This window comes from Butyrivibrio sp. INlla18, assembly GCF_900103635.1.
Lineage (GTDB): Bacteria > Bacillota > Clostridia > Lachnospirales > Lachnospiraceae > Butyrivibrio.
Window position 1 is genome coordinate 1 of record NZ_FMXK01000021.1, and the last position, 57,671, is coordinate 57,671.

The window sequence follows — 57,671 nt, forward strand, 5'->3', positions numbered from 1 at the left end:
ATATTAACTTAGTTTTACATAATCTGTCAAATTTAATTAAGTAGAACTAAGTTCGGAACTCTCATTAGATTCCTCATTTTGCTCGTCACCATTTTCCTCTTCTGGGATATCTTCAGAGGTTTCCTCTACAGAAGCTTCTGAAGCTTCTGTATCAGCTGATTCAGCAGCTTCCTCGCTTTCTTCTGAACCTAATGAATCTGTTGAAGACTCTTTTGATGAATCATCACTATTTGTAACCGGCTTGTTACTTGCCTCTGCATCAATAACAGAAGAATCAAGAATAATGTAATCATATACATTTAAGCCATACATAGTATTAGATCTAACGATGGCATATTCATCATTCTGATACAGGATCTTGACCTGTCTGAAATCTGCATAGCCTTTGTTTATATTATAAACACCGATCAGTGTATCAGTCTTACTTACTGTATATCTATCGTTAGAATCAGGCTTTATCAATATATCCCCAGTTCTGATAGTGTCAGTATCAATGTAATACTCAGTCTCTGTCTCGTTATAGATCGAGAGCTCAATGAACTCAGTAGTTTCATTGCCCTGTTCATCATACTTATCTCTCAAAACACCAGTAGAATTGTCATTATTTTTGATCATATAATCCTTAGGTATCAGATAGAAGGACTTATTTACAATTGCTGAATTAGGAATCTTAAGACCTGTCTCATCCTCTGTAATAAGCTCAACGCTAAGGAATCTGTCTCTACAAAATGTGATCATGGAGTTTGTAAATGTAAGCATTACAAAAGTATCACCATCAGCGTTTGTATATGTAGAAACCTTGCCCCAGGATTCATCCTGGTTCTTGATGAATCTAACCTTAATATATTCAAGTTCTTCAAGCTCTTTGACCCTTTCAGGATCATCTTCCTGAATAACAATGGACCACTCTTCACTAGTACATATCTTATAAACAGGATCACCAGGCTTAACAAGAGCATTATTTATAAGCTGATTCTTTTCATAGGCACCCTCATCAAAATGAGCTGCTGTAATGGTCTGAAGAGTAAGGTCCTCATAACCATCAGTTGAATATACTACAATACCAGTATCCTGAGCATTCTTGTAGATGATAGATGAAAGAGTTCCACTATTTTCATTAAGGGACTGAATGTTCTGCAAAATGCTACTATTAGAAAGCTTCTGAACTGTACCATCAAGGCTTATCTTGAAATCATATACTGTGTAAAAATTACTTGAGTCAAAAGATGAATCAAAGTTAACTATCTGTGTTCTAAGCTCAGAAAGATCTTCATCACTAAGAGCAACCTCCTCAGAACCCTGTGACTTCAAGTATTCAAGAAGCTGTCCTGACTCATCTACGGTATATACAAGATTACCGACGGCAACTCTTCCACCTTCTGTGGCAAAATAGTTGATGTAGCCCGCATTTTCGCTGGTAATGATCTTTTCTGTTCGAAGTGCAACTGCAGTGTAGATATTATTTGAAGACAAGGAACCTTCATTTACCTGGTAACCTATCATATGGTCTTTTTTAAGATAAGTAACAACACTGATCAAGATGTATATTGCCATTACAGCAAAGAACACCATACCAATATTGATGTTATTCAAATTTTTAGGATATCTAGTTAATTTTTTGCCTGATCTATCTGACATATCTTTTCCATTCATACATTATATAAGCCGCGGAAAAACCGCGGCTTATATAAAAATTATACTTTAAGATTAAAGTGAAATTACAACCTTGGATTTAACATTTTCTGGAAGTTCTGACTCATCCATAGATAAACTAAGAACGAAGTCTACATTGAACTTGTCACTAAGCTGTTCAAGCTTATCAATTGTCTTAGAAATATCCTCACCTTCAAGGCAAGAGATTTTCAAGAAACTATCAAAATACATTTGCTGGAGATCATGGTCCTGAGAAATGATACCACTTACGAATCCGATGAACTCATCGGCATTTGAAACCATAAATTCTGGAACTACAATAAGACGAATTTTGTTGTTTAACTCATACATGTGCTTGGTATTCTTGTCCAAGAATACTACGCTTCCGAGTACATTCTGAACCTCGGTATTAACCTTGTCCAATAAGCATTTGGTCTTTCCTTTTCCCTTTTTCCCAACAATTAACTGAACCATCGGCATACCCTCCTGCAAGTTAGAATTATTTCATGTATTAATTATAAAATATTAACTAATAAATGACAACCTTAATTAGTGATTTCAGAGAGCAAATTCGTCATGTCTTTATAGAGTGTCCCAGAGTCTGTATCGCGCATGATCACTGCGATGTAGGGATTTTCATTTCCGTCTTTGGCAAGTAGTATCAGACAATGCCCAGCAGCTGTTGTAGTACCAGTTTTGCCACCAATAACTGTAATGCCAGATGGTGCCTTTGAATTACCATTTATATAGCCGTTAGTACTAGAAACGGACACGTCCTTGGTGCCACCAGAGGCAGTCTGATAAGATGTTGAGTACTCCTTCATATTGATGATCTCTTGGAAGGTGTCATAACCCATAGCTGCATTAAAGATAAGATACATATCATACGCAGTTACATAGTGGTCTTCAGCCTGAAGTCCATGAGGATTCTGGAAATGAGAATTAGTCGCACCAATATTAACAGCTTCCTGATTCATCATATCAACAAAACCATCAATAGAGCCTCCAATATTAGACGCGATCAGGTTAGCAACGTCATTTGCAGAATAGATTAAAAGAAGTCTAAGAGCCTGATCAAGGGTCATACGATCCCCTTCTTTAAGACCTACCTTCTGCGCGCCACTTTCATTGATATAAACATCAGAACCAGCCACAAGCACCTGGTCTAAAGAGCCATATTTAAGCGCAACATAAGCAGTCATAACCTTAGTAAGGCTGGCTGGAAGCGCTTTGTCATTTACATTTTGAGCAAAAAGGGTTTCTCTGCTGTTTAGGTCAAAAAGACCCGCACTTAATGAATCGCCGATCTCAAGGCTATCCTGATTAACATCTGTATTGACTACACAGATATCAGATGCATATGTTGGATACACTTCAGAATCTCTAGCGTCTGCTGTAGAAGAAGAAACAGAATATTTTGCAGAGTAAGAAAAGTAAGAACAGCCGCTTAAACAAACGGCTGTTGCTGTTATTAACATTACCAGTTTAAAAAACTTACTTGTACATTTCACGCCACTCAAGATCTCCCCTATCTAATGACTTAACAAGAAGCTCAGCTGAAGCAAGATTAGTTGCTACAGGAATATTATGCATATCGCAAAGAGACATAATATTACTGATATCAGGCTCATGAGACTTAACTGTAAGAGGATCTCTAAGGAAAATTACAAGGTCGATCTCATTATGTTCAATAGCTGCACCAAGCTGCTGTGCACCACCGAGATGTCCAGCAAGATACTTGTGTACAGAAAGATTGGTTACTTCCTCAACTAATCTACCAGTTGTACCTGTAGCATAAAGATCATTTTTGCTAAGGATACCTCTATATGCGATGCAGAAATTCTGCATAAGTTTCTTTTTTGCATCATGCGCGATCAATGCGATGTTCATCTAATCATAACCTCCCAAACAAATTTTTATTACCTTGAAGTCTAACGTTTAATACAAAGCCAATGCCTGCATAAACACTTAGAAGTGATGTTAATCCATAACTAACAAATGGCAGTGGCAAACCAGTATTTGGAAGCACACCAGTTGCAACGCCAACATTGATAAAGCCCTGGAAACCGATCCATGCACCTACACCAGCTGCGATCAACTCTCCTGCCTTATCCTTGGCCTTAGTGGAAATAATAAAACACTCAATAGCAATAGCAAAGATCAAGGCAATTACTATTACAGATCCCACGAATCCAAACTCTTCACCAATAACTGTAAAAATAAAGTCTGTCTGTGACTCAGAAATGAAGCCACCATTTAATACAGAACTGATCTCATTAGTATTATAGCCCTTACCATATAACTGTCCGGAACCAATAGCCATCATTGAATTTAGAGTCTGATAAGCTTCGGCATTAGCATAATCTTCAGGATGAAGCCAGGCCAAAATACGCCTCTGCTGATAATCTTTAAGAATACTGCTATCTTCCTGAACTGCATTATAAATAATGAACAGTGCTGCAGGTATAGAGACACCTAGTACTGCCACAACTATTCTCCAATCTATTCCAGCCACAAACATTATAGATGAGAAAATAAGCATTAACATAATGCAAGTAGACAGATCAGGCTGCATATATATGAGCCCTAAAGGTATTGCTAAAAGAATAACACATATGACAACAAAGCCAAAATTCTTAACTTTGTCCTTATATTTCATAATAAACTGCGCATAAAATAAAATCAATAATATTTTAGCCGCCTCAGAAGGCTGGAAGGTAATTCCAAGGAGACTGATCCATCTCTGAGCGCCGTTTGTTGTACTACCAAGAGGTGAAAGAACCAATGCGAGCAAAACAATGTTTAATACATAAAATGGTATAAAAAGCTTAAGTATAACGCCATAATCAAGTAATGATAAAAAGATCATTACAACTATGCCAAATACCATACCTGCAGTCTGCTTTGTTACAAAATCTGGTTTAGCAGAACTGATACTAAATATTCCAATGATAGTAAGTCCAATGACCATAAGCAAAAGAGCAAAGTCATAGTTGGACAACTTGTACTTCTTTAACATGTTATCTCCCAATCAGTCAGCGTTTGTAGCACCATCTTGCAGTGTCTGAGCTGTACCAGAAATAATATCATCAGTATCTTTAAGTTCAAAGTAATATGTAAGCGCCTCTTTGGTGATCTGAGCAGCATAACTTGATGTATAACCATAAGCAATTCTGGTTGCAATAGCTATTTCAGGCTTTTCATATGGCGCATAACAGATGAACAATGAATGGTTAGGTCTGTTCTTTGATTCCTGCGCTGTACCTGTCTTACCTGCAACAGAAACACCAAGATTAGCATAATATGACTTATCCTGTACAACCTGTCTCATACCAAGGTGGATAGCATTCCAGTATGCCTGTGGCATATCAACAGTATTTCTAACACTAGAACTATAATCCTCCAAAAGGTTTCCATTTGAATCAGTAGTCTTATCTATAAGAGTAAGATTATAGCAAGTACCGCTATTGGCTACAGTTGTAACATATCTTGCAAGACCAACTGTTGTATATGAGTTAGTACCCTGTCCAATTGCAGAACGAACAGCGTCTTCATCAGAAACCTGTGGCTCAGATTCAGCAATCTCAATACCTGACTTTTCAGAAAGGCCATACATATCTGCATATTTAGCCAGCTTCTGAAGACCGATCTCAGGAGAATATGAATTACCAACAAGTCCAAGTCTGTAACCAACCTCGTAAAAGAACAAGTTACAAGAATTTCTGATACCACCAGTTACATTAAGACCACCATGTCCTCTAGGATAGATCCAACATTTAGGTGGATGATCAAGCTTTTCAAATATACCTCCGCAATAAATAACGGAATCTGTTGTGATAACGCCCTCCATAAGTCCTGCAGTTGAAGATACTATCTTAAATGTAGAACCAGGGGCTGTCTTTTGCTGTGTAGCGTAGTTGTAAAGAGGATTTGAATTATCACTACGAAGCTTTGCATAGTAATCAGCATCTACACCATTGGCCATCATGTTATTGTCATAACCAGGATAAGACACAAGTGCAAGGACATCACCTGTATTAACATCAGTAACTACCATTGATCCGGTACATGGATCAAGAGCAAGCTGAGCAGGTGTGATATCAAGATTAGAGATTCTGTTGACCATGAAGGTATATGAAGACTCTCCGCCTCTATTCCATAATGACTGCTCTTCTTCTGTGATCTCAACGATCTCCTGCTCCAAAAGGAGGTTACATACGTCAGTCCCACTGATATTTCCATCAAGCAAAAGATATTTATAAAGCCTTGTCTGGAAGTCAAAATCCTCAGAAAGCTCATCAATAATATAGTTTACGATCTGTCCAAAGATTTCTTCTGAGTCAGCGTACTGATTGTCAATGCTAAGCTTGCTGACATCAACCCAGTTCATGGCTATGGCATATTTGATGTACTCAGTAAGAGAGATAACCTCATCTGTAGTCCAGGCAATATAAGTATCATCCTGCTTGTCTACCAACGTAGAATTGATAATGCCATCAGAATACAGATTAGCTGCAATATGGCTCATGTACCACTGATATTCCTTAGAAAGATGATCATATGGAGTCTTTTTATCTAAAAGCTCATTTCTGATCTCCGCAAGGACAGCGGCATTCTTATCAAGATATGACTGATAAACCCTGCTCTCAGTCTCTTTTGCCTTATCAGATGAGAAATGATCGATATCTACGATATCATTATCAAAAACAGCATAATATACGTCATAGATAGGAATAACAATATTACTGGAGCTTGAAGTCTCAGTAAATGTGTAGGTTTTGACATTCTGAATCTTAGAAACAAGTATACCAGCAAGAGACTGCTCAATAATGTTATAGCAAGCCTCAGTAAGATCCTTGTCAATTGTAAGATAAACGTCATTACCAGCAACAGAATCAACGTAATTACTTGTTTCGATTACCTGTCCTGTATTATCTACGTAAACGGTCTCAGAACCCTTGGTTCCCTGAAGAGTAGATTCCATAGCCTGCTCAATACCAGACTTACCAACTATGTCATTGATTCCGTAGCTGCTATCTGTCTTTTGAAGTTCAGCAAGCTCTTCCTCAGAAACCTTACCTGTATATCCAAGGACCTGAGAAAAATATACTGAATCAACATACTTTCTGGCAGTACTCTCCTCAATAGAAACACCATCAAGAGTGTATGCATTTTCCATAACATCAGCCACAGTCTGATCACTAACGTCAGAAGCAACCGTAGTATCAATGTATTTCTGGAAACTGTTAGCATTCATGTTGTATCTGACAGTTAATATCTTAAGAGCTCTGTCATTGGTATAGCCTTTCCTAGGAACAAAGCTAGATGAAACTCCAGGAGTTTCGTATTCGCCAATACCAAAGGTCTTACAAAGATCATCAACTACTTCTTCAGCAGTCTTGGTCTTTTCCTCATACTTAAGGTCATTAGGTGATGAATGTCCATAAACATCTGCCAAAAATCGCAAAAGCGAATTACCAGTAACATTAAACTCATACTCATTACTGTCATTAAGGACAATATTAAAATCATGATCTACATTATCACCGTTTCTCTCGATGATATCGATAAGTCTGTTAAGAGTCTCGTTGATGGCAGCATTCTTGCCGGAACCAGACTTGTAAACGTCTTCGATAGTTACAGAGTTTGCCAGCTCGTTATATGCTAAAAGATTTCCATTTCTGTCGTAGATGTTACCTCTAGCTGCAGGAATAGTCTTTTCCTTCTTGATCCTAAGTTTAAAGGAATCAAGATAATACTCGCCATTAATTACCTGTAGCGAAAAAAGCCTGTACACCAAGATACAAGCAAGAGAAAAAAGGACAAAGCAAACTATGACTGCTCTGGATGTTATGAACTTTACAAATCCTTCTTTAATATTCTCAAACAAACTTCTTTGCGCTCCTTTGCTCCTTCTCATCAATAGCATTATTGACTTTTAGGATTATAGGATAATAAAAAATAGCAATAATAGCAGTGTATACAGCTTCTGGCAGTATAACTGTCGTCATATAATAGCCGATATTGAACTTGGTCCTAAATAAGAACATCAAAACATAACAGATAAATCCAAAGATAATATCTGAGATCGTAATTACCACAATTGGAATTGCCACATTTTGGGAAAAGAAAATGATGTGGAGCTTACCGACGATAAATCCAATGTACATATATATCAGAGCAAAAAAGCCCAAATACGTACCAAAGAATATATCAACTAAAAGTCCACAAAAAAAGCCTGATAAAAGACCTGCTCTATCGCCCTTTATAAAAGCGATGGAAGCAGTGATTATCATAAGCAGATTTGGTGTTATTCCGCCAAGGTCAACAATACGAAAAATAGTAGTCTGTAAAATAAACGACACAATAACAAATATGAAATTAACTAATACTCTTCTAATATTCATAGCGTTTATTTGCCGCCAGTATTTTTGAGTTCTAAAAGTACTAATACTTCATTCATGTGCTCAAAATCTACGGCAGGTGTTAAAGTTCCTGATTTTGTAAGGTTATTTGAGTCATCATCGATAGTTGAAATGTATCCGATCAAAATACCAGGAAGATACTTATCACTGATATTGGATGTAACGATCTTGTCACCGATCTTGACCCTGTCTACATCATCAACAAGCTTTGAAAAGCTGATATAGCCATTTCTGTATTTCTCAAGGTCACCTGAAACAATAAGATTATCAGAGGAAGAAAGAACCATTCCACTGACAGATGAGTTATCAGCAATAATTGACTGAACCTTAGCCCAGTCTGGACCAACGTCAATTACACGGCCCACAAGTCCGCCGCCAGCGATAACATTCATATCAACCTGAATTCCATCATCTGAACCCTTATCAATAACAAAGGAATAATACCAATTGCCTGCATCCTTGGCTATGATCCTAGCGCCAGTCTTCTCGTACTGTTCATACTGTGCGTCAAGCTCATATAAAGAACGAAGCTCAGTAAGCTCATACTTTTCCTGTTCAAGATTAGTATTAGCAATTGTAAGCTCATCTACCTGCTCTTTTAATCTCTCGTTTTCTTCTAGGAGCTTAGTAATAGATGAAAGCTTATCCGTTGTTTCTTTGATACTGGTAGAAACAGAAGTTATACCCTTTTGGAAAGGCACAACAAAAACACCTGCAAAAGAGTTTAAAGGCCCTGTAAACAGGTTTGTATTGAACGTGATCACAATAAGTGCCGTACATACTATTGTTAAAATAAAGAGGAGATATTTACTTGGAAGTGTAAATTCTTCTCCTCTTCTCTTGATTATGGGACTCATTTATTTATCCTCTTCAATTCCATACGCAAGAGCTTTATACTGGTCATCCTTAATAATCTTTGCAAGACCAAGTGCAACAGAACCAATTGGATTTTCTGCGATATTTACGTTAAGGCCAACACCATTGCTAAGTCTCTGAGCAAGATGGCTAACCTGTGATGCACCACCTGTAAGATAAAGACCATGCTTGAAAATATCTGCAGCAAGTTCTGGTGGAGTCTTCTCAAGAGTAGCTTTAACATTATCAAGGATAGCGTCAAAGTTCTCTAAAAGAGCCTGGTTAATAAGCTCAGTAGGGATCATTCTCTCAACAGGAAGTCCTGTTACAATATCTCTACCATAAACAACTGCATCTTTACCCTCTTTTTCAAGTTCCTTAAGAGACATCTTAACGTTCTCAGAAGTCTTCTCACCGATAAGAAGACCAAACTCCTTACGGATAACGTTTCTGATAGACTCATCAAACTTCTTACCACCAACTTTGATAAGCTTACTTACAACAATACCTCTAAGAGAAAGGATTGAGATCTCAGTTGTATCATATCCAACGTTAACTACTAAAACACCCTGAGAGTTCATAACGTCTACGTTCATTCCAAGTCCATCTGCAAGAGGCTTCTTGACCATCATGATCTTCTTGGCCTTGATGCCTGCATCATTGATAAGATCATGGAAAGCTCTTCGCTCAACTTCTGTTACATCCTTAGGAACTGCGATATAAACGTCGCAAGGCTTAACAGCGCCCTTCATCTGATCTGTGATAAAGAGCTTTACAAGTGTCTCCATGTGCTCGATATCAGCAATAACGCCGCTATTTAAAGGATAAGATATCTTGATCTTATCAGGAGCCTTCTCATACATATCGTAAGCTGAATTACCATATGCAAAAACGTTTGTTTTATTCTCAATGGCAATCATATTTTTTTCAACTGTAAGATTGTCCTCATCTTTGTTAAAAATCTTGATGTTGCTAGTACCGAGGTCGATTCCAAAAATATTACCCATTTCTTCTCCTTATTATTGCCACAAAAGCCCCTTTTCAAGGAAGCTAAAATATGACTGATCTCCTATTATGATATGATCTTTAAGATTGATATCAAGCATACTGCCTGACTCTCTTATTTTATTAGTAATACTAATATCTGCTCTCGAAGGAGCAGGATCCCCTGACGGATGATTGTGTAGCATCACTATGCTGCTGGCACCTGATTTAAGCGCCTGAATAAAGATATCCCTCGGGGAAATAATAGCAGAATTAACTGTTCCCATAGAAAGCGTAGCCTCATTTATAAGCTTTAGCTTATTATTTAAACTTAAAACCACAACTTTCTCTCTGTCCTCATGCCTTAGCCTCTCCATGTAGTAGCGAGCTATCATCTCTGGATTTTCAAAAGAAATCCCAATAGAAGCCCTCTGAAGAGACATGCGCTTGGCAAGTTCAGCAACACTCTTAAGCATGATCGCCTTAACTTTACCAACACCGTGAACCTTCAAAAGCTCATCAATAGAAAGACCATAAAGACAGTTAAGTCCCTTTTCCTTGGTATTACCAAGTTCTAACACATTCCTTGCTATATCAACAGGTGAGTAGCCACTGGCCCCAGTTCTGATAAGTATAGCCAAAAGTTCAGCATCAGTAAGACTTTCAGGTCCAGACTTAAGGAACCTCTCATAGGGAAGCATATCTTCACATGTATCCCCATCCGCTATCATATTATTAAATGACTTCATCCAAATCCTTTCTGATACGCACAAAAGCGCGCCACTTCTCCAGGTGGTCAAAAAGAATACAGAATCATCAGATTATAGTTTAACACGAAACAAGCTTAGCGTCACACATCTTTTGCAAAGTTTTTAATATTCCGTACTTAGCATGTGGCCAAGTAAGACCTCCCTGGAAGAATACAGAATATGGTTCCTTGATAGGTCCATCAGCTGAAAGTTCGATAGATGAACCAGATACAAAGGCACCTGCAGCCATGATGACCTGTGCGTCATAACCTGGCATATCCCAAGGCTCTGGTGTAACAAAAGAGTCAACTGGTGCTGCAGACTGAATGCCCTCGCAAAATGCGATGACACCCTCAGGCTTACCAAAGGTAACAGCCTGAATAATATCAAATCTATCCTCTGTTCCATTTGGAACTACGTCAAATCCAAGCTTCTCATAAATGTTAGCCGCAAAGATAGCACCCTTTAAAGCAGATGCTGTTACAGTTGGAGCAAGGAAAAATCCCTGATAGAACTGAGGAAGGATTCCAAGAGAAGCTCCTACCTCTTTTCCAAGGCCAGGAGAAGTAAGTCTAAAGGCAGCATTTTCTACGCATTCCTTCTTGCCGGCAATGTATCCACCAATTGGTGCAAGTCCGCCGCCTGGGTTCTTGATAAGTGAACCAACAACCATGTCAGCTCCAACATCTGTAGGCTCTATTGTCTCAACAAATTCTCCATAGCAGTTATCTACCATGCAGTAAACGTCTTTTTTGATTCCCTTGATAAAAGAAATAAGTTCACCAATTCTCTCAACTGAAAGAGTTGGTCTTGTCTGATATCCCTTTGATCTCTGGATAGTAACAAGCTTGATATTTGAATGCTCAAGCAAAGTCTTTTTGATATTGTCAAAATCAAAGCTTCCATCAGGTAAAAGATCCACCTGAGAATACTCTACGCCATACTCAGCAAGTGAACCCTTAGATGGTCTGATGCCGATAACCTCTTCAAGAGTGTCATAAGGCTTACCAACTGGTGAAAAGAGCATGTCACCAGGGCGAAGGTTACTCATAAGTGCAAGGGCAAGTGCGTGAGTTCCACATGTGATCTGAGGACGAACAAGAGCATCCTCTGTATGGAAAACAGAAGCATATACAGCTTCAAGCTTTTCTCTTCCTATGTCATTGTAGCCATAACCAGTAGTTCCAAGAAGGCAAGCCTCACTAACCTTGTTTTCCTGCATAGCCTTGAAAACCTTAAGCTGGTTGTACTCAGCAATTTCATCGATCTTTTTAAATCTAGGCTCAAGCTCTTTCAAGATCTTTTCGCCAAATTCGTAAACATTCTTGGAAATTCCAAGTGATTCAAACATTACTTCATTCATTCTTAAATACCTTTATCATTTCTTCTAAAATACGATCATCATCATGATCAAAATCTCTTTTGTCTATCCAGTGGACATCGCTTTCGCGCCTAAACCATGATAGCTGTCTCTTAGCAAAATGCCTGGTGTTACGCTTTATGAGATAAATAGCTCTCTCAAGGTCATATTCACAATTTAAATAGCCAATCATCTCTCTATATCCAAGAGACTGCATAGATGTGGCAGTAAGAGGAATATCAAGCTTTAAAAGATCTTTGACCTCAGCTTCAAATCCTTCCTCTATCATAAGATCCACTCTTTTATCTATGCGAGAATATAACTCTTCTCTGTCATCTGTCAATACAAAGTAAGAAAAATCATAAGGAGACACATTCTCATGCTGCTCTTTGTTGTGCTCAGAGATTGGTCTTCCGGTCTTTTTGTAAAACTCGAGGGCCCTTATGACTCTCTTAACGTTGTTTTCATGGATTATTTTAGCTGACTCAGGGTCCACAGCCTTAAGTTCCATAAACAGCTCATGAGCCTCGCCATTTTCAACTCTTTTTTCTAATTCCTTACGAAAAGAGTCATCATCGTCAGTCTCAGTAAAATCAATATCATACAAAACAGCTTGAATATAAAAACCTGTTCCGCCAACAAGAATCGGAATCTTGCCTCTTGAAGAGATGTCTTTTATGGCATCCTTTACCATCTTTTGGAACATGACTACGTTAAAATCCTCTTTGGGATCAAGAAAATCAATAAGATAATGAGGAACGCCCTGCATCTTCTCTTTTGATATCTTGTCAGTTCCAATATTCATATATTTATAGACCTGCATAGAATCAGCGGAGATTATCTCTCCGCCAATTGTTTTAGCAAGCTTTATTGATAGATTTGATTTCCCAACTGCCGTTGGTCCAGTCAAAATAATAAGCTTTTGTTTATTCATTCCACAACTCGCTTAAACTTTTTATCAATCTCATACTTGGTCATCGATATAATAGTTGGTCTTCCGTGAGGGCAATTATATGGATTCTCAAGTGTTAACAGTTCATCTAAAAGAGCTTCCATCTCCTGCCTTGTCATCTTGGTATTTCCTTTGACAGAAGCCTTACAAGCCATGCTGGCTATCTTGTAATTGATCACATCTGGTGTTCTATCAAGACTGGTCTCATGAGAAAGCTCATCAAGGATCTGAATGAACATATCCTTTTCATTGTCACAGCCAAAAAGATCTACTGGAATAGCTCTCATTGCATATTCATGACCACCAAAGTTCTCAATATTAAAGCCAAGCTTCTCAAAGTACTGTCTGTAATGGATAAAAAGATCTTCCTCTGCAGATGACAAAGATACGATAACAGGTGGATTAACCATCTGTGACAGCATCTCCCCTGACTTAAAGCGCTTTATCATCCTCTCATAGTTGACCTTCTCATGGGCTGCATGCTGATCAACCATGAACATCTTATCTTTGAATCCGATTATCCAATAGGTATCAAAGATCTGACCAAGGATGTCATATTCCTTTACATTGTCCTTGGTAAGAACCTTCTCATCAAAAAGATTAAGCTGCATAGGCTTTTCTACGATGATAGCTTCATCCTGCTTGATAATTGGTGAAGGACGCTCCTTCTTTTCAAGGGCAGATCCATCTGAATCCCCAAATATTCTGGTCCATACAGCAGACTTATTAGTATCTTCGATCTTGATAGGCTCAGCCTTAACGCCAACTGCAAATACAGGTTCTTCCTCTGCGACCTTATTTTCCTCAAATCTGATGGTCTCAAAAGGTTCAGGTGAAAGAGCTTTTTTAGGCGCCTCCACAGCCTTATTCTCACTAAGGCTTGCAGATGAAACGGCGTCTTCTTTTAAAGCTTTTTCCTCTTTTTCCTTATCCTTGATATCATCCCCAAGAAGTGCATCAGGGATCATCTCATGGTCTCGTAAGGTATTCTCTACGCTAGTTCTGATAAAATCATATATCGCAGCCTGATTATCGAATCTAACTTCAAGCTTGGCTGGATGCACATTTACATCAACTAGAGCTGGATCAAGTCTTAAATGAAGCACAGAAAATGGGAACTTGTGCATCATAAGGTACTGCTTGTAGCCCTCTTCAAGAGCCTTGGAAATAACCTTGTCCTTGATATATCTTCCATTAACAAAGAATATCTCAAAATTTCTGTTTGATCTGTTGATGGAAGGCTCTCCAAGATATCCCTCAAGAGTAATTCCATTTTGTGACACACTAATAGGTATCAGGCTTACAGAAATATCTCTTCCGTAGATCCTATAGATTATCTCTTTAAGATCACCATTTCCAGAAGTAGAAAACTTATCTTCCTTGTTGTTGATAAAGTGAAATGAAACCGTAGGATTATCAAGAGCAAGATGCTCCATGACATCTCCAATATAGCTTCCTTCTGTCTGAGGCGTCTTTAAGAATTTCTTTCTGGCAGGAGTATTGTAAAAGAGATTTCGCATAATGATAGAAGTTCCATCAGGAGCACCTATCTCCTCCATGCCAGCTTCTTCGCCGCCATTTATGCTGTATCTTGTACCAGTAAGGTCATCCTTAGTCTTAGTAATAAGATCGACCTGCGCCACAGAAGAAATACTTGATAGTGCCTCTCCTCTAAAACCAAGAGAATGGATAGTAAAGAGGTCATCAATATTTTTTAGCTTACTGGTTGCATGTCTTTTAAAAGCTTTCTTGATCTGACTTTTTTCGATTCCAGAGCCGTTGTCAGTAACGCGGATCATGTCGATTCCGCCGCCCTTTATCTCAACTGTTACAGCAGTTGCGCCAGCATCAATAGAATTTTCTACAAGCTCTTTTACTACACTAGCTGGTCTTTCCACAACCTCACCAGCAGCGATCTGATCAATAGTAGTTTTATCAAGTTCATTTATGAAGGCCATTTAGTTTTTCCACCTGTTTTTCAAATCACTCTGAAGCTTATAAAGAGTATTCAGAGCATCCATTGGCGTAAGAGTTGTAATATCAATTTCTTTAAGTCTCTTAAGCACATCCTCATCAGTTACAGTATCAAATAGTGACATCTGATCTATATCTACATCGTCATAATGCTGAACTTTAACCTTCTTGTCGCCCTTATTTTCCTTTGCTATAGCCTGAACCTTCTCAGTAATATCATTATCTGTAAGTTCAGCTACGATCTCCTTAGCCCTGTCTATTACCATATCTGGGACGCCGGCAAGCTTGGCAACCTGAATACCGTAGCTCTTATCTGCTCCGCCCTTTACTATCTTACGAAGAAATACGATGTTATCGCCGTTTTCCTTAACCGCAATACAGTAGTTGTTTACATTATCCATTTTGCCTTCGAGCTCTGTAAGCTCATGGTAATGTGTAGCAAATAAAGTCTTGGCACCAAGTATCTTTCTGTTACTGATATGCTCTGTAACAGCCCAGGCAATTGCAAGTCCGTCATAGGTTGATGTTCCTCTTCCGATCTCATCAAGGATCAAAAGAGAATTTGGAGTTGCGTTTCTAAGAATATTAGCAACCTCATTCATCTCAACCATAAAGGTTGACTGCCCACTTCCGAGGTCATCAGAAGCTCCCACTCTGGTAAAGATTCTATCTACAACGCAAATATCAGCCTTCTGTGCCGGAATGAAACATCCGATCTGTGCCATTAAGACGATAAGCGCTGTCTGTCTCATATAAGTTGACTTACCAGCCATATTAGGTCCGGTAATGATCGAGATACAATGCTTCTTGTTATCAAGATATGTGTCATTTGAAATAAACATATCCGCTGAATCAAGCATCTTTTCTACAACAGGGTGTCTGCCGTCCTTGATGTTTATAACGCCCTTATCATTGATAGTAGGCTTAATATAGTGATTCTTTTCAGCAACATATGCAAAAGAAGCATATACATCAAGAAGTGCTATTGCCTTTGCTGTAGACTGGATCCTATTTATCTCAAGAGCAATTGAATCCCTGATCTTACAAAACATCTCATACTCAAGGTTATTTAGCTTATCCTGAGCATTTAAGATTGTATCCTCAAGCTCTTTTAACTTAGGAGTTGTATATCTCTCTGCGTTAGCAAGCGTCTGCTTTCTTATAAAGTAGTCAGGAACCTTATCCTTGAAAGAATTAGTAACCTCAAAGGAATATCCAAATACATTGCTGTACTTGATCTTAAGGTTCTTGATACCAGTGTTTTCCTTTTCTTCATCCTCAAGCCTTGCAAGCCATCCCTTGCCGTTTGTGCCAGCCTCTCTAAAGTGATCGATATCCTTATCAAAGCCTTCCTTTATGATGCCGCTCTCTCTGATAGTCAGAGGTGGCTCTTCTACAATAGCCTGATCAATAAGCTCGTAGATGTCCGTAAGAGGGTCAAGTTCTGAAAAGAGCTTATTAAGAGCTTCATTGTCCTTAACATCAGTAAGCGCAGTTATGATAGCTGGGATCATCTTAATGGAATTTCTAAATGCCAAAAGATCCCTTGGATTTGCAGTTTTAAAGATGATCTTGGACATAAGTCTTTCAAGATCGTAAACAGGGTTTAAATACTCCCTTATCTCTTCTCTTGTGATGACATTCTTAACTAGAGCTTCAACTGCGCCCTGTCTAAGTAAGATCTCATCTTTATCAATAAGAGGCTGCTCAATGAAGCTTCTGAGCATTCTCGCTCCCATAGCGGTCTTGGTCTTATCAAGTACCCACAGAAGGGTTCCTCTTTTTTGCTTGTCCCTCATGGTCTCCACAAGTTCAAGGTTTCTCCTTGTAGAACTATCAAGAAGCATGAACTTGCTGGTAAGGTATGGATAGATATGAGTGATATTGGAGATATCAGACTTTTGCATATCTATAAGGTATTGCAAAAGAGCTCCAGCAGCCACTACGCCATTAGGGAATTCCTCAATTCCAAGACCTATAAGTGATGAAACCTTAAAATGCTTCATAAGAAGCTTTTTGCAGGACTCCTCATCAAAATATCTTGAATCAAGAGGATTTATAAAGATCTGAAGCCTGTTTCTAAGCTCTTCAATATCTATTCCTGAGAAATTAAACGCCTCATTGCAGATGATCTCAGATGGAGAATACTTACCGATCTCATCAACTGCAGCACGAAGGCTCTCAACTTCTGTAAGATAATAATCACCAGTTGTAACGTCAGCAACAGAGATGCCAATATTATCAGGAGTATATATGATACTCATGATGTAGTTATTCTTGGTTTCCTCAAGAGACTGCATGTTAAGGTTTGTTCCAGGAGTGACGATCCTTGTTACATCTCTTTTAACGATGCCCTTTGCAAGCTTTGGATCTTCAGTCTGCTCGCAGATAGCAACCTTAAAGCCTCTAGAAACAAGCTTGGTCAGATAAGAGTCAACTGCATGAAATGGAATTCCACACATTGGAGCTCTCTCTTCAAGTCCGCAAGCCTTACCTGTAAGGGTAAGCTCTAATTCCTTGGATGCAACCTGTGCATCATCAAAAAACAGCTCGTAAAAATCACCAAGTCTATAAAAAAGAATACAGTCCTTATACTCTCTCTTAGTCTGCAGATAATGCTGCATCATAGGTGAAACTTTCTCTATGTCAACGCTTTCAAACATCGTGGTACTTCCCACGGCAAAACTCCCCCTTAAACCATTTCTCCCATAAAGTAAAATCCGTGGCACTCAGTAAGCTTAACGTCTACGAAGCTTCCTATGAGGCTTTCATCACCAGGAAAATGTACTAAAGTATTATTTGAAAGTCTTCCAGTAAGAAGGCTTGAATCATGTTCATTTACGCCCTCAACAAGAACAGATGCTGTAATTCCCTGATACTTCTCAGTAGTAGTTCTTGCTGTTTCCTGTACAACTTTTAAAAGTCTATCAAAGTTCTCTTTTACTTCTGCTTCTGGAACCTGATCTTCAAAGCCGGCAGCAGGTGTGCCTGTTCTCTTTGAATAGATAAAAGTAAATGCATTATCAAAAGATGCTTTCTTGACAACATCGATTGTCTCATCTACATCTGCTGGAGTCTCCCCAGGGAATCCAACGATGATATCTGTTGTAAGAGCAACATCAGGAAGTCTCTTTCTGATCTTGTCTACAAGCTCAAGATAAGCTTCCTTGGTGTATCTACGGTTCATTCTGCGAAGGATCTCTGTACTTCCAGACTGAAGAGGCAGATGGATATGTCTTGCGATCTTAGGATTTCTAGCAATAACATCTATAAGCTCATCAGAAAGATCCTTTGGATGAGGAGTCATAAATCTAACTCTCTCTATTCCTTCAATCTTGGTAACCTCATCTAAAAGCTGCGGGAATGAAATCCTATTTGGATCATCCTCTTTAAAATCAAGACCGTAAGAGTTTACGTTCTGACCAAGGAGCATAACCTCCTTAACACCGTCCTTTGCAAGCTTCTCACACTCTCTGATGATATCCTTAGGGCTTCTGGAACGCTCTCTACCTCTAACATAAGGAACGATGCAGTATGTACAGAAGTTGTTGCAGCCAAACATGATATTTACACCAGATTTGAAAGGATACTTACGAAGAACCGGAAGATCTTCTACGATCTTGTCTGTTTCCTTCCAGATATCAATGATCATTCTGTCTGATTCAAATGATGTGCAAAGAAGCTCTGCAAACTTGTAAATGTTATGGGTTCCAAAGATAAGATCAACAAATCTATAACTCTTTTGAATCTTCTCAACTGCTGACTGCTCCTGCATCATACATCCGCAGATAGCGATCTTCATATGAGGATTCTTTTTCTTGTGACTAGAGCAGGCACCAAGTCTACCAAGGACTCTCTGGTCTGCATTGTCTCTAACAGTACAGGTGTTGTAGATGACAAAATCAGCATTTTCAGATTCAGTCTCTTCATAGCCAATAAGCTTAAGTGTTGCCACGAGTTTCTCAGAATCTCTAGCGTTCATCTGACAGCCAAATGTTACAACGCAAGCTGTAGGTGTTCTGCCAAGCTGCTCTTTTAATTTCTCTACATGTCCCTTAGCCTTGTCAATGAACTCAAGCTGACGAAGGCTCTCTTTATCTAATACTTCACTTTTATTGCTATTTAAAATATTCATAAATTAAAACTCTTTACCATATGCGTTTACTATTCCAAGAAGAATTTCAACGACCTTTCTCATTTCCTGAATTGACGCGTACTCGTACTTGCCGTGATAGTTGTATCCGCCAGTACATAAGTTAGGACAAGGAAGTCCCATATATGAAAGACTTGCTCCATCTGTGCCGCCTCTAATTGGGAACTCTAAAGGTGTAACACCAAGGTCAGTCATAGCCTTTTTAGCATTTTCAATAAGATGCATATGAGGACGGATCTTCTCGATCATGTTGCGATACTGGTCTGTTACAGTAACTTCAACAACACCCTCACCATATTTCTTGTTAAGATACTCAGCTGCATTAACAAAAAGCTCTTTCTTTTGGGCAAAAAGCTTCTCGTCATGATCTCTAATGATGTATGAAGCTGTAGCAGTCTCTGTTCCGCCATTTACCTCTGTAAGGTGGAAGAATCCTTCTCTACCCTCTGTGTACATAGGATTCATAAATACCGGTAAAAGAGCATGGAACTCATAGCAGATTAAAGCTGCATTTATCATCTTGTTCTTGGCATCCCCTGGATGAACACTTCTGCCGTGAACAGTGATCTTGCCGCTAGCAGCATTGAAATTCTCATATTCAAGGTCTCCAAGCTTGCCGCCATCTACTGTATATGCATACTTAGCGCCAAACTTAGCAACATCAAAATGCGCTGTACCAGCACCGATCTCTTCATCTGGAGTAAATGCGATCTTGATCTCCCCATGAGGAATCTCAGGATTTGATAAAAGAGTCTCTGCCAAAGTCATGATCTCGGCTACACCAGCCTTATCATCTGCTCCAAGAAGTGTTGTTCCATCAGTTACGATGAGGTCTTCACCAACATGATTTGAAAGCTCTGGGAAATCTACAGGTGAAAGAACGATGCTTTCCTTGTCGTTTAATACAATGTCTTTGCCATCGTAGTTTTCAACGATCCTAGGCTTAACATCCTTGCCGCTTACTTCATCAGAAGTATCCATGTGTGAGATAAATCCAATTGCTGGTCTATCTTTGCCGTCATTTAAATTTGACGGAATAGTCGCATATACATAGCAGTGGTCTTCATCATAGATGATGCTTGATGCTCCAATCTCCTTAAGTTCAGAAACAAGGAGCTTTGCAAGGTCATGCTGCTTCATTGTTGAAGGAGATGTACCTGATGTATCATCAGACTGAGTGTCGATCTTTACATATCTTAAAAATTTTTCAATTACATCTGGCTTATTCATTTCTTCTTTTTCACTTCTTTCTTTGGTTTATAGTTTGGGTCCTTAGAACCTATATAGATTCGAGCTGATCTGTCAGGCAGTGTTTCAAGCTCATTTGTAATCTCCCTAGCCTTGACCACTTCCTCAGCAGTATTACAAACAAGCTCCCATTTGTAGCCATCAGGTAGTTTTGGAAGAGCCATCTCTGCATCAAACCAGTGCATATTGTAGCAAACATACACAAATGGTGAATCCTTTTTGTATTCGTCGTACATGCCACAGTACAACATGCCAAGCATATGGCTATGTCCAGAAAGATCTGGGCGCCAAGCATCTCTTCCATGGCATGAAAGATCAGGATAACCACAGGACGTATAATCCATAAGCTTAAGAGGTTTGCTTCCATGAAGTATCCTGTTTTCTTTTCTAAGCTTAACAAGAAGCTTTATATATTCATAAATGTCCTTGTTCTTGTCAAAGGCTTTCCAATCAACCCAGCCTATCTCATTGTCCTGACAGTATGGATTGTTATTACCAGCTTGAGAATTACCAAATTCATCTCCGCTAAATAACATAGGAGTTCCCTGAGCCATAAACAGCATGGTCAGTATATTCTTCATCTGCTTCTTACGAAGTGACAATATGCTCTGCTTTCTGGTCCTACCTTCAATGCCGCAGTTCCAGGTATAGTTATTGTCATTTCCGTCTTTATTGTTTTCGCCGTTTTCCTCGTTGTGCTTGTGCTCGTAGGAAACCATGTCAGCAAGCCTAAAGCCTTCATAATCGCAGACATAATTGATAACGCCGTGGTCAGTGCCATTGCAGATCATAGAATTCATAAATTCAGATGCTGTGTTGTCATCGCTTTTTAAAAATCTTCGGCAGTTATACATGAATCTGCCATTATATTCAGCAAGATAGCGTTTCTCAGGCTCTTCTGAACCGTAAATATCATAGTAATCAAAGCCGTCGTACCAGATCTTGGCATCTGTGAAAAGAGGTTCCTTAGTAATAAGCCTCATTGGCACACGGGCTCCCTTCAAATGGAAACCATCAATGTGATATGAACATCTCCAATATCTAAGAGCATCTATGATAAGGCTTTCATTCTCATTGTCTTCAAAGTAAAACTGCATGATAACTTCGATGCCGTTTTTGTGAAGCTCTTTGACCAATGTCTTAAACTCATTCTCGCAATCAGATGGATCAGCACAATAAGCTGTTCTAGGAGCAAAGTAATAGCCCTTTTTGTAGCCCCAAAAATTGAGCCTTGGCTTAACAGCGCTCTTATTTGAAATACTTCCATCCCTGGAATAGATAAGGTCTCCTAAAACCTTATTTCCTCTGATCTTGGAAGGATTCTCGATCTCATTCATCTCATATGCAGGCATCAGCTCAATTGTTGTAACACCAAGTTCCTTGAGATATGAGAGTTTATCAAGAATTCCCAAAAAGGTTCCCCTGTGACCATGCGCTACACCAGAGCTTGAAGCCTTGGTAAAGCCTCTAACATGCAATAGATAAACAAAGCTGTCTTCATAAGGAATCTCAGGAAAAGAGTCTTTTTCCCAGTCAAATGCAAACTCAGAAGCCTTAAGAGTAGATCTATTATCAAGCTTGGCTCTGATATCACTTTCTGGAACATCCTTGCCAAAGCTCTCTAGGCCAATAAGATGCTTGGAATAAGAATTGCAGAAAAAAGAATCATCTGCAAAATAGTTGTAAGATGTGTATTTATCAATATCATCTATTCCAGATATCCTTGCAGAATAGATATTTCCACGCTTAATAGACTTTGGAAGTTCAATGCAAAGGTCCTCATTGCCATCAGCACTATAAAGAGTGATCCCGCAGCTGTCACACCTGTCAAACACAGTGCGCACCACAAGGGATTTGTCATAATCTATATAACAGCCCAATGGATAAGGCTTTTCACTAGCAATCTTTAATGTATTAGCCTGCATTTTATGCTCCTGGTTGAAAGTATATTATCCCTAATTTAAAAATCCTCACAAGTCTTATTATTTTATCACAGATTTAGTATATATGCACTATTCCCATATTAAATCTGTTCTCATATAGAGGTGAGCTGTGCTATAATGACACTAAGTAATAAAAACGCATTCAGGAGGATTTGTATGGAGTTTTCAAAGATTGCAACTGAGATGAACACCAGAATAGAAAACGGCGATCAGGAGACTGTTGAAATAGAGCTCGATCACGGCGAAGTTGTTAACTGCGCTATTATGATCGTTCTTACAGTTAATGATAAAGATTATATTGTTCTTCTTCCACTTGATAAAAATGGTCAGAACCACGATGGAAACGTTTGGTTCTATGAATTCATCTGGGATGGATCAGACAAAGAGCCTGAACTTGGCTATATCAGTGATGATGCAGAATACGAAGCTGTATCAGAAGCCTTCGATCTTTATCTTGATGATGTTGAATTCGACGAACTTGTTGAGCTTCCAGAGGAAGGCTTAGACGGTGAAGAAGAATAATTCTCTTCCCACAAAGACCTGATAGGTCTTAAAAATCTAGAAGGTAGCATTGGATTTTCCTTACTGCCAGCCAAATAAGACATTATGAGCGCCTGTTTTGCCCTTGTCATAGCTACATAGAGCATTCGGCGCTCTTCTTCTATCTGCTTTTTGGATAGAGCAGATCTAGAGGGAATTATCCCTTCATTTATGGATGGTATCCAAACCGCCTTATATTCAAGCCCCTTAGAAGCATGCATTGTGATTATATTTACCGCTCTTTCACTTTTCTTAATTTTATTCTTTTTGTTGTCAAAAGACTCATCGATCAAAGCATTTAAGTCTTTCAAAAGCTTCTTTACATCACCATATTCCCTTGCTATCTTTTCAAGCTCATCTAGCTTATCCATGTCCTTTTGATAAAGTTTGTCGATACCAATATCTTTTCTTAAGTACCTAACAGCAAGTCCTGGTCTTAAGTGGCTTATCATGTTGATCTGCCTAAAAAACATGGAGGCAGTCCTTTGCATTTTAGGATTTCCCGCATAAAACTTAAGGACATCTCCCTCATTTACAGTTTCTTTGGTAGCAGTCTCTCTCGTAATAAACCTAAGAGGCTTATTTATGATCTTTAGATAGTCTTCTCTTTTATGTCCCAAATAAGCAAAGGATAGGTAACTCATCAATACTCTTACGCCCTCGCACTCATAAAAGGCTGTCTTTCTATCATCAAGATTAGTCCTTATGCCGTTCTTTTTAAGAAACGCCGCGTATTGACCGCACTGAGCGTTAGTCCTACAGATTATGGCAATCTCAGAAAGCTCATCCATATTTGCCAAAAGAAATGCCTTAATAGCCTCACACTCTTTTTCTTTTGTTGAATATATAAGTGAAAGGACCTTTCCCTCTATACTTTCCTTATCCGCATGGATCTCTTTCTTAAACCTCTCAGTATTTTGCTCTATTACAAGTTTAGAGCTATCTAATATTCTTTTACCACACCTGTAATTTATATTAAGATTTATGATTTTTGGAACAAACTTCCTAGATTCACAAAACTCCTTAAATCCAAGCATAAGCCCCGGGTCAGAACCTCGAAAGCCATAAATAGACTGATCATCGTCTCCCACAACAAAGAGATTATTACTATCACCGCACAGCATAGAGAGAACTTCAAACTGCATCTTATTTATATCCTGATACTCATCCACCAGGAAAAACGTGTATTTTTCTCTGCATCTTTTTAAGAGAAGCTCATCCTTTAACAAGTAATCTCTGCACATAAGTATCATGTCATCAAAATCGATCTTGTTAAACTCATCCATTAGAGCGCTGTACTTTTTGATCATCAGGTGAAAAGAGCTATGAAAAGCAAAGGATCTGTCGCAGTCATCAGGGGATAAGCCGCTATTTTTGATCCTGGATATTTCAGAAATAACATCTTTTACAATATCATCTCCAAGGTCAAGTTCAGCCTTTATCTTACTGTCTGTTACAGAAAGTGAATGTAGAATATCAGAAACAAGCCTATATTTAAAACTCTCAGTAGCTATATCGATTTTTCTTTTGGGATTAGCCCAGCGAATTATCTGGTAAAAACATGAATGAAATGTTCCAAAATTCACATCTGGATAAGAACCATCCGTGATCTTCATGAATCTGTGCTGCATCTCAAGTGCAGCTGCCTTAGTAAACGTAATGACCAAGATTGAAGAAGGTTCTATGCCATGTTCCTCAATAAGGCACCTTAGTCTTTCTACAATAACAAAGGTTTTGCCGCTTCCTGGCCCCGCAAGAACCATTGCGGGACCATCTACATGGTTTATAGCCATGAGCTGTGCGGCATTGCCCTTAGGCAAATTATTTCTCAAGTAATTCAATTCCTTTTTTGATTCTCTTAATGGTCTCTTCCTTGCCAATAACTTCCATAAGCTCTGTAGCTCCGCAAGGAGTCATCTCTTTACCAGATACAGCGATACGTACTGGCCAGAGAACATAACCATTCTTGTACTCATGAGACTTGATATAGTCTGTAAGAAGTGCATATAAAGAATCATTTGTATAATCATCATGTGCTTCAAGAAGTGGAAGAACCTCTTTTAATACTGCAAGAGAAGTCTCTTCATTTGTCTTCATCTTCTTGTGAGTATAGATGGCTGTATCATACTCAGGAAGTTCATTGAAGAAATCAACCATAGGCTCAATATCAGGCCAGATCTCAATACGTGTCTTAACCATATTGGCGATCTTCCTAAGGTCATAATCCTTTGTGATAGCTTTCTCAAGGTATGGCTTTGCAAGCTCAAAGAATTTGTCATCATCCATAGCCTTCATGTACTCGCCATTCATCCACTTAAGCTTTGTATAGTCAAATACTGCAGGAGACTTGTTGATTCTCTTATAATCAAACTTTTTGATAAGATCCTCAAGGCTCATGATCTCCTGGTTGTCATCTGGAGACCATCCAAGAAGTGCAACAAAGTTAACTACAGCTTCTGGTAAGAATCCCTGCTCGATAAGATCTTCAAATGATGAGTGACCTGATCTCTTAGAAAGCTTGTGGTGATCTTCATCTGTAATAAGTGGGCAGTGAATGTACTTAGGTACTTCCCAACCAAAGGCATCATAAAGTCTGTTGTACTTTGGTGATGATGAAATATACTCATTACCTCTTACAACGTGTGTGATGCCCATAAGGTGATCATCTACAACGTTAGCAAAGTTGTAAGTAGGATATCCGTCAGACTTAATAAGGATCATGTCATCAAGCTCTTTGTTCTCAACACTTACATCACCATAAAGCTCATCATGGAATGTAGTTGTACCCTCTGTAGGGTTGTTCTGTCTGATAACAAATGGCTTGCCCTCTGCAAGGTTCTTTTCAACTTCCTCTTTTGAAAGGTGGAGGCAGTGCTTGTCATAAACACTGATCTCTTTAACTTCGCCATCAACCTCAATCTTCTGGACAAGAGTCTTAAGTCTCTCTTCATCACAGAAGCAGTAATATGCCTCGCCCTTATCGATAAGCTCCTTGGCATACTTCATATATATTCCGGCCTTCTGTCTCTCACTCTGAACATATGGGCCAACAGGTCCTCCGATGTCTGGACCTTCATCATGAACAAGACCAGTATCCTTAAGTGTCTGATAAATGATCTCAGTAGCACCCTCTACGAATCTCTCCTGATCTGTATCCTCAATTCTAAGAATGTAATCTCCACCCTCATGCTTTGAAATAAGATAAGCATAAAGAGCAGTTCTTAAATTTCCAACATGCATACGTCCTGTAGGACTTGGTGCATATCTAGTACGAATCTTAACCATTTTCGCTCCATTCATAAATCTATAAATTATTTTTTCAACAAATTACTATTATAATGTTTGAAAATATTTTTTCAATGCCAATATTATTTTGTTCCAGTAGAACCAAATCCGCCTCTGTCTGCGCCTTCTAAGTGGTCGCATTCTTCAAAGAGGATATGTGGCTGATTTTCCATGATCCTGAACTGACAGATTCTGTCATTGAAACTGATATGAGTATCTCTCATAGCAATTACAGGAACAAACCACTGGTCATTGTCTCCGCAATAGGAATGATCGATAACTCCCATATGATTAGCCTGTATAACTCCGAAATTCTTGTAGGTTGAGCTTCTAGGAACCACGTGAGCTTCATAGCCTTCTGGAATCTCCATGGCAACCCCAAGAGGAACCAGATGAAATTCCCCCTGCTTAAGGTCAACATCCTCTGCGCTTCTTAAGTCGATCCAATCTGACTTTCCATCGATATATTCAAGCTTTTCAATCTTGTCATTAAAATATTTGATCTTGATCTTCTTTTCCATACTTTCTCCCACTAACAATTTGTGCCGTATCAGTCAATGCTTGTTACTTTATAGTCCTTATCTTCAACGGCCTTTTTAAGGATATCATTATCTACCTCTGCTGACAAACTTACGATAGCTTCGCCCTTTTCATGGCTAACCTGTGCATTTTCAACTCCTTCAAGTGCCTCAAGAGCCTTCTTTACGTTTGCCTCACAGTGAGCACACATCATTCCTTCGATCATCATTTTCTTTGTCATTTTGTTTTCCTCCAAATCTATTTTTATTTCATTTTTAACATTATCAATATTTACAGTATTAACTTTTTTGCGGTCACTTGACGAATCATAAATATTAAAAAGATTAAGCCTTAAGGCATTCATCACAACAAAAAAGCTAGATAAACTCATTGCTGCAGCTCCAAACATTGGACTAAGTGCCCATCCAAATAGCTTAATATAGCAACCTGCTGCAAGAGGTATTCCTATTACATTATAGAAAAACGCCCAAAACAGATTCTCATGGATATTCTTAAGTGTCTTTCTTGAAAGCCTGATTGCACCAGCTACGTCAAGAAGACTACTCTTCATAAGAACAACATCTGCTGCATCTATGGCTATATCAGTGCCTGCTCCAATTGCAATTCCAGTATCTGCCACAGTTAGAGCCGGCGCATCATTTATTCCATCACCTACCATTGCAACCTTACCGCATTTACTAAGTCTATCAATGACCTTTGCTTTGCCATCTGGCATGATCTCAGCAAATATCTCATCAACTCCGGCTTTTTTACCAATAGCTGTTGCAGTTTTTTCGTTGTCACCAGTAAGCATCACAACCTTAATGCCCATTTTTTTTAGCTCTGCAATGGCTTTTTCTGAGTCTTCCTTAATGGTGTCAGCAACTGCAATGATACCTATAAGCTTATTATCTCTAGCAAAGAACATTGGAGTCTTGCCTTCAGAAGCATAGGTATCGGCCTTTTCAAGCATCTCGCCTTGAATCCTAGCAAAAGAGCTGATAAACTCCCTGTTACCTCCTCTAATGATACTATTTCCAAGCTTTGCTTCAAGTCCTTTTCCAAAAATAGCCCTAAAATCAGCAATGTCTTCATCAAATTCAATGTGAAGATCATTTATATGCTTAACAATAGCCTTGGCAAGAGGATGTTCACTCTTTGACTCAAGAAGACCAGCCAGCACCAAAAGCTCATCATCAAAGGATGAATAATTACTGCAGGTATAACCGCTCTTTGAAATTGAATCAGCTGAAAAGACATCTGTAACTACAGGTTCACCCTTTGTAATAGTTCCAGTCTTATCAAGGGCAACTATCTGAGTCTTGCCAGCATTTTCAAGGGAAGCTGCTGTCTTGAACATAATACCATTTCTAGCTCCAATACCGTTACCAACCATTATTGCAACAGGGGTTGCAAGTCCAAGAGCACATGGACAGCTGATAACAAGGACAGCTATTCCTCTAGCAAGGGCAAAACCAAAATCCTCACCTAGTATCATCCATATGATTATCGTTATAAGTGATATTCCTATTACAGTTGGAACAAAAACGCCTGATACCCTGTCAGCTATCTTTGCAATTGGTGCTTTAGTGGCAGCAGCATCGCTTACCATCTGTATGATCTGAGAAAGCGTTGTATCTCTTCCAACTCTGGTGGCTCTGCACTTAATAAATCCCGATTGATTTATTGTGGCAGCAGATACTTCATCACCCTCGTATTTGTCACAAGGAATACTCTCACCTGTAAGAGCAGATTCATCAACTGAGCTGTTACCCTCTATTACGATACCGTCTATGGGTATATTTTCTCCAGGTCTAACAACAAAAATGTCACCGATCTTAACTTCATCTATAGCTACAGTCTTTTCAGAGCCATCCGCCTTAATGATAGTTGCTGTCTTTGGAGCAAGCTTCATAAGCCCCTTTATAGCATCTGTGGTCCTACCCTTACTCATGGCTTCAAGCATCTTACCAACAGTAATAAGAGTTACTATCAAAGCCGCAGACTCAAAATAGAACTCATGACTAAAGGCAAACGCCTTTTCCATATTTCCCTTAATAGCAGCATTTGTCATAAGTAAAAGAGCTGCAAAGCTATATACAAATGATGCAGAGCTTCCAAGAGCAACCAATGTATCCATATTAGGTGCTCTGTGCATCAGTCCCTTAAACCCGCTTATAAAAAACTTCTTGTTGATCACCATGACAATGATCGCCAGAACCATCTGAATGATTCCATTTGCCACAGGATTCCCCGCAAAGAAAGCTGGTAAAGGAAACTTAAACATCATGTGTCCCATTGAAAAGTACATTAGGACCAGCAAGAATCCTATTGATAATATAAGACGTTTTTTAAGGATTGGCGTCTCTCTGTCCTTTAATATCTCCTCTTCCCTGGAAAAGTCCATAGACGAAGGCTCTTTTCCAATATCATCCATAAGCTTTGCGCCGTAGCCAGCATCCTCAATAGCTTTGATGATCTTGTCCTTAGCGGCACTTCCTTCAACGCCCATAGAATTAGTAAGAAGATTAACGCTGCAACTAGTAACGCCATCTACCTCTTTAACTGCTTTTTCAACTCTCGCCTGACATGCAGCACAGCTCATGCCAGTAACCATGTATTTATCCATCTTATTTCCTTTATTACTTCATCATTTTCTGTAACAACTCAACAAGTTCATCAACAGTTTCTTCCTTGCCAGCCTTTATATCATCCGTCACACAGCTTTTAATATGATTTGCCAAAAGAACCTTCGAAAAACTGCTAAGAGCACTCCTTGCCGCCACAACCTGCATCAAAACATCCGTACAATAGGCATCATTCTCGATCATACTCTCAATACCCCTGATCTGTCCCTCAATCCTCTTAAGCCTATTCACCAAATCCCTATATTCCTTATCATCCCTCTTCTTGTGCTTAACCTCTTCACTCTTTCCCTTACTCTCACACTTAGGACATCCCATAACATCACCTCAAACCCTTAACCAATATCACAACAACATTGTATCACTTTTTAGTGCATCATTATTTTATTAAGTATATCCAATATATACCCCTAGGGGGTATTTGTAAATATATTAATTTAATAAGTTTTTTCATTTTTTATTAGTCATTCCATCTCGCTCATTTCATCTTTTATTAGTTAATGCTCTATCCATCACCCTTTCTATTTCTTTTAATAAACACAACATCCGCCTTAAAAGAACAGCTTGGGAGATTTAAGTTTTTGACTGTAACGATTTATTTTTTGTCGTCTATACATAAAATGAAAAGAACCCTAAAAAGATTTATTCTCTGAACAACGTGAAATAAATCTTTTAGGGTTCTTTGAGTTTTAATGTATAAGACAAAAAATATCGGAGTTACAGGCGAAAACTTAAACTCCCAAGCGTCCTCTCAAGACCGATTTTGCTTTTCAACAAGATGGTCGCCGCAGTATTTCTCGCGGAGTTTTGGTTTGTCGATTTTGCCAGTAGGGTTGCGAAGGACAACGTCAAAGATGATCTTTCGTGGTCTCTTGTAACGAGGAAGATCAACGCAGAAAGCATCAACCTCATCCTCAGTTAATGCCATTCCCTCTTTTACCTGAATGATTGCCGCCGCTATCTCCCCAAGCCTTGAATCTGGAAGTCCTATAACCGCCGCATCGTGAATCTTATTATTCTTCATCAGGAATGACTCGATCTGCACTGGATATAAATTCTCACCGCCTGATATGATCACATCCTTCTTTCTGTCTACTAGGAAGATAAATCCATCCTCATCCTCTTTTGCCATATCACCTGTATAGAGCCAGCCATCCTTTAGTATCTCATCGGTAGCCTCTTTATTTTTGTAATAGCAGACCATAACTCCAGGTCCCTTTACACAAAGCTCGCCGATTTCTCCCCTTGCTACAGCCTTACCATTTTCATCAACGATCTTTGCCTTCCAGCCATAGCCAGGAATTCCGATAGCTCCAACCTTGTGAACATTCTCAAGGCCAAGATGTACGCAGCCTGGGCCTGTAGATTCTGAAAGTCCGTAGTTGGTATCGTATTTATGATGTGGGAAGTACTCAAGCCATCTCTTAATAAGACTTGGTGGAATAGGCTGCGCCCCAATATGCATAAGCCTCCACTGACTTAATTTGTAGTCTTCGATCTTAAGCTTTCCTGCATCAAGGGCTGCCAGAATATCCTGTGCCCAAGGAACAAGGAGCCATACTATAGTGCAATGCTCCTCAGAAACAGCTCTAAATACAGCTTCAGGAGAATTGCCCTTCAAAAGAACTGCTCTACTTCCGGTATATAAAGATCCAAACCAGTGCATTTTGGCACCAGTGTGATATAAAGGCGGAATACAAAGGAAATTGTCCTCATGAGTTGTCTCATGATGAATAGCTTCCATCTTGGCAGACTGCATAAGAGCAGTATGTATATGCAAGATAGCCTTAGGAAAGCCAGTTGTACCAGATGAAAAGTAGATAGCTGCATCATCCTTGTCTTCGATAAGGACCCTAGGTGCTACAGATGAACTATTTGAAACCTGCTTGTAATAATCCTCAGCATAGGATGGACACTGATCTCCAACGTAGTATAGAAGCATCTCCTTCTTTAACTTTTCTGCAATATCCTCAATTCTTCCTATGAATTCAGGACCGTAAAATAAAACATCAGAATCAGAAGCCTTTAAACAGTAATCAATCTCTTCAGCGGTAAATCTAAAGTTCAAAGGAACTGCCACAGCACCAGACTTTAAGATTCCAAAATAGATTGGAAGCCACTCAAGGCAGTTCATCAAAAGGATCGCACATTTCTGCCCCTTTTTGATTCCTCTTTCCATGAGCATATTTGCAACTCTATTAGCCTTTTCATCAAAAACAGACCATGTGATCTGCCTTCTGTAATAAGAAGTCTGTGTAGGCTGGATCAGCTCATATTCTTTCCAAGTAACTCTTTGCTCTTCTTTTATCTCAGGATTGATCTCAACAAGAGCAACCTCTTCCCCATACAATTTGCTATTTCTCTCAAGTAGATCTGTAATCGGCATTGCATCCTCCCAAAAAGAAATTCTTCTCTAACGTGCATTAACGCGTTAAAGTATAGTATAAAGATTTTTGTGCAAAAGGTCAAATAATCTATGATTTTCCTTTTGACTTTAGTGGTTTTTTCTATTATTCTATAGTAAGGTTAGCTTTAATGCTTTAAACCATTAAAAGTTTTGTAGGGAGGTTTTTTCATGACTAGTAACAATGGCAAACAGCTCATGCTAGGCAACAAAGCCGTTGCCCGTGGGCTTTTTGAAGCTGGCGTATGCTTCATATCAAGTTATCCTGGTACTCCTAGTACTGAGGTTACTGAGGAAGCAGCCAAATATGATGAAATTTACTGTGAATGGGCTCCAAATGAAAAGGTTGCTATGGAAGCTGCTTTTGGTGCTTCTCTTGCCGGCCGCAGATCATTTTGTGCTCAAAAGCATGTAGGTCTTAATGTAGCAGCTGATCCACTGTACACCATGTCTTATACTGGTGTTAACGCAGGTCTTGTAATCGATGTTTCTGATGATGCTGGTATGCACTCATCTCAGAACGAGCAGGATTCAAGGCACCACGCCATAGCTGCCAAAGTTCCAATGATCGAGCCATCTGATTCAAAGGAAGCTCTTGAATTTACCAAGCTTGCCTTTGATATCTCTGAAAAATTCGACACTCCTGTACTTCTTAAGATGTGCACAAGAGTAGCACACTCTCAGTCCCTAGTTGAAACAGGAGAAAGAACTGTTCCTGATTTTCCTTACGAAAAAAATATTGCTAAGTACGTTATGATGCCAGGAAACGCCAAAAAGCGCCATCCTATCGTTGAGAAACGTACAAAAGATCTTATAAGATATGCAAACAACTGCCCACTTAACAGGATAGAAATGGGTGATACAAAGATTGGAATCATTACTGCTTCCACATCTTACCAGTATGTAAAAGAGGTATTTGGTGATAGCGTATCTGTACTTAAACTTGGTATGACCAATCCTCTTCCAGATACTCTTATCAAAGAATTTGCTCTGAAGGTAGATAAGCTCTTTGTAGTCGAGGAGCTTGACCCTATCATTGAAAATCATGTAAAGAACCTTGGGCTTATTGTATCAGGTAAAGAGCTGCTTCCTATGATTGACGAGTTCTCTCAGAGCCTGGTTGCTAAAGCCTTTGGAAAGGATACAAAGGAAAGCATCTCTTTGGATGAGGATATTCCAAACAGACCTCCTGTAATGTGTGCAGGCTGCCCTCACAGAGGACTCTTTTACACTCTTAAAAAAAATAACTGCACAGTTCTTGGAGACATTGGTTGTTATACCCTCGGCGCCGTTCCACCTCTTGGCGCAATCGAGATGACTCTTTGCATGGGTGCATCAATTGGTGCTCTTCATGGCTTTAATAAAGTTAGAGGCAAAGAAAGTGAAAAGAAAACTGTTGCTGTTATCGGTGATTCAACATTTATGCACTCCGGTATGACAGGCCTTGCCAACGTAGCTTATAACCAGTCAAACTCAACCATCATCATCGTTGATAACTCCATAACCGGAATGACTGGCCATCAGCAAAATCCAACAACTGGCTACAACATCAAAGGTGATCCTGCAGGCAAGATCGATCTTGAGGCCCTTTGCAGAGCCATGGGCTTTGAAAGAGTCAGAGTTGTTGATCCATATGACTTAAAGCAGTGCGATACAGTGCTCAAAGAAGAATTAAACGCCGAGGCTCCTTCAGTTATCATCTCAAGAAGACCATGTGCATTATTGAAATATGTTAAGCACAATCCTCCTTTACATGTTAATGAGGATAAATGCGTAGGCTGCAAATCCTGTATGAAAATAGGCTGCCCTGCTATTACAGTTAAACATGGCAAAGCAAGGATCGACACTACACTATGCGTTGGCTGTAATGTATGTAGCCAGCTTTGCGGCATGAATGCATTAGAAGCTGCAGGAAGGGAGGCCTAAGCTATGGAGACAAAAAATATCATGATCGTTGGTGTAGGCGGCCAGGGATCACTACTTGCAAGTAAATTACTTGGACATCTCTTAATGAATCAAGGCTATGACGTAAAGGTTTCTGAGGTTCACGGTATGTCTCAAAGAGGCGGATCTGTTGTAACCTACGTTAGATATGGTGATAAGGTCTACTCTCCTGTTATTGACAAGGGCGAAGCTGACTACATCGTATCTTTTGAAATATTAGAAGCAGCAAGATGGCTTCCATACCTAAAAAAGGATGGCCAGATTGTTACTAATACTCAGCAGATCGATCCAATGCCTGTTATTACAGGTGCTGCAGACTATCCTGAAAACCTTGTAGAGAAATTAAAGGACACAGGCGCTAGTGTTGACGCACTGGATTGCCTTGCTCTTGCAACTAAAGCCGGTTCTGCCAAGGCTGTTAATATCGTCTTACTTGGAAGACTTTCTCATTACTTTGATCTACCAGAGGAAGCTTGGATGGCATCACTTGAAGCAAATGTTCCAGATAGGTTCCTTGAAATGAATAAAAAAGCCTTTGAGCTTGGTAAAAACGCGACAAACTAAATTACAGCTGTGGAAAGGTCAAAACTATGGAAAGGTATTATCAAAAAGAAATCGAATGTGCTCCCTACGAAGAAATTCGTAAGATACAAAGCGAAAAGCTAGTTAAACAGGTTAAGCATGTATGGGACAACGTCCCTTATTACAGAAAGAAAATGGAAGAAAAAGGAGTAACTCCTGATGATATCAAGTCAGTAGATGATCTCCACAAGCTCCCATTTTTGTCTAAAAAAGATCTACGAGACGCATATCCAACTGGACTTCTTGGAGTTCCTCAAAAGGACTGCGTTAGGATCCACTCAACTTCTGGTACAACAGGTAAAAGAGTCATCGCTTTCTATACACAGCATGACGTAGACCTTTGGGAGGATTGCTGCGCAAGAGCTATCATGGCAGCAGGCATAACAGATGAAGACGTCTGTCAGGTATCTTATGGATATGGCCTATTTACTGGAGGAGCTGGTCTTCATGGCGGTTCACACAAGGTTGGATGCCTTACTGTTCCCACAAGTTCAGGAAACACCGACAGACAGATCATGTTCATCAATGACCTCAAAGCTACTCTTCTTTGCTGTACACCTAGCTATGCAGCATACCTTGCAGAAAGATTTAAAGAGCTTGGCTACAAGCCAGATGATATTCCTTTAAAGGCTGGAATTTTTGGTGCTGAAGCATGGAGCGAGGAAATGCGCCATGATATCGAAAGATCATTAGGCATCAAAGCCTATGACATCTATGGCCTCACAGAACTCTCAGGACCTGGTGTTGCTTTTGAATGTTCAGAGCAAAATGGAATGCATATAAATGAAGATCACTTCATAGCTGAGATCATTGATCCAGAAACTGAGGAAGTTCTTCCAGAAGGTTCACAGGGCGAGCTTGTATTTACAGCTGTGGACAAAGAGGCTTTTCCAATGATACGTTATCGCACAAGAGACATCTGTCGTCTAACCAGAGAAAAATGCTCCTGTGGAAGAACTCATGTCAAAATGGCTAAGCCTATGGGTAGATCTGATGACATGCTGATAATCCGCGGAGTAAATGTTTTCCCTAGCCAGATTGAAACAGTTCTTTTAAATAATGGCTATGCCGCTAACTATCAGATCGTTGTAGATAGAGTAAACAATACTGACACCCTTGATGTTCAGGTAGAAATGACTCCAGAAAAGTTCACTGATAATGTAGGTGAGATCGAAGAAAATCAGAAAAAGCTCGTAGATGACCTTAAATCAATGCTTGGAATCAAAGCAAAAGTTTCACTTATGGCTCCTAAGTCCATTGCCAGAAGTGAGGGAAAGGCCGTAAGAGTTATTGATAAGAGAAAGATCTGAATATGATATAATCTAATTAGATCACGGAGGGACGATCATGAGTATAATGCAGATTTCTGTATTTCTTGAAAATAAGCCTGGAACCTTAAAGAATATGACTGGCGTTCTTGCAGCCAACAAGATCAACATGCGCGCCACTTCTCTTGCTGAGACCAAGGACTTTGGTATTGCAAGACTAGTTGTAGACGATGCCATGTCAGCAGTCAACACACTTAAGGAGCATAACTTTGTAGCAAGCCTTACACCAGTACTTGCTATTGAGATTCCAGATGAAGCAGGCGGACTTGATAAGCTTTTAGAAAACTTCGATGACGCCGAGGTCAACATTGAGTACATGTACGCCTTTACTGGCGGCAAAAATACAGACCACGCCTACATGATATTTAGAGTATCTGACACAAAGGCAGCTGAAGCCAAGCTAAACGGCAAAGGCGTAAAGATACTTACACAGGAAGACATTGAATCAATCTAACCTGATAAAAACAAGCAAAACCCTTGTACGCATTTTGCATACAAGGGTTCATTTTATAGAATGATCTCCATCTGGGTTTCTTTTACCTTCATACCCATTCTCTCATAAAAAGCTTTGGCGCTGTCATTTCCTTCCCAAACATTTAGATTGACCTCATAGCACCCAAGCCTTTTTGCTTCCCTTTTTACGAACTCAAAGAGCTCTTTTCCCGCATGATTTCCTCTAGCATTTTTATCTACACATAGGTCATCAATATAAAGAGATTTAAATGGCACCATTGTGGTGGTAAAAGGCTGCTCTTTTAATACACAAAAAGCATAGCCAATCACTAGCCCATTATCATCTACCCCCACATACACAGGTCTTTTATCATCTGCTAGTATATCAGCTAGCTCCTCCCTAGTGTACTTGGTTGTTCCTGATATAAAGATATCTGGACGAATCCTTGCGTGTATCTCAAGAACCTGGCTTAAAAGCTCCAATATTCTGTCTATATCCTTTGTTTCTGCTCTTCTAATATCCATGTCATTTTTTCCTTATGCAACTGTTTCATCATCAGAAAGAGATGTGCTCTGATGTACCATAACTTCTTTATCATAGCATGCAAAGGCATTGTCAACCAGCTCTTTATCTGGCTTTTTGGTCACAAGAGAAACTAATGGAACGATCACAAGGCCAGCAAGCATACAGAATGCACCTGCATTTATTGGAGACTGTAAGAGCTTAGGAAAGCTTGGTCTCATAAACATATTTGCAAGCATCACAAGAGTTGAAAAGATAAAACTGCACCAAACGCCTGTCTTTGTGGTCTTTTTCCAATATAGTCCGTAGAGAAATGGTGCAAGGAATGCTCCCGCAAGAGCTCCCCAAGATACTCCCATGAGCTGAGCTATAAATGTGACATTCTGTCTATACTGAACAATAGCGATCACCACAGAAATTGCAACGAATACAACAATCAGCGCTCTCATAATAAGGAGCTGCTTCTTTTCGTTCATGTCTTTTATCACATGTCCCTTTAAAAGATCCAGTGTAAGTGTGGAACTACTTGTAAGAACCAGAGATGAAAGCGTAGACATTGAAGCAGATAGCACAAGCACAACTACCATGGCGATCAAAATATCAGGAAGACCTGAAAGCATTGTAGGAATAACGCTGTCATAGCCGTTTGCTGCAATATCTATCCTATCGGAAAAAAGTCTTCCAAAGCCTCCAAGAAAATAGCATCCGCCAGCAACCACAAAGGCAAAAATTGTAGAAACCACTGTTCCCTTAGCTATAGCCTTTTCGCTCTTAATTGCATAGAACTTCTGAACCATCTGTGGAAGTCCCCAGGTTCCAAGAGAAGTTAAGATAACAACTCCAAGAAGATTAACTGGATCTGGTCCAAAGAATGAAGCAAAGATTCCAGGAGCACTAGATACGCTCTCATCAGTAATAGCTGCAAGACCGTTTAGGGAAGCCATAAAACCGCCCTGACTATTAAGGACTGATACAACAACTGCAGATATGCCTATGAGCATTATAATGCCCTGAATAAAGTCATTTATTGCTGTAGCCATATATCCGCCTGCAATAACATAAATGCCTGTTAAAACAGCCATTACGATAACGCATACGGAGTAATCAATATTAAAGGCCATTCCAAATAGCCTTGAAAGTCCATTATAAAGTGATGCTGTGTAAGGAATAAGAAAAATAAAGGTAATTACAGATGCAGCTATTTTTAAAGATTTTCCTCCAAAGCGCGCTGCAAAGAACTGAGGCATTGTAGCTGAATCAAGATGCTGAGTCATGATCCTGGTACGTCTTCCAAGAACTACCCATGCAAGGAGTGAACCAAGTAGCGCATTTCCAATTCCAGCCCATGTGGCAGCAATACCGTATTTCCAGCCAAACTGTCCGGCATAACCCACAAATACTACAGCTGAGAAATAGCTTGTTCCATAAGCAAAAGCTGTAACCCAAGGACCAACTGCTCTTCCGCCCAATACAAAACCGTTAACATCTGTGGAATTTTTTCTGCAGATAAAGCCGATAGTCAGCATTACAGCAAAAAAGACCAGTAAAAGAAGAACTTTGATAAGCATAGTAAAACCTCCCAATTTTGAAATAACCCTCTTTAATACTTTAACGCTTTAAATCAGGTTAGTCAACAAAATTGCGAGGCTAAATGTACTTTTTATTCAACTCTTTCAGCAATCACAACAAGTCTGTGAGTAGCTATATAGATAGGTGTGCAGGTATAAAGAGTAAGTATCTCTTCTTCAGTATTATCCAAGATGCTTACATCTTCTGGCTCCACGACCTTTATTTCTTTTACCTTGTAGGTATAAGTCTCTTCATGAGTATCAACATAGATCATGTCGCCGATCTCAACTTCATCGAGTCTATTAAAGAACTTACCAAAGGTATAATTTCTATGACCTGCTATTACGCAGTTTCCCTTTTCTCCTGGATTTACAGTAGATGTATCATGTCCAAGAGAATTAGCAAGGGCTTCCTTTGAAGTCCCTTCACTTACAGGTTCAACAGAATCAATCTTTGGAATCTTTACAAGATAGTTTATCTTAGAATCAAAGGTAGGAGCTTCCTCTTCAGAATTCTCACCTTCACTTAAAACTATATCCTCAGTATCTTCTATTTTTTCCCAAGTATCATCCTCATTAAATGAATTAATGGCTTCAAGCTTAGTAAGATACTGGAAGGTATTAACGGTAATTGATGTCACAAGTACAAGGACACCAATTACCATTAGAACAAAGCCTAGGAATCTAACAAATTTATTTCTTTTCATTCTTCTTACCAAAACATAAGTGCATACCAAGTAAAAGCATGACAAGTCCAAATACATAGGATAAAACAGTTCCAAAGAATCCTGCAGTCTTAGCAAGTCTAGGAGCACCGCTTTCATCTTCATCGCCAAGATACTCGCCAAGAACATCTGGAAGAACACTCATATCAATAGGCTTCTTAACAGTTTGTCCATTAGTATTTGTAGCAGATGCTGTTGTAGCCCCACTGCTTGAGCTTAGTGAATCAGATGAGCCGCTTCCTGAACCGCTTCCATCACCAGAACCTGACTCACCACCATTTGAAGATGAGCCATTAGAAGGATTTGACTTTGGAATAAGCTTATTCTTAAATACAAGCTTCTTGCTGCCTGTATTTGTAAAGGAACCGTCTGCATTCAAAGTCCAGATATTTCCGTCACTATCAATCTTAAAGATGATTGGATCAGCTTTGAGATACCCTTCTGGAACCTCATCCTGAACTGCAATGTACTTGGTTTGATAGTTAATATCAGCAGTACCATTAGTTGCATCATTTGGAACGATGCCTGTTGCAAGAGTAGCTCCAGCCAAGCTTCCATCAAGCTCACTAACAGTAACCTTTGTTCCATCTAAAGGATTGCCATCAGGGCCAAGTCCTTCAACAGAAATGCCACTCTTCTTGGATGTATCAACCTTATTAACAACGGTTAAAAGATTACTGTCTAATGTTGTATAGCTTGAACCATTCCATGAAAAGAGCTTTAATTTATTTCCGTCTTTTGCAATCTTGATCTTCATTGCATCTGCTTTAATAAAGCCCTTTGGAGCATCCTTCTGAACTATGTAATACTCGCCTTCATTGAGCTCTACTGACTTAATGGTTCCGTCTGTATTCCATGTAGCAATAGGATCTGAACCATCAGCATTTTTGCTAACTACAAGTGTTGCTCCTGTAAGCTTTTCAGACTGCTTGTCAGAAAGGTTATTTACACTAAGTTCAAAGATATTCTTCTTAGGATCATATCCGATCTTTTTGTTTGTTACAGTTGCTTCAAGAGAATTCTTGTTAAATACAACTTCGATATCGTCTTTATTAACCTGATATCCTTCTGGAGCCTTTGTTTCTCTAAGATAATAGGTATTTCCCTTAACAAGCTTATTTACAAGTCTTGCCTGCCCTTTTGAGTTAGTTGTAACTTCAGCAATTACCTTCTTATCTGCATCAAGGATCTGGAATGTAGCACCTGGTAAAAGAGATCCGTCTTCAAAGTCTTTTTTGGTAATAACAAGTCTTGTTGAAGATGAGTTATTAACTGAACTAAACTCACTAGCTGAGAAGCTGCAATTTGAGGAAATATCCTCATTTTCCTGGAAGCCAATGAGCTTCACATCATTAGTAAAGTCATTAAGTGACTTATCCTCCATACTTGCTGAATAAACAAGTACGCAGGCTTTATTTGTGCCACTTGTAAGCTTAATATCAATTCTTGTCTTGTCCCCATCTTTTTCTACAGTTACTTTAGAAGGCACCTCAGTAGATGTTGCAGATAGATCTCCCGTTGTAGGATCAACTGTGCATTCATAAAGATGAATTGAATCAGAGATAAACTCAAAGCTTGCTCCAAGAGTATCTCTAAGTACTGTTCCAGCTGGAATTTCCTGTTTTCCATAGTTTAAGTAAACAGTATAATCAACTAGTCCTGTCGAAGGATTTATCTTACCCTTCTTGGAAAGAATAACGTTTTTAATAGGTGTAGTGCAGTTTGAAGAAAGACCTGCTGCGTTATCATCAAACTTAACTGTTGCCTCGTTCTTTATCTGAGTAGACTCATTATTCTTAAGGCCTAAGATCAGCTCATCTTTAACCTTAACGCTAAACGTAATAGTCTTCTTGGCATCATCACCAGCAGTAATATCTCCAAGATCTATTGTTAGAACTCCATTTGTATAAGTGTAACTACTTGCAAGGCTTCCGTTGATCTTAAGTGAACCAGGAACAAGCTCTACGCCTGCTTTGATAAGTTCATCGGTAACAGTAACGCTCTTCATTTCCATCTTGTTATCGTTAACAACTACTTTGTATTCGATCTCATGTGTATCGTAGTTGTATGAACCTGAAGTCTTGGTGATAACTGTACTTGTAAGGGTCTTGGATGCTGTATCCTTTGCAAGTAGTTTATCACCTGTATATATCTCAGCTTTGTTTGTAAAAGCCTGAGACTTATTATTTGCCCAGAAATTCTTATCAACTATCTCAGATACAACATTAAATGTAACGCTCTTGCCGCTTAGCTTATCTTCAAATACAATTGAATACTCGTTTAAGTTATCAAAAGAAGTTACATCAGGAAGTGTACTTCCATCACTTAACTTGATGTTATTGATCTCTATAAGCTTTTGATCTGTAGGTAAAACGTCTTTGATAGTAATATTAGTAATTGGCTTTTTATTTTTGTTAGCTGTAACTGTCCATGTAATCTGATGTGTCTTGGAATCATAGGCAGTGTATTCTTTGTGAATTCCAGCCTTTACAGAAAGACCTGTTATACCAACTCCAACGTTCTTGGTAAATACTTCTGTTCCAGCTTCGTCTTCATATGAGATCCAAGCCTTGTTTTCTGGAACTTTTCTATTAGTCTTCTGGAACTCCTCGAAGTCCTTGATCTGAGTAGTATAGGTAACCTTTATAGTACCTGCATTTGAAACGTCGCCAAAAGAAACACAGAAATCATATCCGCTTCCTGCGCCCTCTAATGTGCCTGCAGGTCCGTCAATAGAAAGACTTCCACTTACAAGCTCCATAGTAGTTTCATTATCTGTATCAAACTTATCGTAAAGCTTAAGGTTCTTGAGGCTGTAGTTATTAGTATCGATTGTTACAGTCCAGTTAGCTCTGCCAGTAGAAAGGTCGATCTCTCCACCTTCCTTCTTGATCCACTGATTGTACTCCTTGGTAACAGGAACTGTAGCGTTATCAGATGCAATTTCTTTGTCTGCATCATCAAGGATCTTGGCACTATTTGAGAAGTTGATCGTCTTGCCACCAGAAGTATTGTCCTTAAAGGAATCCTTCATGAAATCAGCTGTTGGCTTAGTCTGATATTTGATGACTATATCTGAATCTGTCGTTGCTGCTGATACAGCATACTCTATGGAACTAGTTGAAACAGTAAGTCCATCAGTAACCGCTGTGTCATTCACCTTAAAAGAGCCATCAACATAGACCTGTTCCCCAGCAAAAGTATCGACGAATTTAAAGCCGTTAGCATAGGAAATTGCATTAGCATCTCTATCAATATTTACAGTCCAATTTATAACATCATTAGTCTTATCATAGGTACCAGTTTTATTTAAGCTTGGTGCCTTAGGCTGGTTTTCAGACACCTTTACAACAACGTTTCTATCGCCGATCTTAAGGTCTATCTTAGACTGGTTTTTGTATGCATCTGCAACTTTGTTAAGAGTAAACTGAAAGCCAAACTGAGCATTTTCATTCTTTTCATACTCTTTATCTACAATTGTAAGCTTGATCTTACCTTCTTCAAACTCAACAGTTGCAAACTCATTTCCATTACATGTAAGTGAAGGAATTGATATTCCGCTGTAATCAAAGCCGGCATTAGGCGCATCAAAGTAGAAAACCTCTCCCTTAGTTACATAAACTGGAGCTGGCTCACTATCAGCAGCAATATCCTCAACACCATAGTTAACACCAATAGGGCTCTTTAACTGGTAATTAACTGTGATAACATCGTCAAGAGAAAGAGCTTCTATATCAGTTACACTCTTACCATTTATGGTCATTGTGACAGATGATAAAAGATCTGCATCTGTTGGCGATGATTTTCCTGGAACGACAATCTTTGATTCTCCAAGAAGTGCAGGATCTCCCCCATCTAAAAAGCCAAAATCAAAAGCAGAAAAAGTAAGAGATGTCTCTTCATTAGTCTTGTCTTTTTCTTCTGGTGTCTCTTCATTCGTTTTGTCTTTTTCTTCTTCCGGAACACTCTCCCATATATTTGCAGCTTCAGTAGATGCTGCGTAACCTGGTTCTTCAGATGTAGTATAGACATCGTCTGTAAGGTCCTTATTATCTAAATTTTCTGCATACGATAAAAAACCAGTGCCAAGCAAATTAACGCAAAGCACCAGACTTAAAAAGATTCTTGATATACTTTTCATTATGCCTTCCCCTTGAGCAATTATGTAATGATATTAAGTCTACATTTTATTTCAATATTATGATAAGCAAATCACCATATAACAGCAACATTTAACTTTAAACATTCTGTGTTAGAATTGTGATAAAACTGTGAACGCCCATGAGAGCATTAAGTGAGTGAAAATAAGCAATATGCAAATATATTTCCAAATTCATAAGTGCTATCATATTCTAGGCAAAGTAATAAACAAAAGTTCAAAAATTGCTTAAAAAGCATATAAATTTAGTCAAAAGGAGTAAGTAAAATGAAGTTTTTTGTAGACACAGCCAACATTGAAGAAATCAAAAAAGCAAATGACATGGGGGTTATCTGCGGTGTAACAACAAACCCTTCTCTTATCGCTAAGGAAGGCCGCGATGTTTATGAAGTAGTTAAAGAGATCGCTTCTATCGTTGATGGACCAATCAGCGGAGAAGTTAAAGCTACTACAGTTGATGCTGAGGGCATGATCGCTGAAGGCAGAGAAATTGCTAAGCTTCACAAGAACATGGTTGTTAAGATCCCTATGACAGTTGAAGGACTTAAGGCTTGTAAGGTTCTTTCAAGCGAAGGCATCAAGGTTAACATGACTCTTATATTCACAGCAAACCAGGCTCTTCTTTGCGCAAGAGCAGGCGCTGCATTCGTTAGCCCATTCCTTGGAAGACTTGATGACATCAGCGTTCGTGGTACAGATCTTATCTCAGAAGTTGCTGAGATCTTCAATATCCACAACATCCAGACAGAGATCATCGCAGCAAGTATCCGTCATCCAATGCATGTTACAGACTGCGCACTTGCAGGTGCTGACATCGCAACTGTTCCTTACAAGGTAATCGAGCAGATGACACATCACCCACTTACAGATGCAGGTATCGAGAAGTTCCAGAAGGACTACCTTGCAGTATTCGGTGAATGATCTTATTTTGAAATACAATAAATAATTAACGCTCCTTGTAGCCATCTAAACTACAAGGAGCGTTATTTTATTGATTAAAAACAAAAGTGGTCTTTTTATATCTGGTAGAAACCAACTTTCTTGTATACCTTGCGAAGTGTCTTATTAGCTATGTAATTAGCTTTCTCAGCACCCTCTTTATATACATTCTCAAGGTAAGCCTTGTCAGCAATAAGTCTCTTAGCTTCCTCACGGATTGGTGCAATTGTATCAATAACAGCTTCACCAACTGCTGGTTTAAATACGCCGTAGCCCTGTCCAGCAAATTCCTTTTCGATTTCTTCAAAGCTCTTACCAGTAATAGTTGAATAGATGTTCATAAGGTTTGCTACGCCTGGCTTATTTTCCTTGTCATAGCGTACGCAGTTCTCTGTATCTGAGTCTGTAACTGCTCTCTTGAACTTCTTCATGATGACATTGTCATCATCCATAAGGAATACGCAGCCGTTTGGCTCAGACTTACTCATCTTGGAACCTGGAGTTGTAAGACCATAGATACGAGCACCAGTCTTGGCAATATAAGGTTCAGGAATACGGAATACATCACCGTAGATATTGTTAAATCTCTCTGCGATATTTCTTGTAAGCTCTACGTGCTGCTTCTGATCCTCACCAACTGGTACATAGTGTGGCTGGTAAAGTAAGATATCAGCAGCCATAAGAGAAGGATATGTGAAAAGACCTGCATTGATATTATCCTTATGCTTCTCAGACTTATCCTTAAACTGTGTCATACGTGAAAGCTCACCAAACATTGTGTAGCAGTCAAGAACCCATCCGAGCTGAGCATGTGCTGGCACATGTGACTGAAGGAACAATGTGTTCTTCTCAGGGTCAAGACCTGATGCAATGTAAAGAGCAAGCATCTCGAGAGAACGACGACGAAGCTCCTTAGGATCCTGACGTACTGTTATTGTATGCATATCTGCCATGAAATAATAGCATTCAAACTCATTTACTCTATCCGCCCAATTCTTGATCGCTCCAAGATAATTGCCAAGGTGAAGGTCACCACTTGGCTGAATTCCTGAAAGCATAATCTTCTTTTCATTTTCCATAATCAGAACTCTCCTCTATAGCTTTATTTAACTTGATCCACTCCGTAAGGGTAAGTGGCGTATAATCAGATCTTTTGCAGAAGCAATTTATCATATTGCAGGGAATATAACTTTCATGTGTGCTTCCAATAGGATTATAAGGCGTAGTCCTTATCATCTCAATGATTTTTTTCATAAGAACTTCATCTCTTGTCTCATGAACATGACCATATAACATGTATGTCTTTGGATCACCATTGTGACGAAGTCTGTACTGTCCATCATAAAAAGGAATTGGATAATGACTGCAGATCACTTTCTTTTGAGAATCAGTTATCTCCTTATAATCTTCGATCCATTCAAATCTTGAAGCATCAAAATCAGCTGATTTGATGTATTTGTCGTGATTACCAGTTATGAGGCAAAGCTTACCTTTGAGCTTATGAATAAGCTCGTTGGTCTCATCAACTTTTCCAAGAGAAAGGTCCCCCAAGATAACAACTGTATCTGCATTTGTAACCTTGTCATTCCACTTTGTAAGCATATAGTCATTCATGGCTTCTACGCTTTCAAAGCCTCTTTTATCCATCCTATCATTAAGTGCACCATGAAAAAAATGGCAGTCTGCAATGTAGTATATCAATATAAATCCTCGTCAATCATATTACTCTAAGGTCGCCGCCATCGTCGTGATATAAAAGCGACTCCTCTTGATCAGCAGCTGTTGTAGCAAGCTCATCGCATCTCTCATTCTCGGGATGTCCAGCATGGCCCTTGACCCAGTTCCAGGTAATCTTGTGGGGCTCAGCTGCCTGAAGAAGCCTCCTCCAGAGTTCAACATTTTTAACTGGCTGCTTACTTGCTGTTTTCCAGCCCTTTTTGATCCAGCCACTGATCCAATCATCAGTAAATGCCTTGATAACATACTGAGAATCAGAAAAGACATAGACTTCGCAAGGCCTATTAAGACTCTCCAACCCTTTAATAACCCCAAGAAGCTCCATTCTGTTGTTAGTGGTCTTGTCAAAGCCAGCGCTTATTTCTTTTTCGTGAACCTCACCTTTTGAATCAACCACTCTAAGGATAGTTCCAAATCCTCCTGGTCCATCAGGGTTACCCCTAGCTGAACCATCAGAATATAATTCAACCTTCATTATTTCCAAACTCCTGTTGCAAGGAAATTATCTGCAAGTGCCTGTGCGCTCTGGACAATCTTGTCATCATATCCAAGGACTCCAAGAAGCTTAATAGCATTTCTGGTAGTTGCAGGGCCTTCCTTGATAGTGTAATCAAAGTGAACATCGTTATCCGTTACATTTCCTTCGAAGTGATAAATACCAAATTCATTTTTCAAAAGAGATGTAAGCTCGATATCATGTGTTGCAGCAAAGCATGTTACATCATTAACTGCAAAGGTCTTAAGGATCTGAGTTGAAGCTGCGATTCTCTCAATTGTGTTAGTTCCTCTAAGAACCTCATCTACAAAGCAAAGAACCTTCTTGTGAGCACTTGTAGCCGCATCAAGAATTCTCTTGATAGACTTGATCTCAACAATGTAGTAACTATCGCCTTCAAAGATATCATCATTGAGCGCCATGGATGAATAAATAAGATAAAGAGGCGCTTTATAGTTCTTAGCCAGAACTGTGTGTGTAGTCTGAGCAAGAAGTGAGTTTATACCACAGCACTTAAGGAAGGTTGACTTACCAGAAGCATTTGAACCTGTGATAAGTACGCCCTTATCAGTTGAGATGCTGTTAGTTACTGCTCCTTCAATAAGTGGATGAAGTAGCTCTTTTGCCTCATATGATCCATCAGCAAATTTAGGAACACAATAAAAGTCCTTAAAGCTCTCTCTAAAGCAAGCAATTGAAATATAGCTTTCAATCTTACCTGTGATAGTAATAACCTTATCGAGCTCGTCTCTATTTTTCATGATCTGCTTGTACATCTGATTGAATTTGATAAGGTCAACGTGAGTTGCCATTCTGATGTAATCAAGCATAAGTTCAGCAGGGTTACCGCTAGAATTCATGCGATTAGGGGACATTAAGATATATGAACCCTTTGTAATAGAGCTAAGTTTCTTACCTGCTTCTTTCATGGCCTCTACATCATCAGAGATAATATCCATATCGAGCTTTTCAAAATAACCTACAGTATTGATGACTCTCATGATATATCTGTAAGAAGCAAGATAAGGATCGATATCGCCCTTAACCTTGAAATATCTTACAACGTTATATGCAACTGCCAGAAGGAATGCGATAAAGCCGATCCTAAAGTTGATGAAGCAAACTGGAATTGTAATAGCAATGATCAAAAGCATCAGATAATGCTCTCTGTTACTAAAGTTTGTTACATCATCAAGGTAATCGATATAATCGTAGATTGAATATCTGATCTGTCTTCCTATCTTTGAAAAAATAAGCTGAAGCTTTCTTCTGTCTTCATCATGAGTTCTGAAGTACTCAACCTTTTTCTCAAGTTCCTCAAAATCATCCTCAGTCTTTGGTGACCTTAAAAGATAATAAAGGTACTCTTCACCAGTGGCACTAAGGCAATAGTTCATTCTGGCAAAAACGCCGTCCATGTTAAGGTCATTCCAGGTTGTATCATCAATCTGAAAATCCTCTTTGTGGGCTTTGAAATAACCAAGGAGATGATCAAGCTCATCAGCCTTGTATTCTCTGTTTGGTGCCTCGCCAAAGTTCTTTTTAAGTTTGTTTAAAAGATATCTCTCAGAATTCTTCTGATCACGTATGCCCAAGATGTATGCAATAAATGAAATACCAACAAGCACACTTAAAAAAATTATACTTTCCATACTTTATAAGCCGTAAATCCTTTTCTTTATTTTTTCAGCCTTCTCATAGATCTCTAAAGGCTCTTCCCCAATATTAAATTTACCGTTCTGATAACGGATAACGCCGCCTATCATAGTCATAAGGATGTTACTCTTGCTGCCGCTATAAACAAGATTTTTAACTATGTTGTTAATAGGCTGCATATTTGGCTGAGACATATCGATCATGATCATATCAGCAAGCTTACCTTCTGAAAGGTAGTCTGCATCATTAAGTCCCATACATCTAGCTCCGTTAACAGTAGCCATCTTCAGAACCTCTGCAGCATCAATGCAAGAAGCATCCATGTTCCTTAGCTTGCCAAGTCCTGTCACAAGGAACATCTCTCTAAACATATCAAGACAGTTGTTACTTGCAGGTCCATCAGTACCAATAGCTACAGGAATGCCGCACTCAAGGTACTCCTTAATAGGCGCTATACCGCTAGCAAGCTTTGTGTTTGAACCAGGATTAGTAACGGCGTAAAGACCTCTCTTTTTCATGATCTCTCTGTCTTTGTCACTAGTCCAAACAAGGTGGTAACCGCCTCCGCCATAATCAAAAAGCCCAATAGAATCAAAGAACTCTATAGGAGTCATGCCATATCTATCCATGCACTCCTTAGTCTCAGACTCTGTCTCCTGAATATGAGCCCAAAATGGTGCCTTATACTTGTGCACAAGCTCTGCACACTTTTCCAAAAGCTCTTTGAAACAAGTATATTCAGCGTGAACTCCGAGAATAAATGAATTAAACTCATCTCTTCCATTGAGCTCATTGTAGTATCTTTCCAAAAGCTCTACAGACTGGCTAAAGTTACTGACACAGCTAGTCTGAACGCATCTAAATCCGCAGTCTCTAAAAGCATCTGCTACAGAAAAAGGAGTAAGGTACATCTCAAAGGCTGCAGTGATGCCGCTAGTTAAATACTCCAAGATAGATATCTTAGAAAGTTCATAGATATCCTCTGCTGTCATCTTGGCTTCGATTGGGAATATCTGTTTATTAAGCCAATCAGAAAGTGGCAGATCATCAGCACTAGACCTCATAAGTGTCATAGCTGAATGAGTATGCGCATTCTTAAAACCAGGCATTAAGAGATTTCCTTTACAGTCAATCTCCTCATCCCAAACAAGTATCTCGTCAGGATGACTCTCACAATAAGTTCTAGCTTCCTCTTCAGTCCCGGAAAATTTGATCCTATCTCCAACTACCCAAACTTCCCCATTAAAAATGTCTCTGCCAGGCTCCATAGTAAGTACTCTGGCGTTAAAAAAACGATATCTCATACCTACTCCCAAATATTATTATTAGAATTTAAAACGCTTGATAGATTCTGTTACAAGCTTTGTGAAAAGAGGTGCTGCCTTATCAGCTGCTTCCTGAACTTCCTCATGTGAAAGTGGATTGTCTGAAAGACCAGCGGCAAGATTACTGATGCAAGATACACCGCAGACTCTAAGTCCCATGTGATTTGCAGCAATAGCCTCATTTACAGTACTCATACCAACAGCTGATACTCCAAGTCCTGCAAGAAGTTTGATCTCTGCAGGTGACTCAAATGAAGGACCTGTAAGCTGGCAGTATACACCTTCCTTAAGGTCGATACCATTTTCTTTTGCTGTTTCTCTTATGACATCCTGAAGGTCCTTTTTGTAAACACCTGACATATCAGGGAATCTAGGACCAAGTTCATCAAGATTTGCGCCAATAAGTGGATTTGGAGCAAATACTGAAACGTGATCTGTAATAAGCATAAGGTCTCCAGCCTTAAATCCCTTGCCAAGTCCGCCAGAAGCATTTGTAAGGAATAAAATCTTGGCTCCAAGCATTCCCATAAGTCTTGCTGGAAGAACAACATCACTAATGTCATAGCCTTCATAGAAGTGAACTCTTCCCTTCATGCATACAACCTTAGTATCTCCAACGTATCCAAAGATAAACTTTCCAGCATGACCTGGAACTGTAGATACTGGAAATCCTGGAATATCCTTATACTCAATTTCTGTTTCGATCTTTATATTATCAGCGTAGTTGCCAAGGCCTGAACCAAGAACCAATGCCACATCAGGCACAAAATCAGTTCTTTTTCTGATCTCCTCCTTGCAACTTACAAGCTTTTCATAAACTTTATTTGCCATTATGATCACCCTTTCTTTTTAATTTCCTATTCAATAAGACAAGGCCGGAAACACACATATTTCCGACCTTGTTATCATACCATAAAAATCACTTATTTAGTATTCATGAGCTTAACTTTCCATGAATTACAGGCTGAATCGTGTTCTTAACAGCCTCTTCAAGTACTTCTTTCATGCCGCCCTTAACGATCTTTGAAAAGATAACTCCCTGAACTCCAGTAATACCCTCAGGTGCTATATTTTTCATAGTATCTATCAACATGTCAGAGCCTGGTGTCTCAAAGAGTCTAAGCTCAATTCCTGATGGAACAGATGGATGAATGAATGTACCCTTTCTGTCCATCCTATCAGCAGCATCATCGCTAAAGTAGATATTAAAGGTTCTAGAGCAGGCTTCCTCAAGAAAATAGATCTCGTTTCTAATAACAAATCTATTGTATTCGTCCGTAGTACAGGTAGAAGCCATAGAAACCATGTACTTTTCTCCATGCATATTAACTAGGCTCTTATATCTCCTGCCTCCAAAGCCGCAGCGAAGTGAGTAAATATCAGTTCCTTCATAGATATCAATATAAAAAGAGTTATTTGTCCCTTTTCTAAAGCCAATCTTGTACATACCATCAGTAAAGTTATTATGTACAACCTGCATCATAAGAGGGAAAATACCAACGCCCGTTACATCAAGATCATAAAACTTGCCATCAAGCTTTGATAGCCATTTACTTAAAAGCTGGTTCTCGTTTCTAAGATTATAAGCATCAAGAGACGCTCTAAAGCATCCTCTCTTATTGTCATGGGATAGCCTTACTCTCCTAGGACTACCGAGGGTCATAGAAATAGCCTTTTTCTTGAATCCGCCGCTACTTATAACTGGAAAATCCTTGGTCCTTCCGCTTACTGACTTACAGATAGCCTTAAGATCTGATAATGCAGCAAAGTCTTCCTCCAAAGGAACAAGACTTGTTTTGATCTCAGATTTCATTGCATTTCTGATCTTAACTGCCATAAGTGACGTCTGGAATATATCGGAGTTACCTGCATTTGTAACTACCACCATGTCGATATCAGGATATACAAAGACGTTTTGACCAAGCATACCGTTAAAAGCATAGGATCCAGGCCTATCATCATTTATCCAAAGCTGGTAGCCATAATGCTCGTTGTCATCCTGGCCAGTTTCTATCTGCCATGAGGTAGACTCTATTACCCACTGAGCTGGTACGATCTGAGTTCCATGCCACATGCCCTTTTGAAGATAGAGCTGTCCCATTTTGGCCATATCCTCAATACGCATAAATAGGCCCCAGCCGCCTTTGGTGATTCCTTGAGGACAACTCTCCCAAAAGACTCTCTTGATGCCCATAGGCTCGAATATTCTCTTTTTACAGAATTCAAATAGAGACTCCCCTGTGATCTCAGTAACTATGGCAGACAGCATATATGTGTTCATGCTGTTGTACTCAAACTTAGATCCAGGTTCAAAATTAAAGCTCGAACTAAGATAGCTCTTTCTCCAGTCATTTCCGCTTATGGCACCGGCTTCGTTAAATGAAACGCCGCTACTCATATTAAGGAGATTCTGAACTGTTACAGGCTTTTTGAAAAGACCTAGTGGTCCCATTCTAGAACTAAAGATATCCGAAAGCTTATCTGTAAGAGAAAGCTTTCCTTCGTCAACTAGGATACCGATAGCCATTCCAACTATACTCTTACACATAGAATATGAAACATGCCAGGTATCCATCACATATGGTTCAAAAGAACATTCCGCAACCACATAGCCATGCCTTAAAAACATGATCTTGTGCATATTACATTCCTTGTTTTCAGAAAGTTCTCTTATAAGACCAGTAAAAAATGCAGAACTGACGCCCTGTGATTCAGGTGACTTCCTCAAAAGCGCCTCTTCACCAGGATCAGGGTTACTAGAAAACTCAGGTTTCTGAGGTTTGTAGTCAACCTTACTGATCTCGCCAGTTTCCCTGGTCATAAGCTTTAAAAGAAGTTCTCCAACGTCAAGTCCTGCATTAGCCATTCATCTTACCTCTCAAGACGCAATGCTCTCATGGAATTAAGGATAGCCAAAACCGCTACTCCAACATCTCCAAATACTGCAAGCCACATAGAAGCAATACCAAGTGCTCCAAGTACAAGAATAAGTAGTTTAACAGCCAGAGCAAATACGATATTTTCCTTCACTATTGTGATAGTCTTGCGGGCAATCTTGATGATCTGTGAAATTTTCCTGATGTCATCGTCCATGATAACGATGTCTGCAGCTTCGATCGCAGCGTCGCTTCCAAGTGATCCCATGGCGATTCCTACATCAGCTCTCATGAGAACAGGAGCATCGTTGATACCATCACCCACAAATACAAGTTTATTATCATTATCCTCTGATGTGAGTAATTTTTCAACTTTCGCAACTTTGTCAGCTGGAAGAAGCTCAGATTCTACAGTATCTATGCCTATCTTAGAAGCTACATCAAGAGCAGTCTCTTTTCTGTCTCCTGTGAGCATTACTGTATTCTTAACGCCAACCTTCTTCATAAGGCTGATGGCATCCTTTGCTTCTGACTTAATGACATCTGATATAACAATTGAACCAATAAATTTCTTATCAAGAGCAACATATACTGCTGTTCCTACTTCTTTTGCCAGGTCAAAAGAGATACCTTCATCTGTCATTAACTTGGCATTTCCTAAAAGAAGTTCCTTGCCTTCATAATTTGAAACAATACCATGACCAGCAAGCTCTTTGGAACTAGCATCTGCAAGCATATCCTTTAAGGCAGCTTCGCCGACCTTTTCCTGATAAGCTGTAACTATTGATCTAGCAATAGGGTGATTTGAAACCGCTTCACCAAATGCTGCGATCTTAAGAAGCTCATCAGCTGAAACAGCGTTTTCATAAGGAGCTACAGATGTAACCTTAAATTCACCCTTTGTAAGAGTTCCTGTCTTGTCAAAGACTACTGTGCTAGCCTTGGATACAGCCTCAAGATAGTTACTTCCCTTAACAAGGACGCCAATCTTGGATGCAGCACCAATTCCGCCAAAGAAACCAAGAGGAACTGAAATAACAAGTGCACACGGACAAGAAACAATTAGAAATACGCAGGCTCTTCTGATACTATCTGAAAATGCCATCTGACCAAAAAGTGGAGGAAGTACAGCAAGAAGTACCGCTCCAATAGTAACTACAGGTGTGTAGTACTTAGCAAACCTCGTAATGAAGTTCTCCATTCTGGATTTCTTGTTACTTGCGTTTTCTACAAGCTCCAAGATCTTGGCAACAGTAGAATCCTCATAAACCTTAGTTGCTCTAACCTTTAGAACACCCTCACCATTTACGCATCCGCTGATAACCTGATCTCCAACGGCAACTCTTCTAGGAACTGACTCACCAGTAAGAGCCGCAGTATCGATAAAGGACTCACCTTCTACAACTTCAGCATCTACAGGGATCTTTTCACCAGCTCTTATAAGAAGTACGTCGCCAATACTAACTTCCTCGGGATCAGCCTCATTTACCTTGCCATCTTCTGATACGATATTGGCAAACTCAGGAGCAATGCTCATCATCTCAGTGATAGACTGTCTAGACTTACCAACAGCGTAGCTCTGGAACAGCTCACCAACCTGGTAAAAGAGCATTACTGCAAGAGCTTCTGAATACTCTCTGATACCAAAGGCTCCAAAAGTAGCGATCATCATAAGGAAGTTCTCATCAAAGACTTGTCCATGACTGATGTTAATGGCTGCCTTTCTGATAACGTCATAACCAATGATGATGTATGGGATCAGATATAAAACAAATCTTACAAGCTCAGGAACATTATCAAATAAACCAGTCTTATCACATACAAGCAAGATTATAAATAATGCAAGTACTACAAGTATTCTATTTCTAACTTTTTTCTGTTTCTTTGTCATAGCCTTAAACCTCTAAAAATAAGTTAGGCAAGTTCGATCTCACAATCTGGCTCAACCTTTTTGCAAGCCTTAACAGCTTCATCTAAAACCTTATCAAATACATCCTCAGCAGCTTCTAAAGTAAACTTCTGTGTCATGAAATTAACTCTGGCATTCTCAACACCACTGATCTTCTTAACTGCTTCCTCCATCTTTGCTGCACAGTTTGCGCAATCAACCTCACACTTATATGTCTTTTTCATAATTTATCCTTTCCGCCTTAAGAGGCTATAAAAAATTTACTCTTCAATATGATTAAGCCCCTGGTCGATGATAGTTCTGACATGATCATCTGCAAGGAAATAAACAACCTGTTTACCTTCTCGTCTGTTACCTACGAGTTTGCTCTGCTTCAATATCTTGAGCTGATGTGATATTGCTGACTGAGTCATCTCAAGGGATTCAGCTATATCACAAACGCACATCTCTGATTCAAATAAAGCAAATAATATCTTGATCCTGGTTGAATCACCAAAGACTTTGAATAGCTCTGCAAGATCATATAATTCGTCTTCATTTGGAAGATCTCTATGAACCTTGAGAACGATATCACTGTGGCAATGGTGTACGTCGCAGTGTTCTACATCATTAAGTGCCATGTTTCGTACCTCCTATGTAAATCTATATTAAAAATACATGTTTCATTTTTTGATTTGAACATATGAATGACTGTTCATATGTTCAATATAAAACTACTCCTATTATTTGTCAATACATTAATCAAAAATAATAGGAGTCATTATATTTACTGGGCTAGAGCCATTACATTATCAGTTATTTTTTTAGTTTCTTCTTTGGAAATAATCTCATCTCCTCCAAAAAGATCATCCTTTAAAGGAGCTATAACTCTTCTAACATAGCACTGAGCAATAGGATTAGCACAAACTTTGCAGTCATAGATATCCTTAAGCTTAGATGCATCTTCCCAATCTCTATCTTTTAATTTCAATGCATATTTTATAAACTCATAGCATATCCTTGCAGCCTGCTTCTTGGTTAGCTGTAACTCAAAAAGGGCTTCCCCCTTTCTATCAAGGATCTCGGTAAGATAAAGTCCAAGATCCTCTGTAGAAAGGGATTGCCCTGTAAGAGTCTCATATTTACTTATAAGTTCATAAGTAAATTCAACTGAATTCATATTTTCCTTTTACTTTAATCAACAGGAGTTAATATAAATGTCTTGTTGTCGCAGGCTTTAAGGCCTTTGACCATCAAAACATCCTTATCATTTAAGACTTCTTCCTTGGTATATACGTCTTTTACCATGTACTTCTGAAAGCCCTTAGGATTAAAGTCATGCAAAGTAACTGCATATTCCTCATTATTGTCCTTAAGACTTAGGTTAATAAAGCTAATAGCAAGTTTTCCGTCTGATAAGTTCTTTTTGAGGATATCAACTCTGTCAATATCTCTGATGTATTCCTTGGATGGATCATCTTGAGACAGGCTACTAAATACACGTTTTGCCTGAATGCCAAGCTTGTCTTGATTGATAGAAATAAGGTCTTCATTGGCAATTATGTTGTAGATCTCATCACCTTTACTTACTCTTCTAAGGTCAACCCCAAGCATAAGAGGTGAATTCATCATGCACCACATTGCCATGTGAGTCTTGTTCTGAGTCTTAGTAAGACCATCCATACCGATCATGAGCATATCAGGATCATTCCAGCCCTTATCAAGACCTGAGAATTCGTCCATGATAACAGCCTTATTGTACTGAGTTGTTACGCTTGTAGTATAATCCTCAATCCATGCGCCGTGACCTGGATCTCCGTCACTTCCAACTCTAAAGGTAATATCATTTAAGATTCTCCAGGAGTCGCAGACTTTATAGCCCCAGTTATGCGGCTGAGTCTTGCCCCATTCGCAGGCTGAATAATAGATGTCCTTGTCAGGATCAAGTTTCTTAAGCTCTTTTAATAATCTTGCATAGGAGTTAAGAGTATTTTCCTGTCTCCTATGATTCATAAGTCTAAGCTTATTATTTCCCCTAGATAAAGAGATCTTAATATCCTGGCTCCATTCATAGCTTTCCTCATTCTCAGTTTCTTTTAACAGATCATCGTAAAAGAAGCTATCACTTACAGCAACCTGAAGCCACTCTCCAATGCCTTCCTTCTTGCCTGTAGCATAAAGGACGTTTAAGCTCACAACCTTGTCGGAATCTGAAAAGATATCAAATAAAAGCTCACTACTTCTAGGTCCAACAGGACTAGCATCAGGGCCTGTACCATCGTAGGTTCCAAGGAATGTAACATGGTCATCCTCTAATCTTGCAAGGTCTCCTGTTATCTTGCCATCAGAAGCTACCTTGTATTCAAAACCGTCAACCTTAATAGCCTTGATATTAGGTGCAAATGTAAATCTAGCATTTTCAGCATTAGAAAATGTGGCGTTATCAAAAGGATAATAGCAATTATCAACCTTTAAAAAGTCAACGCCCCACTCAAGATAGCTCTTGGCATCTACATCTTCGTAGCCGCAGGTTCCAACCTGGGCTCCAGCGCAAAGATTAGTACCAATGTCATTGTACATTCCAAATTTAAGACCTTTATCATGAACGTAGTCAGATAAAGCCTTAAAGCCAGATGGAAACTTAACTTCCTCGTTAGAAAGCTTGCCATCTACTCTTTCTGGCTTGTAGCAGCCATCGTCCAAGATAACATACTCATAGCCAAGCTTATCAAGACCAAGTTCCACGATCTTGTCAGCCATAACCTTTGTCAGCGCCTCTGTGTTGCCACTTCCAAAAGCATTCCAGCTATTCCAGCCCATGGCAGGAAGCTTATTTTTTTGCTTGCCTGCCAGGACCTTACCATTCTCAAATTGATCAAACCTGCCATCTTCCTCGATACGATCAGGAAACAAGTTGTCATAACCCATGCCGTAAATACCCCTTAAGTAATATTATTTAGTCTATTAGCAGGTAACCTTCTTGAAGGACTTTTTACCCTTCTTTACCATGATTCCATCTGCAAAGAAGTCCTTAGTATAAGTTGTCTTTACATCTGAAACCTTTTCTTCATTTACAAGAACGCCGCCCTGCTCTACAGCACGTCTAGCTTCACTTCTTGTTGCGCAAAGACCTGCAGAAACAAGAACCTGCATGATATCAACAACGCCATCTCTAAAGTCCTCTTCCTTAAGAGCAACAGATGGAACGTTTGCCATATCTCCGCCGCCTGCAAAAAGAGCTCTAGCAGCATCCTGAGCCTTCTGTGCTTCTTCCTTACCATGTACAAGTGCTGTAAGCTCGAATGCAAGGATTTCCTTCTTTTCGTTGATTCTTGAAGGATCCCACTTCTCCATCTCAAGGATTTCTTCGATAGGAATGAATGTAAGCATCTTGATGCACTTATCAACGTCAGCATCCCCAACGTTTCTCCAGTACTGGTAGAAATCAAATGGTGATGTCTTGTTAGGATCAAGCCATACAGCATTTCCTGCTGTCTTACCCATCTTCTTGCCCTGTGAATCTGTCAAAAGAGTAATTGTCATAGCGTGAGCATCCTTGCCAAGCTTTCTACGGATAAGCTCTGTACCGCCAAGCATGTTGCTCCACTGATCGTCTCCACCAAACTCAAGGTTACAGTTGTATTTCTGGAACATGTAATAGAAGTCGTATGACTGCATGATCATGTAGTTAAACTCAAGGAAGCTAAGTCCCTTTTCCATACGCTGCTTGTAGCACTCAGCTCTAAGCATGTTATTTACTGAAAAGCAAGCACCAACCTCTCT

General features: G+C 39.3%; 46 protein-coding genes (1 of these 46 running past the window's edge). 6 read left to right on the forward strand and 40 right to left on the reverse strand.

Going from position 1 to position 57,671, the window contains the following annotated elements; all coding sequences use genetic code 11:
- Positions 1–36: 36 nt before the first annotated feature.
- The 17 genes from BLS24_RS13450 to BLS24_RS13530 all read right to left on the reverse strand — a co-directional run bounded on the left by BLS24_RS13450 (position 37) and on the right by BLS24_RS13530 (position 22,278).
- Positions 37–1,638 carry a biotin/lipoyl attachment domain-containing protein gene (locus tag BLS24_RS13450; protein WP_176764442.1) on the reverse strand — a complete coding sequence of 534 codons (1,602 nt, stop codon included), beginning with the start codon at positions 1,636–1,638 and terminating at the stop codon, positions 37–39.
- Positions 1,639–1,707: 69 nt separating this feature from the next.
- Complete coding sequence (locus BLS24_RS13455) at positions 1,708–2,127, reverse strand: twitching motility protein PilT (RefSeq protein ID WP_091760216.1); 420 nt, start codon at positions 2,125–2,127, stop codon at positions 1,708–1,710.
- A gap of 71 nt (positions 2,128–2,198) precedes the next feature.
- Complete coding sequence (locus BLS24_RS13460; protein ID WP_242872310.1) at positions 2,199–3,164, reverse strand: D-alanyl-D-alanine carboxypeptidase family protein; 966 nt, start codon at positions 3,162–3,164, stop codon at positions 2,199–2,201.
- On the reverse strand, positions 3,148–3,543 hold the full coding sequence (gene mgsA, locus BLS24_RS13465) for a methylglyoxal synthase (protein WP_071176057.1): 396 nt from the start codon (positions 3,541–3,543) through the stop codon (positions 3,148–3,150). The genes BLS24_RS13460 and mgsA overlap by 17 nt, the downstream gene beginning before the upstream one ends.
- A 4-nt stretch (positions 3,544–3,547) precedes the next feature.
- Positions 3,548–4,672, reverse strand: coding sequence for an FtsW/RodA/SpoVE family cell cycle protein (locus BLS24_RS13470; RefSeq protein WP_091760219.1), 1,125 nt, complete (start codon positions 4,670–4,672; stop codon positions 3,548–3,550).
- A gap of 12 nt (positions 4,673–4,684) precedes the next feature.
- Positions 4,685–7,543, reverse strand: a complete 2,859-nt coding sequence (locus BLS24_RS13475; RefSeq protein WP_091760222.1) for a penicillin-binding transpeptidase domain-containing protein — start codon at positions 7,541–7,543, stop codon at positions 4,685–4,687.
- Positions 7,536–8,060: a rod shape-determining protein MreD gene (gene mreD, locus BLS24_RS13480; protein ID WP_091760225.1), complete on the reverse strand. Its 525-nt coding sequence runs from the start codon at positions 8,058–8,060 to the stop codon at positions 7,536–7,538. Before mreD ends, BLS24_RS13475 begins: the two co-directional genes overlap by 8 nt.
- Positions 8,061–8,065: 5 nt before the next feature.
- Positions 8,066–8,935 (reverse strand): rod shape-determining protein MreC, encoded by an 870-nt coding sequence (gene mreC / locus BLS24_RS13485; RefSeq protein ID WP_091760228.1) that lies wholly within the window; start codon positions 8,933–8,935, stop codon positions 8,066–8,068.
- Entirely contained in the window at positions 8,936–9,940 is a 1,005-nt protein-coding gene (gene mreB / locus BLS24_RS13490; protein WP_071176053.1) for a rod shape-determining protein, read from the reverse strand.
- Between the two features lie 12 nt (positions 9,941–9,952).
- Positions 9,953–10,666, reverse strand: a complete 714-nt coding sequence (radC, locus tag BLS24_RS13495; RefSeq protein ID WP_091760231.1) for a RadC family protein — start codon at positions 10,664–10,666, stop codon at positions 9,953–9,955.
- Between the two features lie 79 nt (positions 10,667–10,745).
- The gene (locus tag BLS24_RS13500) at positions 10,746–12,029 is read right to left on the reverse strand and encodes a methionine gamma-lyase family protein (protein ID WP_091760234.1); all 1,284 of its coding nucleotides are present in this window, start codon (positions 12,027–12,029) and stop codon (positions 10,746–10,748) included.
- Positions 12,022–12,960, reverse strand: a complete 939-nt coding sequence (gene miaA, locus BLS24_RS13505) for a tRNA (adenosine(37)-N6)-dimethylallyltransferase MiaA (protein ID WP_091760237.1) — start codon at positions 12,958–12,960, stop codon at positions 12,022–12,024. Before miaA ends, BLS24_RS13500 begins: the two co-directional genes overlap by 8 nt.
- On the reverse strand, positions 12,957–14,936 hold the full coding sequence (mutL, locus tag BLS24_RS13510) for a DNA mismatch repair endonuclease MutL (protein WP_091760240.1): 1,980 nt from the start codon (positions 14,934–14,936) through the stop codon (positions 12,957–12,959). The genes miaA and mutL overlap by 4 nt, the downstream gene beginning before the upstream one ends.
- Positions 14,937–17,615, reverse strand: coding sequence for a DNA mismatch repair protein MutS (gene mutS, locus BLS24_RS13515; protein WP_242872311.1), 2,679 nt, complete (start codon positions 17,613–17,615; stop codon positions 14,937–14,939).
- A 29-nt stretch (positions 17,616–17,644) separates the two neighbouring features.
- A complete protein-coding gene (gene miaB / locus BLS24_RS13520; protein ID WP_091760244.1) occupies positions 17,645–19,087 on the reverse strand; it encodes a tRNA (N6-isopentenyl adenosine(37)-C2)-methylthiotransferase MiaB in 1,443 nt (480 codons plus the stop codon).
- A 3-nt stretch (positions 19,088–19,090) separates the two neighbouring features.
- Positions 19,091–20,335, reverse strand: a complete 1,245-nt coding sequence (gene pepT / locus BLS24_RS13525) for a peptidase T (RefSeq protein ID WP_091760247.1) — start codon at positions 20,333–20,335, stop codon at positions 19,091–19,093.
- A complete protein-coding gene (locus BLS24_RS13530) occupies positions 20,332–22,278 on the reverse strand; it encodes an alpha-amylase family protein (RefSeq protein WP_091760250.1) in 1,947 nt (648 codons plus the stop codon). Before BLS24_RS13530 ends, pepT begins: the two co-directional genes overlap by 4 nt.
- Positions 22,279–22,452: 174 nt before the next feature.
- Here BLS24_RS13530 and BLS24_RS13535 point away from each other — a divergent pair, with 174 nt between their 5' ends.
- Positions 22,453–22,818, forward strand: coding sequence for a DUF1292 domain-containing protein (locus BLS24_RS13535; protein WP_091760253.1), 366 nt, complete (start codon positions 22,453–22,455; stop codon positions 22,816–22,818).
- Here BLS24_RS13535 and BLS24_RS13540 read toward each other — a convergent pair.
- The 6 genes from BLS24_RS13540 to BLS24_RS13565 form a co-directional block, all read right to left on the reverse strand.
- The gene (locus BLS24_RS13540) at positions 22,746–24,668 is read right to left on the reverse strand and encodes an ATP-dependent helicase (RefSeq protein WP_143015187.1); all 1,923 of its coding nucleotides are present in this window, start codon (positions 24,666–24,668) and stop codon (positions 22,746–22,748) included. The genes BLS24_RS13535 and BLS24_RS13540 overlap by 73 nt on opposite strands.
- The gene (gene gltX, locus BLS24_RS13545) at positions 24,658–26,121 is read right to left on the reverse strand and encodes a glutamate--tRNA ligase (RefSeq protein WP_091760260.1); all 1,464 of its coding nucleotides are present in this window, start codon (positions 26,119–26,121) and stop codon (positions 24,658–24,660) included. The genes BLS24_RS13540 and gltX overlap by 11 nt, the downstream gene beginning before the upstream one ends.
- A gap of 83 nt (positions 26,122–26,204) precedes the next feature.
- Positions 26,205–26,642 carry a dUTP diphosphatase gene (locus BLS24_RS13550; RefSeq protein ID WP_091760263.1) on the reverse strand — a complete coding sequence of 146 codons (438 nt, stop codon included), beginning with the start codon at positions 26,640–26,642 and terminating at the stop codon, positions 26,205–26,207.
- A gap of 29 nt (positions 26,643–26,671) precedes the next feature.
- Positions 26,672–29,269 (reverse strand): heavy metal translocating P-type ATPase, encoded by a 2,598-nt coding sequence (locus BLS24_RS13555; protein ID WP_091760266.1) that lies wholly within the window; start codon positions 29,267–29,269, stop codon positions 26,672–26,674.
- Positions 29,270–29,282: 13 nt separating this feature from the next.
- Positions 29,283–29,603: a metal-sensing transcriptional repressor gene (locus BLS24_RS13560; RefSeq protein WP_091760268.1), complete on the reverse strand. Its 321-nt coding sequence runs from the start codon at positions 29,601–29,603 to the stop codon at positions 29,283–29,285.
- 433 nt (positions 29,604–30,036) lie between these two features.
- Positions 30,037–31,671 carry a class I adenylate-forming enzyme family protein gene (locus BLS24_RS13565; protein ID WP_091760271.1) on the reverse strand — a complete coding sequence of 545 codons (1,635 nt, stop codon included), beginning with the start codon at positions 31,669–31,671 and terminating at the stop codon, positions 30,037–30,039.
- Positions 31,672–31,860: 189 nt separating this feature from the next.
- Here BLS24_RS13565 and iorA point away from each other — a divergent pair, with 189 nt between their 5' ends.
- The 4 genes from iorA to BLS24_RS13585 are packed head-to-tail and all read left to right on the forward strand — an operon-like array spanning position 31,861 to position 35,997.
- Positions 31,861–33,615 carry an indolepyruvate ferredoxin oxidoreductase subunit alpha gene (gene iorA / locus BLS24_RS13570; RefSeq protein WP_091760273.1) on the forward strand — a complete coding sequence of 585 codons (1,755 nt, stop codon included), beginning with the start codon at positions 31,861–31,863 and terminating at the stop codon, positions 33,613–33,615.
- Between the two features lie 3 nt (positions 33,616–33,618).
- Positions 33,619–34,197 (forward strand): indolepyruvate oxidoreductase subunit beta, encoded by a 579-nt coding sequence (locus BLS24_RS13575; protein WP_091760276.1) that lies wholly within the window; start codon positions 33,619–33,621, stop codon positions 34,195–34,197.
- A 26-nt stretch (positions 34,198–34,223) separates the two neighbouring features.
- A complete protein-coding gene (locus BLS24_RS13580) occupies positions 34,224–35,525 on the forward strand; it encodes a phenylacetate--CoA ligase family protein (RefSeq protein WP_091760279.1) in 1,302 nt (433 codons plus the stop codon).
- Positions 35,526–35,562: 37 nt separating this feature from the next.
- Positions 35,563–35,997, forward strand: a complete 435-nt coding sequence (locus BLS24_RS13585; protein ID WP_091760283.1) for an acetolactate synthase — start codon at positions 35,563–35,565, stop codon at positions 35,995–35,997.
- Positions 35,998–36,050: 53 nt separating this feature from the next.
- Here the strand turns inward: BLS24_RS13585 and BLS24_RS13590 are convergent, their stop codons facing one another.
- From BLS24_RS13590 to BLS24_RS13605, 4 genes are all read right to left on the reverse strand, one after another.
- Entirely contained in the window at positions 36,051–36,521 is a 471-nt protein-coding gene (locus BLS24_RS13590; protein WP_091760286.1) for a GNAT family N-acetyltransferase, read from the reverse strand.
- Between the two features lie 12 nt (positions 36,522–36,533).
- On the reverse strand, positions 36,534–38,087 hold the full coding sequence (locus tag BLS24_RS13595; RefSeq protein WP_091760290.1) for a sodium:solute symporter family protein: 1,554 nt from the start codon (positions 38,085–38,087) through the stop codon (positions 36,534–36,536).
- A 92-nt stretch (positions 38,088–38,179) separates the two neighbouring features.
- The gene (locus BLS24_RS13600; protein ID WP_176764443.1) at positions 38,180–38,794 is read right to left on the reverse strand and encodes a class D sortase; all 615 of its coding nucleotides are present in this window, start codon (positions 38,792–38,794) and stop codon (positions 38,180–38,182) included.
- Complete coding sequence (locus BLS24_RS13605) at positions 38,781–42,953, reverse strand: MSCRAMM family protein (protein ID WP_091760296.1); 4,173 nt, start codon at positions 42,951–42,953, stop codon at positions 38,781–38,783. Before BLS24_RS13605 ends, BLS24_RS13600 begins: the two co-directional genes overlap by 14 nt.
- Positions 42,954–43,238: 285 nt before the next feature.
- On the opposite strand from BLS24_RS13605, the gene fsa reads away from it, so the two are divergent.
- Positions 43,239–43,892, forward strand: coding sequence for a fructose-6-phosphate aldolase (fsa, locus tag BLS24_RS13610; protein ID WP_091760299.1), 654 nt, complete (start codon positions 43,239–43,241; stop codon positions 43,890–43,892).
- 95 nt (positions 43,893–43,987) lie between these two features.
- Here the strand turns inward: fsa and trpS are convergent, their stop codons facing one another.
- The 13 genes from trpS to tyrS form a co-directional block, all read right to left on the reverse strand.
- Positions 43,988–44,989 (reverse strand): tryptophan--tRNA ligase, encoded by a 1,002-nt coding sequence (gene trpS / locus BLS24_RS13615; RefSeq protein ID WP_091760301.1) that lies wholly within the window; start codon positions 44,987–44,989, stop codon positions 43,988–43,990.
- Entirely contained in the window at positions 44,979–45,611 is a 633-nt protein-coding gene (locus BLS24_RS13620; RefSeq protein WP_091760303.1) for a metallophosphoesterase, read from the reverse strand. Before BLS24_RS13620 ends, trpS begins: the two co-directional genes overlap by 11 nt.
- 16 nt (positions 45,612–45,627) lie before the next feature.
- Positions 45,628–46,122, reverse strand: coding sequence for a ribonuclease HI (rnhA, locus tag BLS24_RS13625; RefSeq protein ID WP_091760306.1), 495 nt, complete (start codon positions 46,120–46,122; stop codon positions 45,628–45,630).
- Positions 46,122–47,795, reverse strand: coding sequence for a MutS-related protein (locus tag BLS24_RS13630; protein ID WP_091760309.1), 1,674 nt, complete (start codon positions 47,793–47,795; stop codon positions 46,122–46,124). The genes rnhA and BLS24_RS13630 overlap by 1 nt, the downstream gene beginning before the upstream one ends.
- Before the next feature lie 3 nt (positions 47,796–47,798).
- Positions 47,799–49,103 carry an amidohydrolase gene (locus BLS24_RS13635; RefSeq protein ID WP_091760312.1) on the reverse strand — a complete coding sequence of 435 codons (1,305 nt, stop codon included), beginning with the start codon at positions 49,101–49,103 and terminating at the stop codon, positions 47,799–47,801.
- Positions 49,104–49,124: 21 nt separating this feature from the next.
- Complete coding sequence (locus tag BLS24_RS13640) at positions 49,125–49,955, reverse strand: purine-nucleoside phosphorylase (RefSeq protein WP_091760314.1); 831 nt, start codon at positions 49,953–49,955, stop codon at positions 49,125–49,127.
- A gap of 103 nt (positions 49,956–50,058) precedes the next feature.
- A complete protein-coding gene (locus tag BLS24_RS13645) occupies positions 50,059–51,990 on the reverse strand; it encodes a serine hydrolase domain-containing protein (RefSeq protein ID WP_091760317.1) in 1,932 nt (643 codons plus the stop codon).
- A 5-nt stretch (positions 51,991–51,995) separates the two neighbouring features.
- A complete protein-coding gene (locus BLS24_RS13650; protein WP_091760320.1) occupies positions 51,996–53,891 on the reverse strand; it encodes a heavy metal translocating P-type ATPase in 1,896 nt (631 codons plus the stop codon).
- Between the two features lie 23 nt (positions 53,892–53,914).
- Complete coding sequence (locus tag BLS24_RS13655) at positions 53,915–54,133, reverse strand: cation transporter (protein ID WP_091760323.1); 219 nt, start codon at positions 54,131–54,133, stop codon at positions 53,915–53,917.
- 36 nt (positions 54,134–54,169) lie between these two features.
- Positions 54,170–54,529, reverse strand: a complete 360-nt coding sequence (locus BLS24_RS13660) for an ArsR/SmtB family transcription factor (RefSeq protein WP_091760326.1) — start codon at positions 54,527–54,529, stop codon at positions 54,170–54,172.
- Between the two features lie 146 nt (positions 54,530–54,675).
- On the reverse strand, positions 54,676–55,068 hold the full coding sequence (locus BLS24_RS13665) for a hypothetical protein (protein WP_091760329.1): 393 nt from the start codon (positions 55,066–55,068) through the stop codon (positions 54,676–54,678).
- 14 nt (positions 55,069–55,082) lie between these two features.
- On the reverse strand, positions 55,083–56,816 hold the full coding sequence (locus BLS24_RS13670) for an alpha-galactosidase (RefSeq protein WP_242872312.1): 1,734 nt from the start codon (positions 56,814–56,816) through the stop codon (positions 55,083–55,085).
- Positions 56,817–56,852: 36 nt separating this feature from the next.
- A protein-coding gene (gene tyrS, locus BLS24_RS13675) for a tyrosine--tRNA ligase (RefSeq protein WP_091760332.1) crosses the window boundary here: on the reverse strand, positions 56,853–57,671 show its 3' portion. It continues 402 nt past the right edge of the window; 819 of the gene's 1,221 nt are visible here — the last part of the coding sequence; the start codon falls outside the window, past its right edge; its stop codon occupies positions 56,853–56,855.

Bases quoted from the DNA above. Each gene is read 5' to 3' on its own strand.
- BLS24_RS13595 (WP_091760290.1), bottom strand. From the start codon at position 38,087: ATGCTTATCAAAGTTCTTCTTTTACTGGTCTTTTTTGCTGTAATGCTG.
- BLS24_RS13575 (WP_091760276.1), top strand. From the start codon at position 33,619: ATGGAGACAAAAAATATCATGATCGTTGGTGTAGGCGGCCAGGGATCA.
- miaA (WP_091760237.1), bottom strand. From the start codon at position 12,960: ATGAATAAACAAAAGCTTATTATTTTGACTGGACCAACGGCAGTTGGG.
- mreB (WP_071176053.1), bottom strand. From the start codon at position 9,940: ATGGGTAATATTTTTGGAATCGACCTCGGTACTAGCAACATCAAGATT.
- BLS24_RS13600 (WP_176764443.1), bottom strand. From the start codon at position 38,794: ATGAAAAGAAATAAATTTGTTAGATTCCTAGGCTTTGTTCTAATGGTA.
- BLS24_RS13585 (WP_091760283.1), top strand. From the start codon at position 35,563: ATGAGTATAATGCAGATTTCTGTATTTCTTGAAAATAAGCCTGGAACC.
- gltX (WP_091760260.1), bottom strand. From the start codon at position 26,121: ATGGTTAAGATTCGTACTAGATATGCACCAAGTCCTACAGGACGTATG.
- BLS24_RS13450 (WP_176764442.1), bottom strand. From the start codon at position 1,638: ATGTCAGATAGATCAGGCAAAAAATTAACTAGATATCCTAAAAATTTG.
- BLS24_RS13455 (WP_091760216.1), bottom strand. From the start codon at position 2,127: ATGGTTCAGTTAATTGTTGGGAAAAAGGGAAAAGGAAAGACCAAATGC.
- mgsA (WP_071176057.1), bottom strand. From the start codon at position 3,543: ATGAACATCGCATTGATCGCGCATGATGCAAAAAAGAAACTTATGCAG.
- trpS (WP_091760301.1), bottom strand. From the start codon at position 44,989: ATGGAAAATGAAAAGAAGATTATGCTTTCAGGAATTCAGCCAAGTGGT.
- BLS24_RS13590 (WP_091760286.1), bottom strand. From the start codon at position 36,521: ATGGATATTAGAAGAGCAGAAACAAAGGATATAGACAGAATATTGGAG.
- BLS24_RS13645 (WP_091760317.1), bottom strand. From the start codon at position 51,990: ATGGCTAATGCAGGACTTGACGTTGGAGAACTTCTTTTAAAGCTTATG.
- BLS24_RS13555 (WP_091760266.1), bottom strand. From the start codon at position 29,269: ATGGATAAATACATGGTTACTGGCATGAGCTGTGCTGCATGTCAGGCG.
- BLS24_RS13640 (WP_091760314.1), bottom strand. From the start codon at position 49,955: ATGGCAAATAAAGTTTATGAAAAGCTTGTAAGTTGCAAGGAGGAGATC.
- iorA (WP_091760273.1), top strand. From the start codon at position 31,861: ATGACTAGTAACAATGGCAAACAGCTCATGCTAGGCAACAAAGCCGTT.
- BLS24_RS13535 (WP_091760253.1), top strand. From the start codon at position 22,453: ATGGAGTTTTCAAAGATTGCAACTGAGATGAACACCAGAATAGAAAAC.
- BLS24_RS13635 (WP_091760312.1), bottom strand. From the start codon at position 49,103: ATGAGATATCGTTTTTTTAACGCCAGAGTACTTACTATGGAGCCTGGC.
- BLS24_RS13665 (WP_091760329.1), bottom strand. From the start codon at position 55,068: ATGAATTCAGTTGAATTTACTTATGAACTTATAAGTAAATATGAGACT.
- miaB (WP_091760244.1), bottom strand. From the start codon at position 19,087: ATGAATATTTTAAATAGCAATAAAAGTGAAGTATTAGATAAAGAGAGC.
- pepT (WP_091760247.1), bottom strand. From the start codon at position 20,335: ATGAATAAGCCAGATGTAATTGAAAAATTTTTAAGATATGTAAAGATC.
- mreD (WP_091760225.1), bottom strand. From the start codon at position 8,060: ATGAATATTAGAAGAGTATTAGTTAATTTCATATTTGTTATTGTGTCG.
- BLS24_RS13655 (WP_091760323.1), bottom strand. From the start codon at position 54,133: ATGAAAAAGACATATAAGTGTGAGGTTGATTGCGCAAACTGTGCAGCA.
- mreC (WP_091760228.1), bottom strand. From the start codon at position 8,935: ATGAGTCCCATAATCAAGAGAAGAGGAGAAGAATTTACACTTCCAAGT.
- rnhA (WP_091760306.1), bottom strand. From the start codon at position 46,122: ATGAAGGTTGAATTATATTCTGATGGTTCAGCTAGGGGTAACCCTGAT.
- BLS24_RS13650 (WP_091760320.1), bottom strand. From the start codon at position 53,891: ATGACAAAGAAACAGAAAAAAGTTAGAAATAGAATACTTGTAGTACTT.
- BLS24_RS13605 (WP_091760296.1), bottom strand. From the start codon at position 42,953: ATGAAAAGTATATCAAGAATCTTTTTAAGTCTGGTGCTTTGCGTTAAT.
- BLS24_RS13580 (WP_091760279.1), top strand. From the start codon at position 34,224: ATGGAAAGGTATTATCAAAAAGAAATCGAATGTGCTCCCTACGAAGAA.
- BLS24_RS13565 (WP_091760271.1), bottom strand. From the start codon at position 31,671: ATGCCGATTACAGATCTACTTGAGAGAAATAGCAAATTGTATGGGGAA.
- BLS24_RS13560 (WP_091760268.1), bottom strand. From the start codon at position 29,603: ATGGGATGTCCTAAGTGTGAGAGTAAGGGAAAGAGTGAAGAGGTTAAG.
- BLS24_RS13530 (WP_091760250.1), bottom strand. From the start codon at position 22,278: ATGCAGGCTAATACATTAAAGATTGCTAGTGAAAAGCCTTATCCATTG.
- BLS24_RS13500 (WP_091760234.1), bottom strand. From the start codon at position 12,029: ATGAATGAAGTAATGTTTGAATCACTTGGAATTTCCAAGAATGTTTAC.
- BLS24_RS13670 (WP_242872312.1), bottom strand. From the start codon at position 56,816: ATGGGTTATGACAACTTGTTTCCTGATCGTATCGAGGAAGATGGCAGG.
- radC (WP_091760231.1), bottom strand. From the start codon at position 10,666: ATGAAGTCATTTAATAATATGATAGCGGATGGGGATACATGTGAAGAT.
- fsa (WP_091760299.1), top strand. From the start codon at position 43,239: ATGAAGTTTTTTGTAGACACAGCCAACATTGAAGAAATCAAAAAAGCA.
- BLS24_RS13470 (WP_091760219.1), bottom strand. From the start codon at position 4,672: ATGTTAAAGAAGTACAAGTTGTCCAACTATGACTTTGCTCTTTTGCTT.
- mutS (WP_242872311.1), bottom strand. From the start codon at position 17,615: ATGTTTGAAAGCGTTGACATAGAGAAAGTTTCACCTATGATGCAGCAT.
- BLS24_RS13550 (WP_091760263.1), bottom strand. From the start codon at position 26,642: ATGGAAAAGAAGATCAAGATCAAATATTTTAATGACAAGATTGAAAAG.
- BLS24_RS13660 (WP_091760326.1), bottom strand. From the start codon at position 54,529: ATGGCACTTAATGATGTAGAACACTGCGACGTACACCATTGCCACAGT.
- BLS24_RS13630 (WP_091760309.1), bottom strand. From the start codon at position 47,795: ATGGAAAGTATAATTTTTTTAAGTGTGCTTGTTGGTATTTCATTTATT.
- mutL (WP_091760240.1), bottom strand. From the start codon at position 14,936: ATGGCCTTCATAAATGAACTTGATAAAACTACTATTGATCAGATCGCT.